The following is a 57,671-nucleotide window of genomic DNA, read 5'->3' as shown; positions in this document are numbered from 1 at the left end:
GAAGCCGCTGACCCGTTCGAGATCCGGGAACACTGCGAGCAGCTTGCCGACCGGCTCGTCGACGGAATCTGCGCCCGTGGCACCGCCGACCTGGTCGCCGAGTTCGCCGAGCCGCTGCCCGTGCTCGTCCTCGCGCGCCTCGTCGGATTCCCCGACGCGGAAGGGGCGGACATCGCCCGGGTCCTGAAGGACCTGGCCGACGGCGGGCCCGGCGCCCAGGAGGCGTACGGCCGTTTCGGCGAGCACATGCGGCTGCTGGTGACGGCCAAGCGGGAGACTCCCGGCGACGACGTCACCTCCCGGATGCTCGCCGACCCGGAGTCCTTCACGGACGAGGAGTACGCCCTCGACCTGATGGCGATCACCGCCGCCGGACACCTCACCACCGCCGACTGGATCAGCAACTCCCTGCGGCTCATGCTCACCGAGGACCAGTTCGCCGACTCGCTCGCCGGCGGGCACCGCAGTATCGGCGACGCCATGAACGAGGTCCTCTGGGAGGAGAGCCCGACGCAGATCCTCGCAGGCCGCTGGGCGGTCCGCGACACGCAGCTCGGCGGCCGGACCATCCGCGCCGGGGACATGCTCCTGCTCGGCTTGGGGGCGGCCAACACCGACCCGCTGATACGTCAGGAGATGGCGGTGGGCGGAGCGGTACGCCATGCGGGCAACGGGGCGCATCTGGCGTTCAGCTACGGCGAGTACCGCTGCCCCTTCCCCGCCCAGGAGATAGCGGAGACCATTGCCCGTACGGCGATCGAGGTCATCCTCGACCGGCTGCCCGACCTCGAACTCGCCGTCCCCGCCCAGGACCTCGTCCGGCGGCCGTCCGCCTTCCTGCGTGGGATGAACGCGCTTCCCGTCCGGTTCGCCCCCGTACAGACGACAGGAGCCCAGCTGTGAACTGCCCCTACGCGACCGTGGTCATCGACCCCATGGTCCAGGACCTCGACGGTGAGACCGAACAGCTCCGGGCCTCCGTACCGCTCGCGCGCATCGAGCTCCTCGGGGTACCCGCCTGGACCGTCACCCGGCATGCCGAGGCCCGTCAACTCCTCATGGACACACGCCTGGTGAAGGACCTGGACGCCTGGGGGCTCTGGCGGACCGGGCAGGTCACCCACGCCTGGCCGCTCATCGGCATGATCGACGCGGGACGCTCCATGTTCACCGTGGACGGCTCGGAACACCGCCGGCTGCGGACGAAGACCTCCCAGGCGCTGACCCCCCGGCGGCTGGAGGCGATCCGCCCGGACATCGAGAAGTTCACCGAGCACCTGCTGGACGCACTCGCCGAACAGGGCAAGGACGGGGCCGTCGACCTCAAGACCGTCTTCGCCCAGCCGCTCCCGATGAAGGTGGTCGGGCTGCTGATGGGAGTGGACGAGGCGCTGCATCCCATGCTGACCCGGCAGTACAAGGCGTTCTTCTCCATGCTCACCCCGCAGGAGGACCGGCTGGCGCTGCTGGCCGAACTCGACGTCTTCTACGCAGAGCTCGTACGGGAGAAGACCGCGCACCCCACCGACGATCTCACCAGCGCGCTGATCCTCGCCGAGGAAGGCGGTGAACCCCTCACCGAGGAGGAGGTCGTCGGCAACCTCAAGGCGATGGTGGCCGCGGGCCACGAGACCACGATCGGGCTCATCCTCAACGCCGTACGCGCACTCCTCGCCCACCCCGACCAGCTGCGCAAGGTGCTGGACGGAGAGATCCCGTGGGAGACGGTCGTCGAGGAGACCCTGCGCTGGGACACGCCCACCACCCACCTGCTCATGCGGTTCGCCACCGAGGACATCCAGGTCGGCGACCACGTGATAGCCCAGGGGGAAGGTGTGGTGATCTCCTACCGGGCCATCGGCCGCGACACCACCCACCACGGTGACGACGCCGACACCTTCGACATCACCAGGCCGACGCCGATCCGGCACATGACCTTCGGGCACGGGCCTCACATCTGCCCCGGCGCCGCCCTGTCCCGGGTGGAGGCGGGCATCGCGCTGCCCGCCCTGTTCGGGCGCTTCCCGCGGTTGCGGCTCGCGATCGGCGACGACGAGATCCGCAAGCTGCCGGTCATGACGCAGAACGACATGGAGGCCTTCCCGGTCCTGCTGCATGGCTGACTGCTGACGGCCGGTGGCTGTGGGCGCACGCGCGTCCGGGCCGTGCGGTTGTGTGTCCGTCCCCCGACCGCAACTCCCCCGGGGAGTGGTTGTGTTCGGCATTGCAGCACGGTGTCCGGTTTCTCGGTGGAAGGGACGGTCTCCCGGGACGCCGGCTCGATCCTGGTCCGCCGCGGTTCACTGGCCCCGGCGCCCGTAAGCTGCGGCGGCATGGCCGAACTCCTCGCCCTCGCCCCGCACCGCTCCACCACCGCCACCCTGCTGGCCCGCGCGGCCCGCGAGCGAGGCATGGGCGTGACGATCCTGCCGCGCGGCGCCCATCCCGCTCCGCCGCCCGCGGACACCCGGGCGCACTACTACGGCGGTCCGCACTTCGCCGACACGGTCGCCGGCCCCCTCGGGATCGCGCTGCTCGAACCGGGCGACGGCTGGCTCGACGCACTGCCGCACGGCTTCACCGGACGCCACGTCCGGTGCGTACCGCTCAGCGAGGCCCGCCGCATCCCGGGCCCGCTCTTCGTGAAACCGCCCACCGACAAGAGCTTCCCGGCAGCCGTGTACGCGGACGGAGACGCGCTGCGCACCCCCTCGGGACCTCAGGGCGATCCCCTCGTCCAGATCAGCGAAGTGGTGACCTGGGTGCGGGAGTTCCGACTCCACGTACTCGACGGGGAGATCCGTACCGGCTCGCAGTACGCCACCTTCGGCAGGCTCGACGCTGCGCCGCTGGCAGGCCACCCGGATGAGCCCGCCGTACGCGAGTTCGCCCGGCGACTTGCCGCGGCGCAGGCGGAGACCTGGCCCAGCGGGGTGGTGCTCGACGTCGGACTGATGCGCGGGGGAGACGACGCGGGGGACGCCCGGTGGGCGGTGGTCGAGGCCAACATGGCCTGGTTCAGCAACGTGTACGCCGCCGACCCCGCCCGAGCGCTCGACGTGGTGCTCCGCTCCGCGGGCCCCGGAGCCGCCGTCCGAGCGAGGGACGCACGCTTCCGGCGGACGTGACACCACGACCCGGCAACCTTCGGGGCCGCTGCGGCGACTACTGCCCGGAACCCCACCTCTTCCCCCGACGGACGGATCAGGCCATGCCAGCCGAGCGACGACGACGCAGCGACCTCCACCTCCACCCCGGACCACGCCACGCGATGAGGGCGGGGGCGGCGGCGCTCCTGGCCGTAGCCTCGGTCTGGACCTCCGGGACTGCCTCCGGCGCCGAGGCGGCGACCACCCTCACCGTCGCCAAGGACGGCAGCGGGCAGTACACCACCGTGCAGGCGGCCGTGAACGCGATACCTTCCGGCAACACGGCGCGGGTCGTCGTCTCCATCAAGCCGGGCACCTACCGCGAGCTGGTGAAGATCCCCTCGACCAAGCAGAACGTCACCCTCCAGGGCAGCGGGTCCAGCCGCAACGACACCGTCATCGTCTACAACAACGCCTCGGGCACCCGGAAGCCCGACGGATCCGGCACCTACGGGACCAGCGGCAGTGCGACCGTCGCGGCCGAGGCCGACGGTTTCCAGGCCCGCAACCTCACGATCTCCAACGACTTCGACGAGGCCGCGAACCAGAGCATGAGCGGACTCCAGGCCGTGGCCCTGCGCACCGCCGCGGACAAGGTCTTCCTCGACTCCGTCATCGTCACCGGCGACCAGGACACCCTGCTGCTCGACACCGCGTCCAAGGCGAAGCTCGGCCGCGTCCACATGTCCAACTCCTACGTCATCGGCAACGTGGACTTCATCTTCGGCCGTGCCACCGCGGTGATCGACAAGTCGGTCATCACGTTGAAGAAGCGGTGGGACGGCAGCTCCGGCGGATACATCACGGCCCCCAGCACGGCCGCAGACCGCAAGGGCTTCCTGATCACCGGCTCCACCGTCAACGGTGACGTCTCGGCGTCGTCCTTCCACCTCGGCCGACCGTGGCACGCGGGAGGTGACGCCTCGCTCGACCCGATGGCCACCTTCCGCGGCACCACTCTCAGCTCAGCGGTCAGGTCCGCCCCTTGGACCGACATGAGCGGCTTCTCCTGGAAGGACGACCGCTTCGCGGAGTACAAGAACACCGGGCCCGGATCCGGCCCGGCGAGCAGCGACCGGCCGCAGCTCACCGACTCCCAGGCCGCCCAACAGGAGACCGCCGACTGGCTGGCAGGCTGGACACCCTCGGCGTCCTGAGACACGGTGGCGGCAGTGGAACGACGCCAAGGAGGACCGGCGGGTCGGTCGAAGCGCTTCGACTCCACTCTGGACAGTACCTGTGAGCGAGTCTAGGCTCGAAGCTGTCTGTGCATGTCAGAATGCGAAGGGGAGCACAGCAAGGCGCTGTCGAAGCGCTTCACCCGCTCTCCCTTGCGGTCGCCCACTGTGAGGGAGAAGCCGAATGGTCACGCTTGCCGAGGTCGCCCAGCACGCCGGAGTCTCCGCGAGCACGGTGAGCTACGTCCTCAGCGGCAAGCGGTCGATCTCGGCCTCCACCCGGGAACGGGTCGAGAGCAGTATCCAGCAGCTTGGCTACCACCCCAACGCCGGTGCGCGTGCCCTCGCCAGCAGCAGGTCCAACATCATCGCGCTGATGGTGCCGCTGCGCACGGACATGTACGTGCCGGTGATGATGGAGATCGCCATCGCCGTCGCCACGAGCGCCCGTACGCACGGCTACGACGTCCTGCTGCTCACGGGTGAGGAGGGCCCGGCCGCCGTACGGCGGATCGCGGGGAGCTCACTGGCCGACGCGATGATCCTGATGGACGTCGAACTGCACGACGAGCGGCTGCCGCTGCTCCGCGACTCCGGCCGGACCGCCGTCCTCATCGGCCTGCCCGCCGACACCTCCGGGCTGACGTGCGTGGACCTCGACTTCGAGGCCACCGGAGCGCTCTGCGTGGAACACCTCGCCGGTCTCGGACACCGCGAGGTGGCGGTGATCGGCGAGGCCGCCGCCGTCTACGAGAGGCACACCGGCTTCGCCGAACGGACCGTCGACGGCATACGGGCCAAGGCGCAGGAGGCCGGGATGCGGATCCTGCACCGCCCCTGCGAGGGCGGATACGCGGCGATGGCCGGCACGCTGGGCCGGATCTTCGACGAGCGGCCGGGTACGACCGGCTTCATCGTCCAGAACGAGGCGGCCGTCGAGCCGCTGCTCAACCTGCTCCAGCAGCAGGGGCGTGCCGTGCCGGAGGACGTGTCCGTCGTGGCCGTCTGCCCCGAACAGGTCGCCACGCAGGCATCGGTGCGGCTCACCTCCGTGGCCATTCCGGCGCAGGAGATGGGGCGCAGATCGGTGGAACAGGTGGTCGCGAAGCTCGCCGGCCGGGGCACGGACGAAGTGGAACTGCTGGAGCCCGTCCTGACGGTGCGGGCGAGTTCCGGACCGGCACCGGTCTGAGCGAGGCGTCGAGCGTTCACCCGTCCGGGTGGTGCCTTTCCCAGCGTGCTGTCCCGTGGCCCCGCAGCGAGCGCAGCAGGTGGTCAACAGGGCCTGGATTGAGCCTGGTTGCCGAAGATCCGGCGTGATAACTTCACGTTCTGTCATAACGGCGTTACCGACTCGACGGGGGTGGTCGGTGGTGGTGCACGGGCTGCCCGGAGTGGATGAACCGGACGCGACCAGGGCGCAACTCATCGGAAGACTGGTCGAATTCCTCTGTGTGCAGGACTTCGTGACCGACCGCGACCAATGCGCCCAGTTCATCGCCTTCGCCGCCGAACAACTCGGGGCGGAGTTCACCTACCGGCGCCAGAATCCACGCGCCGACATGTTGTTCTTCGTCAGGGACCTCCTGCGGTACGAAACCGGCCTCGGAGCCCTGGCCTTCACCGCCGGCGTCATCGGCGGACCCGAATGTGCCGCCCATCTGGCCCGGCTCTCGGAAGCCGTCCGGCCCGACGGGACCGGCGCCGGCGGCTCGCCCGACTTCACCGACCGATCGGTGCGCGAGATCCATCGGCTGCTCGCCGACGTACGGCGCGTCGACGACGGCAGGCTGCACGCCCTGCTGAACCACGAGTTGGGCGTCGACATCCCGTACGGGCAGACACCGGCCCAGCGGTTCGACCACCTGTGCGGAGTGAACACCCAGGCCGACGGTCTGCCGCCGGCGCTGGTACTGGTCGAGATCACCGCGTTCCTGGAGCAGACGGCGCTGCGCGAAGAGCTCAGGGAGTGGTCGGACGCATGGGCCCGCGAGGTCGGCCCGGAGGCCGTGCAGGCACTGGGGGAGCGCAGGCGTGCGATCGCGGCGCTGCCGACCGCTGATCCCGGTGTGGCACGTTGCCTCGTCGTGATGGTGGAGCCCGCGGACGACAGTTCTGCCGATATCCACGTACGTCACTGGGTCAATGCCGCGCCAGGATATTGGGAGCCCGTCGCCGGTGAGGTGCGACGGACGACCCTCGAAGGACTGGCGGACGAGGTCGAGCGAGCCATCGGACGTGGTCAGAAACGCTGGGCGGGGATGCCGGTGACGGAGAGCGAACCGACTCCGCAGGTGGAGTTCGTCCTGCCGTTCTCCCTGATGAACCACGACGTGGCCCGGTTGGAGATGGGTACCTGGAGTGGCGACCCGCTGCCGATCAGTCTTCGCTACCACGTCCATCTGAGGTCGCTCGAACGCATGAGAGCGGCTCAGGGGGACGGATATCTGCCTCTGTGGCGGGAACGCTGGACACAGCTCAGGAACGCCGGTGTGGCCGAGTCGTACCGCTGGCACGGCGAAGAGGGGGAGCGGCTCGACCGCTGGCGTGCCAAGCTGATAGCGGACCCAGGTCTGACCGCGGTCATTCTCGACGTACCCGCACTGCCCGGCCTCGGTCTGGAAGCACTCGTCACCGCGATCGCTCAGGGGGTGGGCCTTGCAGCCTGGGACCGTAGAACGGACAGCCCCGAGCTGTCGGGCGAGGTGCTGACGCTGCTGTTGGCGCACCCGCCCTCGCAAATCCCGGCGAAGGTCAGCGCGTTGCGCAAGAAGGCCGAAGGGATGAATCGTGACCACTGGTCCCTCGGTAAACATCTGGCACTTCTATGGGACGACCCCAACCGCCTGGTCGACTGCGAGGAGTTGACAGCATGACCGAGCAGGTCTCGGTGGCCCAGCCCGTCACGCCCCCCTCCTGGAGGGTGTTCCACGCAACGGGGCAGCCCCCTGCCGGGGACGCCCCGCAACTGCCGCAGCCGCCGCCCTGGCGGGTGTTCGCCGGAAGCCCTCTGCAGCAACCTCCGCCCGACGACGCGCAGTCCGCGCTGCGCCGGCTCGGCACCGTGCAGGAAGGCCCGCAGTTACGCGAGGAGGAGATCAACGCGGTCAACGCCGCCCTCCTGCTCCGCCGCCCTCTTCTGATCACCGGCCCGCCCGGGGTCGGCAAGTCCACCCTCGCCTACCTGATCGCGAGGGAACTGGGACTGGGGCGGGTGCTGCCGTGGAGCATCGTCAGCCGCACCACACTGCGCGGCGGGCTGTACGAGTACGACGCCATCGGCCGGGCCCAGGCCATCGCCGCCTGGCGCGCGGAGGGCGCGGCCGAGCCGGAGAGCGATACCGGAAGGGCTCCTGACCTCGGGGATTTCGTGACGCTCGGCCCGCTGGGGACGGCTCTGCTCGCGTACGAGCGTCCTCGTGTTCTGCTCGTCGACGAGCTCGACAAGAGCGATATCGATCTGCCCAACGACCTGCTCCACGTCCTGGAGAACGGCAGTTACGAGATCCCGGAACTGGTGCGGGCCAAAGTGGCCGAGGTGTCCGTCTTCACCGACGACCCGCAGGGCCGGGCCGTCATCGAGGCCGGTCGGGTCGAGTGCTCGGAGTTCCCCGTCGTCGTGATCACGAGCAACGGCGAGCGCGAGTTCCCGGCTGCCTTCCGGCGTCGCTGCCTGCCGCTGGAGATGCGTCCGCCCAGCCGTGAACAGCTGGTCTCCATCGTGGTGAGTCACCTGGGCCGTCGCCCCGAAGGCATCGACGACCTCGTGGACGACTTCGTCAGGCGCCTGGACGGAGGGGGAACCCAGTCCGTCGACCAGTTGCTCAACGCGGTGCAGCTCACCACGGCTCACGGCTTCCGCACGGACGGCGACGGGCTCAAGCTTCTCGAGATGCTCCTCCGTGATCTCTCGAAAGGCCGATGATGCACGGCTCGCCACGGGAACGCGCCCCGGACGCGGAGCCCGCGCCGAGCGGCGGCCACCTCCGGGAGACGGACGGCGAGGCGAGCTGGCAGGACCTCGCCGACGCCGTCTGGCTGGCGGCGGCATGGCAGCGGACCGGCACCCGCACGGACGGAGGGGAGCATCCGGACCCCGGGCCTCCACCTGACGGTTCGCCAGAGCTGTCGACCGATGTCGCGGCCCCGTCCATGGAGCAGGGGGCGCCGGAGATCGTGCCCCTCCGAAGCGGCGGCGCGAACCTTCACGGTGCCGAGGTCAGCGGCATCGAGGAGAGCCGTCAGGGCCTGCCCGAATCGGTTCTTCCGCACGAGACGCGCCCCGCCCGCCCCGCTGTGCCGCTGCGCCTGGCCAAGGCCCTGCGAGGCTTCGGCCGACGGGTCCCCTCGCGCCGCGAGAGCAAGCTCGATGAGGCGCGCACCGCGGAGAACGGTGTCATCGACGGACTGTGGATCCCCTACCTCGATCCGGTGCAGGAGCGCGCCTTCGATCTGATGCTGCTCGTGGACAGGGCGCCCACCATGGCCGTGTGGGACAGCTCCCTGCGCCGGCTGTCCGACGAAGCGGTGCGCAGCGGTTCCTTCCGGGACGTCCGCACGGTCGACGTCACGCTGCCGGGCGGGGACGCACCCGTTCTCCGCTGGCCCGGCAACCGGCGCGCGGATCCCGCCGAGCTGCTCGACGGTCGCGGGTCGCGGCTCTTTCTCGTCGTCACCGACGGGCTCGCACCCGGCTGGGCGGAGGGTGGCGCCGACGAACTGCTGGGGCGGCTCGCGTCGTCCGGGCCGACGGCGCTGGTCCATCTCCTGCCGCCGTATCTCCGCCACCGGTCCTCGGTCTACCCGTTCCGCGCACGGCTCGACGCCGCCGGGTTCGGATCACTCAATCGCCACGTCCTGTGCCATCCACCGCAGGGCGTACCCGAGCACGCACACGTCCTGCCCGGCACCGGGGACGGATCGGTGGCCGTTCCTGTGCTCAGCCTGCGCCCCGGTTCGTTCCGGGCCTGGGCCGACCTGGTCACAGGGGAACGCGGTGTACGCCGTGCGCTTCCGGTCGTACTGGCCGGGGCGATGGCCAAGGGGGTGTCCGCTCCCGGCCTGCGGACGCCGAGGCTCGACGGGCCGCGCTCGGCGGCGGACGCCGTACGAAGGTTCTTCTCACTGGCCAGCCCGTTCGCCCGACAGCTCGCCGTCCTGCTGGCCGTGGCGCCGGTGCGGTTCGACGTCATCGAGGAACTGCGGGACCGGGCCCTGCCCGAGACGCGCCCCGAGCACCTGTCCGAGGTGCTGATGGGCGGCCTCATCGACTGGGACCGGGACGGCGAGGGGGGACCCGACTTCGCCGACGGCATACGTGAGGCCCTGCTCGCCACCGGAAATCGGACCCAACTCGCGCACGCGGTCGGCCTGCTGGCGGAGTCGCGAGCCGGCCGTGACCACGGCATACGTCTGCGAGCGGCGCTGCGTGACCCGGTCGGGGCGGCGCTGCCCGACCGTGAAGGGGGGCCGGCCTGGGTACGCATCGAGGTCGCGGTGCTGCGGGCACTGGGGGGCCTGCCGTACCGGCGCCGGGCCGCGCAGTTGAACCAGGGGCTGTCGCGTGGCGCGGGAGCGCCGACAGAGGGGACAAGAGATGATAAAGAGGCACCTGATGTGAATGAGAACGGCCCCGCTTCCCCGTCGCAATCGACGGTTCCACCTGGAGGATCTGTGTCGCCGACGACACCACCCGTAGACACCGAACCGGATGCCCGGAGGGTCGACGAGCGTACGCACACGACGGCGCCGGAGCTACGGTTCGTCCGAACGGGCCAGCCCAAGATCATGGGCAACGTGCCACCGAAGAACCCGAACTTCACCGGGCGGGAGAGTCTTCTGGCAGCCGTGGAGCGGCAGTTGCGGGAGGACGAGACCACAGCCGTCCTCCCGCACGCGCTGCACGGCATGGGCGGTGTCGGCAAGTCGCAGATCGCCGTGGAGTACGTGTACCGCCACAGCGGCGAGTTCAACGTCATCTGGTGGATCCCCTCGGAGCAGGAGAACCTGATCCTGGGGGCGCTCGCCGACCTCGCGCGCAGCCTCGGCCTGGAGGTGGGACCGCAGGCCAACGCCGCGGTGCCCGCCGTGCGCGAGGCACTCCGTACGGGCAAGCCCTTCGACAACTGGCTGCTGGTCTTCGACAACGCCGAGGACATCGAGGCCGTCCGGTCCTACTTCCCCAACGGTGGGCCCGGCAAGATCATCGTCACCTCGCGCAACCGTGAGTGGGAACGCGTCGCCACGCCCCTGAGCGTGGACGTCTTCGACCGGGAGGAGAGCGTCGCGCTCCTCCAGCGCCGCGCCCGCGGCCTGAGCTCCCGTGACGCCGACCGGCTCGCCGCAGCGCTCGGAGACCTGCCCCTCGCGGTCGAGCAGGCGGGCGCCTGGCACGCCGCCACCGGAATGCCCGTCGACGAGTACCTCTCCCTGCTCGACGAGCGCCGCCCCGAGATCCTCGAACTCGACCCGTCCCCCGACTACCCGCTGCCCGTCGCGGCGGTCTGGGACATCTCCCTGGGACGTCTGTCGCAGGACAATCCCGCGGCACGCCAACTCCTCGAGATCTGCGCCTGCATGGCGCCGGAGCCCATCCCGCTCAATCTCTTCCGGGGCGGCCGGAACGTCGAGGTCACTCCCGAACTGGACCCGGTCCTGCGGGACCCCCTGCTGCTCGCCCGCGCGACCCGCGACCTCAGCAAACTGTCCCTGGTGAGGCTGGACCACAAGACCGCCACGCTGCAGATGCACCGGCTGATGCAGAACGTGATCGTGGCCAGGATGGACCCGGAGGAGCGGGCCAGGATGACGCGGGCGGCCCACCTGCTGCTCACCACGGCCAAGCCCGGCGCCCCCGCCTCCCCCGACCAGTGGCCCGCCTACCAGGCGATCCTCCCGCACGTGATCGCGTCCGGAGCGGTGGAGAGCTCCGACGCGTGGGTCCGTGACCTCGTCTACGACATGGTGTTCTTCCTCTACTACTGGGGAGCGCACGAATCGGGTGCGGCCCAGGCCCGGCTGGCCTGGGCCGCGTGGCGCGCGCAGTCCGGTGACGAGGACCTGCACGTCATCAGGATGACCAAGCTCCTCGGCTTCTACCTACGGCTTCTGGGGCGCCCGGGCGAGGCGATCGTGCACAACGAGCGGGCCCTGGCCATCTCACGCGGGGCGCAGATCCCCGACGAGGAACTCATCGACTCCATGTGGCAGATGGCCGGCGCGCTACGGCACCAGGGTGAGTTCACACAGGCGCGCGTGCTGGCCGAGGAGGCGTTCACCCGGGCGAGCGACCTGTTCGGGCCCGAGGACCCCGCGACGCTGAGCGCGGCACACGACTACGGTGTGGCGCTGCGACTGAACGGGAACTTCGCACTCGCGCGTGAGATCGACGAGGAGACCGCGCGGCAGAGGGAACTGCTGTACGGCCCCGTGAACGGGCTGACCCTGAACACGTTGAACGGACTGGCCATCGACCTGCGTGAGGCAGGCGACTACCTGGGTGCCCGCGCACTCCAGGAGTCCAACTACCTCCCCTACGTCACCCACTTCGGAGAGACGAACGCGGCCACCATTCGTGCCGCGCTGAATCTCGCGGTGTGCCGACGCAGGGCCGGTGTGATCGAGGGAGGGGCCGCCCTCGCCGAGCAGACCCTCGAGCGGTTCACCAGCCGCTACGGTCTGAACAACACCGACGCGCTCTGCGCGGCGGTCCACGCCATGGTCGAACGCCGCCTGCACGGCGACCTCGTCGGCTCCCGTGAACTGGGGGAGCAGGCGCTGTCCGCGTACCTCAAGGTGCTCGGCGACCATCATCCCTACACCCAGTTCGCCAGGGTGAACCTTGCCGCGACCCTGCGGGCGCAGGGTGACACGGACCGGGCGGAGGCGCTGGACACCCAGGCGCTGGAGGGCCTGGAAGGCAGCTTGGGGACGCTGCACATCAGCACGCTGACGGCGGCGATGTGCCGGGCCAACGACCACTACGCGCGACTGGACTTCGCACAGGCCATGGCCGCCGACGCGGACCTGCTCCCCAAGCTCACGGAAACCGCCGGGCCCGAGCACCCGCTGACACTCGCCTGCACGGCGAACCTGGCGCTCGACCGCCGCGGCCTCGGCGACTCCGACGAGGCGGACCGGCTCAACCGCGCGGCAGCACAGGGCCTTTCCCGCCTGCTCGGCGCGAGCCACCCCTGGCACACCGCGGCCAGGCTCCACCAGCGCATCGAGTGCGACATCACTCCACTGCCGATGTGACGTCGCGAAGGACCGAGCAGTCACAGGCCCCGCCCGCCGCCCCTTGACGGCGGGCAGGGCCGCTGCACTCAGGCAACGGGGGGCGGACTCATGACCACGGTGGTCTTCATCCACGGCACCGGTGTGCGCGAACCGCACCTCGGCACGCTGCTCGCGCGGATCGTCCCGGGTCTCGCGGCAACTGCTCCAGGCGCACACGTCGTCGCGTACGACTGGGGTACGGAGCACGGAGCGGAACTCGCCGCGGACGGCTCCAGCATCCCGGCCCCTCCCGGCTCCGGGACCGGACGCGGCGCCGGAGACCTCGACGACGGCGACGAAACGGAGGAATGGGCACGGCTGTACGAGGACCCCTCGGCCGAGCTGGCCACCGCAGCCGCCGGGGCGGGCCCACGCGTCACAGCGCCCGGTGCGGCGTTCCCCGACGAACGTCCGAGGGCGCTCCTCCATGAGATAGCGGCGGAGGGTGTCTGCCGGGCGGACGCACTCGGTCCCGAACTGAGGCGAGCGGCAATCGAGTTGGCACGAAGTCCTCTCCTCCGGCCCGCCGCCGAGGCGCTGGACCGGGAGGCCCTTGCATGGGTGCTGGCCCGCGCGCTCGCCGCCGCGGTCATCGCCGCGGACCTCGCGGCCGACAGCCCCGTGCAGTGCGGTGGAGACGTCAGGGACTCCGCCGTCGCCGAGCTCGCGGAACGTCTGGGCGCCGCGCCCGCCGGTACCGGCCGCGGCCCCCTGCTCCGGATGGCCGGGCGCCCGCTCGTGCGCCTCGGCTCGCGCTACGCCGTGCGACACCGACGTGCGCTGACCGACGCCGCGCACCCGGCGGCCGGCGACATCCTCAAGTACCTCGCCAGAGGCGAGGGCATGCGTGAGGGGCTGCGCGAGCTCGTGGCCACCCTGGATCCGCCCGTCGTCCTGCTCGGACACAGCCTCGGCGGCATCATGGCGCTCGACACCCTCATATCCGGCCCGCTGCCAGGGGTCGAACTCCTGGTCACGGTCGGCTCGCAGGGCCCCTTCCTGTACGAGACGGGCGCGCTGCCCTCGCTCCTCCATCCGGATCCGCTGCCCGGTCACGTACCGCCGTGGCTGAATCTCCACGACCGCCGCGACCTCCTGGGGTACGCCGCCGAGCCGCTCTTCCCCGGCCGGGCACACGATGTGGCCACCGACAGCCGGCAGCCCTTCCCCGTGGCGCACAGTGCCTACTGGACGGATCCGGTCGTCTACCGCGCCATCGGGGAGCGGCTGCCGTGAACCGCCGGCCCGTGCCGCCGGCCCGTGTCTTCGCCCTGGTCGTCGGCATCGAGCAGTACGCCGCCGGATCCGGCTGGGACCTCCCCGGGCCCGCCCGGGACGCCCTGCGCTTCCGCGACTGGCTGCTGGCCCGCGGAGTGCCCGACAGCCAGATCCAGCTCCACCTCGCACCCGTGACCGGAACCGCCGTCGGTATTCCGTTCCACCCGGCCGACCACGACTCGCTGAGGCGCGCGTTCGTCAAGGACATCCCGGACCGCGGGGAGGATGCCCTGTGGGTGTGGTGGGGCGGCCACGGCGTGCTGGACCCGGACGAGGACACACGGCTCTACACCGCCGACGCCACGCAGACGGACCGGCGCAACATACACGTCGAGTCCGCACTCGCCCGGCTCCGAAGTGACGTGGCCCCGGGCCTCGGAGTGCAGATGTGGATGGTCGACGCGTGTCGCACCTTCGACGAGATGCACCACTTCCCCCAGTCGCTGCCCACCGAGCGTCTTCCCGCCGGGGCACGCGTCGCCGCGCACGAGCAGACCCTGATGTTCGCCGCGGGCCGTGGGCAGCGGGCGGGCAACGACCCGGAACACCGCCTCGGGTTGTTCTCGGACATCGTTCTGCGCGAACTGCCGGACGATCCGCTGCCGGAACCCCTGCCGTTGTTCGGCGCGGTCAAGGCGAGGATGAACGCTCTTCGGCAAGCGGGTCTCACCACACAGGGGCCCGGCCTCCGTTTCGAGGCGCCCAGTCTCCGTCTCGAATCGCCCGGACACCGTGAGCTCATCGGTTGGGGCAAGCAGGCGCGTCCCCGGCCGGCGGTGCCTCCGACCGCCCGGGTCGTCTCGGCCCTGATGGCGTATCCGCTGATGAGCGACCGTGACGAACGGCAGGCCCTGGTCAACGAGCTGCCCGCCGCCGTCGTCGCCCGGATGCCGAGGCACCCCATGCCGCGGACCGATGTGATCGGGATCTTCCGGGCCCTCAGAACCCGGTCGGACGATCTGTGGAAGCTGGCCGCCGCAGTGACACTGATCGATGACGATCCCGCCCGCGCCTCCGAACTGAAGGCAGCGATAGAGGACTTCCTCGCAGACCCGGGGTCCGATATGTGATCCGCTGGCGTGATCACACGGGTTTCGGGAAGGAGTTTCAGTCGTCATGATGGAGTAAACGGTGGCATCCTGTGCCACCGCACGCGAAGGGGGAGCGCGCCTTGTACCAGCCGGTGCCCGCCGACGGCACATCCGACCACCTCGAATCCGACCTCATGGACCTGGCCTCCGTGGGCGTCGCCGATGTGAGGCACCTGACCGCTCCGGACGGGGCAGCACGGCTCCTTGCCGAACTCCGCCGCGCGCGCACCAACGCGATGGGCGGCGGTGAACCGGGCCGGGCCGAGTAGGCGGGGGCGCAACGGGGCCGCCGCGACGAAACCCGTCCACGACAGGGAGCGATGTGTACGAGCCGATCCGTATGCCCGGCCCGCTGTTCGACGAGATCGCCGCGGGCGGTGGCTCTCCCGAAGCCGTGGCGTTCCTGGTCCGGGGCGAACGTACGCGTCGTCTCCTCCTGCTCCGCGAACTCCTCGATTTCTTCGACGCGGACCCGAGCGTTCTGGGGGCCCTCGAGTCCCGGGTGATCTGGCCTGTCCTGCAGGCCGCCGCCACCCGGGCTCCCGAGGCGGTCGACGCACTGCTGCTGACCCCTCAGGTCGGCAGCTGGCTCGCGCACATGCTCCGACGGCTGCACGGAACGGCGTCCGGGCCGCCGCTGTGGGCGGACGCCGGACAGATCGCCGCCGTCGCCGCGGCGGCGGCCGTCCACGCCGGGACGGACGCCGAACTCCTCCTGCCCGCCAAGGACGCGGCGGTCGGCCTGCCCGCACTCGGCATGGTCCGGCTGCCAGGCCCCGACGACGGCGCATTCCGTACGGTGCGGGTGTCGGTGTCCGGCGGAACCCTCACCGTCCGCGCGGAGCGCGGGCCGGACATCGTCGTCGCCCCGCTCAGCGAGCCGGAATCGGCGCACTGGCTACCGGTGCACCGGCTGGACACCGGCCCGGGGACGCGCGCCGTCCAGCTCGACGACCTCGACCCCTACCGTGACCTGGACGAACCGATAGCCCCTGGACGTCTCCCGCCCGAGGAACTGCGGGCCTGGCAGCAACTGTTCCGGGACGCCGTGGCGATTCTGCAACGGGGCGGCAGCGGCCCCGGCGGGCTGCGGCCCGAGGAGATCAGCCGCATCGTGCCCTGGCAGGCCAGGAACGGCGACGCGGTTCTCCCGGTGCCCGCCGAGGGGCTCAGTGCCTCCACCGGTGACGCCTTCGCCTCCATGGTGATCGCCCGCCCCGGGGACGGACTCGCCCTCGCGGAGACCCTCGTCCACGAGTTCCAGCACAGCAAACTCGGGGCGCTGCTCCACCTGTTCCCCCTCCTCGAGGACGACCGGTCCGAGCGGCACTACGCGCCCTGGCGCGCCGATCCCCGGCACCTGCCCGGCCTCCTCCACGGCGCGTACGCCTTCGTCGGTGTCACCGGATTCTGGCGGGAGCGGATCAGGGACACCGGCGCAGACCCGGACGGACGGGCGGCGTTCCTCTTCGCGATGCGCCGGCTCCAGACCCGGATGGTGCTGCGCACCCTGGCGACCCACGCGCGGCTCACCGCGCCCGGCCTGCGGCTCGTCACCCGCCTGTCCGGGACCGTCGACGGCTGGCTGAGAGAGCCCCTGGAGCCCGCCACCGTGGCCAGGGCACGGGCGGCGGCGGTCAGTCACCGGGTGGAGTGGCGGCTGCGCAACCTGCGGTGTGCCGAGGACGACACGGCCGGCCTCGTCGAGGCGCTGCGCCACGGTGCCGCCCCCGTACCCGGCGGTGGACCGCTGGTCGCGCCGGGCACCGGACGCGGGTACTGGCAGGACGACCGCGCCCGCCTCTATCAGCTGAGGGGGTTCGAGGCGGACAGGTCTGCGACCGCCGACGAACTGCTGGTGGCAGGGGACACGGATGCGGCACACGCGGCGTACACCGAACAGCTGAGCGGCACCGGTCCGTCGGACCCGCACGCGCTGGCCGGGTGGCTGTTGGCGCACACGGCCCGGTATCCGCCCGACCGCCGGCTGCTCGCCCGGCCCGAGCGGTTCGCGGTACTGCTGGGGGAGTCCCCGCCGGACCGCTGGACGCGGACCGCCCGCTGGCTGGCCGGTGGCCCGGTCTCGCGCTGACACCCGGTACGGGGACTCACGCCGGCACGGGGAGGGGGGCCGGGTCTCATCCGCGTGCGCGGAGGTACGCCTCAAGCTCCGCGGCCCCGGCCAGCATCGCCCGCCCGCGGGCGGACAGCCGGCCGTTCCAGTCCCGCAGCGCGGCCTCCAGCGGCTCCAGCCCGCCTGCCGACCGCACGTGGTCGATCAGCGGGGCGATCTGCTCCAGCGGGTAGCCGCCCCGCCTGAGCTGGTGGGCCAGCCGGGCGTCCGTCACGTCGGGCCCGTCGTAGACGCGGTACCCGGTCTGCGGGTCGCGGCGCGGGCGGACCAGCCCGGCCTGCTCCCATTTGCGCAGCGTCGCGGGCCGGATCCCGAGCTGCCGTGCCAGCGGCCCGATGAACATGCTGCCCGGCCCGGACGCCGAGGCCTGCCCGGACGCCGCACCGGGCCTGGGCGCCGCACCGGGTTCCAGGTCGCGGAGGGCGCTCTCGACGGCCTGGAGGGTACGCCGGTCGTCGAGGAGTTGGGAGTGGCTCTCGTCGATCAGGCGGAACGCCTCCTCGGCCGCGCCCCGGTTCACGGCCCGCATGATCGACGTCGCCGTCCGGTGGCCGTGGCCGGGTACCAGGGCGAGGAACGCGCCCAGGGCCCCCGCGTGCAGCGGGGTGTAGGTGCGGTAGCCGTGAGGTGTGCGACCGGCGGCCGGAAGGATGCCGGCCTCCTCGTAGTTCCTGACCGCCTGCGTGGACAGACCTTGCCCGCGCGCCAGATCAACCGGCCGCAGCCGCTCGCCACTTTGAAGGTTTGGCCCCATGGAATCGACGATATCGCGGAAAAGTCTCAACCGAGGGTTCAACGATACGGTCGAAGGCATGGCTACCGACATCAAGGACATCACCCACGCCGTCGAGGCTGCCTCCATCCTGAGGCTCCTCCCGGCCCGGCCCCGGCTGCTCGCTCTGGGCGAGCCCACCCACGGCGAGGAGACCCTGCTCGACCTGCGCAACGAGCTCTTCCGGCAGCTCGTCGAGGAGGAGGGCTACCGGACGATCGCGATCGAGAGCGACTGCATGACGGGCAGGGTGGTGGACGACTACGTCACCCGGGGCACGGGCACTCTCGACGAGGTCATGGAGCACGGGATCAGCCACGGCTGGGGCGCCTCCGCCGCCAACCGCGAACTCGTGCGCTGGATGCGCGCCCACAACGACGGCCGGCCCGCGTCCGAGCGGCTCCGGTTCGCCGGTTTCGACGGCCCGCTGGAGATCACCGGCGCGGCGAGCCCCCGGCAGGCCCTCACCGCACTCCACGCGTACCTCGCGGGCCACGTGGACGCGGACCTGCTTCCGTGCACCGGGGAAACGCTCGACCGCCTGCTCGGCACCGACGACCGGTGGACCGACCCGGCCGCGATGAGGGACCCGGCCCGTTCCGTGGGCCGGTCCGCCGAGGCAGGCCGGCTGCGGCTGCTCGCCGACGACCTGGTGGCACTGCTCGACGCACAGACGCCGCACCTGGTCACGGCGACCTCCCGGGACGACCTGTACCTGGCGGGCCTGTACGGGCGCACCGCTACCGGTCTGCTGCGCTACCACCACTGGATGGCCGACACCTCACCGGCCCGCCTGAACCGGCTGGTCACGGCGCGGGACCAGATGATGGCTGACAACCTCCTCGCCGTCGCCGCGCGGGGCCCGGCACTCGTCCACGCGCACAACTCCCACCTCCAGCGGGAGAAGAGCACGATGCGTATGGGCGGCATGCCGCTGGAGTGGTGGTGCGCCGGTGCGCTGGTGAGCGCCCGGCTCGGCCACGAGTACGCCTTCGTGGCCACGGCCCTCGGCACGATCAGGCACCAGGGAGTGGACGCGCCGGCGCCGGACACCCTCGAAGGGCTCCTCTACGCGCTCCCGGAGGACCGCTGCGTCATCGACGCCCCGCGGCTGGCCGCCGCCCTCGGGGAGACGCTGCCCGAGCGCCGCGTGTCCCCCTGGTTCGGCTACGCCCCCCTCGACCCGGCGCACCTCGCGGCCGGCGACGGCCTCGTATTCGTCAAGGACGTCGCGCGGCACCTGTGACACCGGAGGCTCGATCACCCGGACCGGTACCGGTGGGTCCCCCGGCACCGGTCAGGGTTCCGGACGCACCGTCCGCGCGGCCGTGGTGGAGACGCGCCTGCGCCGCCACCGGCCGCACACTCAGTCGAGACAGAACTCGTTGCCCTCGACGTCCTGCATCACCAGGCACGACTCGTAGTCGCCGTCGGCACGCATCAGTCGCACACGTACCGCGCCGAGCGCGACCAGTCGGGTGCACTCGGCCTCGAGTGCGGCGAGGCGCTCCTCACCGACGAGCCCGGTGCCGACCCGCACGTCGAGATGCAGCCGGTTCTTGACGACCTTGCCTTCCGGAACACGCTGGAAGAACAAGCGCGGTCCCACACCTGACGGGTCGACGCAGGCCGCCGACCCCTGATGGTCGGGCGACAGCGTGCGATCGAAATCGTCCCACGTGGCAAACCCCTTCGGCGGCGGCGGTACGACGTATCCCAGCACGTCGCACCAGAAGCGGGCGACGCGCTCGGGTTCGGCGCAGTCGAAGGTGATCTGGACCTGCTTGATCGTGGACATCGAGCCATCGTAGAGGCGGGTCCGATGCCGGGGCCATCCTCACGTACGCGCTGATGGCCCCGACCGCCTCCGGCCCGGACGGGCCGGCCGGATCAGTTCGACGAGACGTTGAACCCGTTGGTCGTGAAGTTCAGTCCGCCCGACGACGACGTGATCTCGTAGCCGAACTGGACGTCACCGATGGTCTCGTCGCCCCACCAGCCCTTGGTGTCCTTGATCCACTTCAGGATCGGCAGGATGTTCACGGTGCCGGAGGACGAGTCCGAGGTCCGCAGGAACGAGAAGACCTCGTTGGCGCCGTTACTGCCCTTGTAGACGTCCCAGGTGTGCTCGCCGAGGGTGACACGCCCCTGGGAGGTGCCGAGGGGGCCGACGGCACCGTTGTGGTTCACCCAGAGCATCACCTCGTAGTCGTAGTCCGTGTCCCAGATGTCGTACGACGTGTTGTACGCGCCGGACGACGGAACCGTCACGTTGTAGCCGCTGGTCAGCGACGAGAGCGACGAGAGCGGCTTGTTGACGATCTTCTTGGCGTTCGGGTACGACTTGATGCCGCCGGTGTTCGGGTGGTTCGCCGTCACGCCCCAGTTGCCCGACGAGTTGGCCCAGATGGACTGGGTGCCCGCTCCGGAGCCCCAGATGTTGTTGTAGAGGATGTAGTTGTCGGACGTGGTGTAGTTGCCCCACTGCTCGGACGAGGTCCAGATCGCGGCGTGGGCGGGAGCCGTCGCGAAGCCGATCAGCGCGGCCACGGCTGCCGTGGGGGCCAGCAGCAGCCGGGTCAGGGTGGATCGTGCCATGGGGTGTTCCTTCCATGTGGGGATGGAGGAGTGCTACCGCGGCCCCAGGGTGAGGACGCGGTCCACGCCGGCCGTCAGCTCCAGCGGAGCCGGGTGGTGTCCGGCGGAGGTCTCGGTGAGGGTGAGCCCCTCGCCCGTACGCAGGTCGACGCAGGCATCGCGGGTGGGACGCAGCACGGCGGTGGCACCGTCCGCCGACCACCGCAGGTCCAGGTGCGCGCCGAACCGGGTGCGTACGCCTCGGAGTTCACCGGCCGGATACGCCGCGGGAACGGCGGGCAGCAGAACCAGGCGGCCGGGCGTCGACTGGACGAGCGACTCGATCACGGCAGCCGGCAGGGCGTGGGCGGCGTCCGCGTTGTAGACGTCCCGGGACGGATAGTGCGCGCTCATCAGCGAGTCGTGGAAGAAGTCGCCGCCCAGCACCGCGCCCAGCGCCGCCGACACCCGGGACGGGTCCCGCAGCCGGGCGGCGATCAGGGCCTGGTGCAGATGACCGTGGGCGGAGTCGTTCTCCGAGCCGCGCAGTTCGAGGGCGCGGTGCGCCGCCGAGGCCAGCTCCGGGGTGTCGTACGGATTGATCGCGTCCAGCGGCCACACCGGGTAGAGGTGGCTCAGGTGGCGGTGGTCGTACGTCTCCCGCAGCCCCGGCCACGCCCACTCGGCGAGGGCCCCCTCCTCGTTCACCAGGTAGTCCGGGAGCCGGTCCGCGAGCGAACGCCAGCGGCCGGCCGACGGGTGCCCGGGGGCGTGCGCGGCGGCCGTCGTCAGGGCATGGCGGGCCGCGGCGATGTCCATCGTGGCGTTCACCGTGCCCCAGCTCGCGTTGGCCGGCCGGTTCTCGGGGGAGTACGAGGGGACGACCGCCAGGTTTCCGTCCGGGTCCTCGTGCGTCAGGAAGTCCTCGTAGAACAGCGCCGCTTCGACGAGAGCGCCGGTCAGGGCGGCGCCCGGGGTGCCCGTCGTGACCTCCGCGTGCTCCAGGAGCGGCTGCAGAAGCCAGTCGGCCCCGGCCGTCCACAGATGCAGCGGATAGGCGCGCTGGAAGTGCCGGGTGTGGCCCGACGTGCCGTCCGTGTGGGACGGCGCGACGATGCCCCGGGTTCCGAAGAGCGCGCGGGCGTTGTCACGCCAGTCGGCCAACTGCCCGTGGACCAGCGCCGCGTGCGCCTCGGTGACCTCGGGGAGGGCGGCCGCCGCGGCGGAGGCGACCTGGAGGTTGAGGTTGGCGTTCGTGGTGAAGGCTCCGGACCACGCCGTGTCCCAGTCGCCGGTCCACAGGCCGGTCAGCCGGGGCGGCAGCAGCCCGGAGGAGGAGAGCAGGTGGTAGCGGCCCGCCGCGAAGAGCCGCTCCAGGAGCGCGGGTGACCCCGGCGCGCGCAGCAGCTCGCTACCGGACAGTTCGCGCTCCGGTGCGGCGTTGCGCAGCGTGAAGGAGGTGCGCGTGTACGCCGCCCGGTGCAGCGGCCGGTGGCGGTCCAGCAGCGTGGCGTAGTCCTCGTCCGGTAGAGCCGCCCACAGGTCCCCGAGGTCCGGCCGGCCGGCCGCCCTGACGACCCGGGTCGTCAGGGTGAGGCTCCGTGCCCCCTCGACCCGGACGCCCTCCCCGGCCACCGAGACCGTGCCGCCGTCGACCCGCACCGCGGTGATCCCCGTGTACCCGAGTGCGCTGTCCGGATAGCCCACCCGCAGGGCCAGGCGCGCGCCCCCCGGGGTCAGGACGGTGGAGCGGCCGACCGCCAGGTGCGCGGGCGCTCCGGGCAGGGTGTGGTCCAGGACGACGTCGGCGGTCAGACCGGGGTCGGTGACGTGCTGCACGATCACGTCGTCGGCCCGCGACACGAAGACAGCGCTGCTCCACGCCTCGTACGACGCGCTCACCTCACCCGTCGTGAAGTCGACCTGGCGCCTGTATCCGGCGACCGCGTCGTGCAGCCCCCGGGTGCGGCGCACGCGCGAGCGGAACGCCGGGTGGAAGGGCTGGACCCACACCAGCGGACGCCCCGCGCCGAAGCCCTCGGCCGCCTTCGTGTCGCCGGCCAGGAGAGCGTCCTGGAGGCGGCCCAGCCCGTCGGCGAGCTCCGGCGGCCGAAGGTCCTCGCTGCCGTTCGGCCGGACCAGGGTGTGGTGGTTGACGATCACCCGGTCGTCCGCCGGATCGCCGTACACCATCGCCCCGTGACGGCCGTTGCCGCTGAGGAAGGCATCCTCCCAGCGGGTGGCGGGGCAGGGCTCCCACGTGCCGTCGATCATGCGGAGGCGTCCCTGAGCACGGCCACGCCGTAGCGGTCCAGCTCCACGTCGCCGTCGGCCCCGGCGCCCGTGAGCAGGTCGGTGTACCGGCCCGGCAGCTTCACCAGGGCCGGTGAACGGCCGTGGTTCAGCAGGAAGAGCAGCCCGCCCCGCCGCACCGCCTCGACCCCGGCGGGCAGCCCCTCCAGAACGGGGCGCACGCCCGCCCCGGCCGCCACCCGGCCCAGCACGCCTCGCAGCGCCTCGGGCTCCGGCAGCGTCGAGACGTACCACGCGGTGCCCTTGCGGAGCACCGCCGGAAGCCCGTCCAGCTCGCCGCCCCGATACGCGGCGACCGTCTCCGCGCTGCCGTCCGGTTCCAGCTCCTCCGACCACAGGGTGCCGCGGAAACCGTCGCACTCCACGGTCGCCTCCGCGTCCAGGGGCCACCACTCGTGCACCGTGCGGATGCCGAACATCTCACGCAGCCGGTCGTCCATGCCGCCCGGCCTGATCCGGTCGTCCACGTCCGCGACACCGGTGAAGAACCCGCACACGAGCGTCCCGCCGCCCCGTACGTACGCGACGAGATTGTCGACCGCGGCGTCGGCGAGGAGCTGGAGCTGGGGCACGAGGACCATGCGGTAGGCGCTCAGGTCGGCCTCGGGACGGGCGAACTCGGTGCCGATCCCGCTCTCCCACAGCCCTCGGTGCCAGGCCTGGACCAGCTCGGTGTACGAGACGAGGGAGGACGGCCGGCCGGCCTGCGTGCTCGACCACCACGCGTCCCAGTCGTGCAGCACGGCGACCTCGACCGGTACCTCGGTCCCGCTCACCTCGGCTGCGATCAGGGCGAGCTCGGCGCCGATGCGCTTGACCTCGCGGAAGGTGCGGCCGTGCTCACCGGCGTGGCCCAGCATCCCGGAGTGGAACTTCTCCGCCCCCTGCCGGGACTGCCGCCACTGGAAGTAGCAGAGGGCGTCCGCGCCTCTGGCCACCGCCTGAAGCGACCAGAGCCGGTTGAGGCCCTCCGGCTTGGGGTGGTTGACGCCGCGCCAGTTGACCGTACCGGCGGCCTGCTCCATCACCATCCACGGCCCGCGCGCCTGCGAACGGGTCATGTCGGCGAGCATCGCGTTGTACTGGCCGCCCCGAGGGTCCGCCGGATCCGGGTAGACGTCGACGGAGACGATGTCCTCCTGCTCCGCCCAGGCCCAGGCGTCCTGCCCCGACCACAGCGGCATGAAGTTGGTCGTCACCGGGATGTGCGGGGTGTGCCGGGCGACGATGTCCCGCTCGGCGACGTAACACTCCATCAGGGCGTCGGAGGTGAAGCGCTTGAAGTCCAGCTCCTGCGCGGGATTGCGCATGTACTGCGCCCGGCGCGGCGGCAGGATCTCCGCCCAGCCGTCATAGCGCTGACTCCAGAACGCCGTACCCCAGGCGTCGTTGAGCGCGTCCAGGGTGGTGTACCGCGAGGTCAGCCAGCGGCGGAAGTGGGCGGCGGTCTCGTCGCACCAGCAGTGCGTGCAGTACTCGTTGTTGATGTGCCACACGGTGAGCGCCGGATGGTCCGCGTACCGCGCGGCGAGGTCCTCGGTGAGGGCCGCGGCGTAGCGCCGGTAGACCGGGGAGCTCGGGCAGAAGTGCTGCCGGGAACCGTAGTTGACGAGCGCTCCGTCCTCGGTGCGCGGCAGCGTCTCCGGGTGCAGGGCGCCCATCCACGGGGGCGGTGACGATGTCGGTGTGGCGAGGACGACCCCGATCGCGTTGTCCGCCATGAGGTCCAGCAGCCGGTCCATCCAGCCGAACTCCCTCGCGCCAGGGCGTGGTTCGATCGCCGCCCAGGAGAACACCCCGACGGTGACGGAGTTGACCCCGGCCTCCTTCATCAGCCGGACGTCATCGGCCCACACCTCCTCGGGCCACTGCTCGGGGTTGTAGTCGCCTCCGAAGAGGATCCGGCCACGGGTGGCGTCGTGCAGGGACGGCATGGACTTCTCGTTCCTCTACTGGGGATCTGCGTACTGGATGCCGCGGCCGTTGGTGCCCAGGTAGACACGGCCGTGGACGCGGGGGTCGCCGGTGATGACCTCGCCGGTCCACCCCCACCGGTGGGCGTCGTCGTTGATGCGGACCCAGGTCGCGCCCGCGTCGTCCGAACGGAGCACGGCCACGCCGTCGTACGTCGCGGGGACCCGCCCGGTCTGGAAGACCGCCGGGTAGCCGGCCCGCCCCTTCGACGGGGCGGACTTCCCGAAGCCGAGGGCGTGCGAGGCGTGGCAGCCCGACAACGGCGTGAACGTGCGGCCGCCGTCCGTCGACCGGAGCAGCCCGTCGTCCTTGGCGGAGAGCCACAGGTCACCGGAGCGCCCCGGAGCCGCGGCGATGCGGAACTGCACGTCGCCGGAGGGAAGTCCGGTGGCTCCCACGGTGAAGGTCCGGCCCCCGTCCGTGGAGAGGAGGACCGAGCCCGCGTCGGTGTCGTACACGTAGAAGCGTTTCGGATCGAGCGGGTCGGCGACCGGTGTGCCGCCCTTCGGGAACGACGCGACCTCGGCCCATGAGGCGCCGCCGTCCGTGGAACGGTGTGCCGCGTACTTCGTGCCGTCCCAGTGGACGAACGACCACAGCAGCGTCGCCCCGTCGGCGGAGACCGCCACCGGGCCGGGAGCCGAGGGGGCGATCGCGGGCTGGGAGGCGAAGGGCTGCCAACTCACCCCGCCGTCACGGGAGTACGCACCGGCCGAGTCGGAGCCCGACGGCCAGCCCGTCCGCACGACGTACGACGGCTTCAGGGTGGCCAGGGCGAGTCCGGTCGCCGTGCCGAACACGGGGTCCGACGCCATGCCGCGCGACGGGGACGCGCTCAGGGAGTCGTGGCGCATGACCCCGATGTCCCCGAGCCCGCTGAGCAGCCGGGCGCCCGAAGGGGGCGCGATCAGCTGGCGGACCGCCGACTCCTCCAGACCTCGGATCTCCGGGGCCCAGTGCACCAGGTCACGCGTCCCGAAGACGGTCGCGCCGGTGCCGTACAGGATGTGCCGCGAGTCGTACGGGTCCAGCGCGACGGCCTGTATCCACCAGCCGAACTTGGCCTCCCCGCCCCACTTGAGATACGGGGTCTCCGACACGTCCAGCACAGCCGTGTCCTTGAGCGAGGTCCAGCTCGTCCCGCCGTCCGTGGACCGGAACAGGGTGTCCACCGGCCCCCAACGGTTGTTCGTGGACACCACGACCGTGCCCGGGCGTGCCGCGTCGACGGCCACCCCGCCGTACCCGAACGTGTCACCGTCGCCCGGAGCGACCGGAGTGACGTCGGTCCAGGTTCCGGTCACCGTGTCGAGGCGGTGCACCGAGCCGTCGGTCTGATTGTTCGGGCCCGGCCCGTCCGCGTAACTCACGTACAGCGCACGGCTGCCCGCGTCGTACGCCGCGCGGACGGGAACCCTCGTCGATGCTCCTGCCGCAGGCTGCCCGGGGACGGCCTCCCAGCCGCCGGTGGCGTTCGTACGGTAGAGAGCGGTGGTGCCGTCTCCCCAGCCCGCGTACACCGTCCGTCCGGCCGCCACCAGCAGGGTGACGCCCTGGCCGCCCGCCGACGCCGTGGCGGGAAAGGCGGTGTCGGCGGCCCAGGTGGCCCCCCGGTCCTCGGAGCGAAGCAGCCCGTCGTGGCGTGTGCCGAGCCAGAGGGTCTCGCTGTCGCGGGGATCGACCAGGAGCCGTTCGCCGCAGCCCCGGCCGTCCTCGTTGGCCCCGAGCCGCACGGTCAGATCCGTACGCGCCCAGGTCGCCCCGCGGTCGTCGGACCGCAGGACCGCTCCCGGGGACGCCCACTCCTGCGCGTAGGTGCCGAGTGCCAGGTACAGCCGGTCCGGGTGCGCGGGGTCGACCGCCATCGCCTCGACGCCCAGCAGATTCCAGTCGTCCCAGCCGATGTGGTCGGTGAGGGCGGTCCACCGGGACCGTCGGTCGTCCCACCGGTAGGCGCCCCCGATGTCCGTGCGGGCGTAGACGAGACCGCGCACGGCCGGATGGAACAGGAGGCCCGTCACGAAGCCCGTCCCGCCGATGGCCGCGGTGCGCCAGCGGTACGGCTCGGACTTCGCCGGCCGCCGGGCGGCCGCGGCGGCCCCCGCCGCCGGAAGCACGGACGCCGAGGCCGCGACCACCGCCGCACCGGCCAGTACGGTCCGGCGCCGGGGGCGCGAGGCGGGTTCCGGCTGGGGGACGGACGAAGCGCGCATGACGGGGACCCTCCGGTGGGGGAGTGCGGGACGTGCGGGACGGGTGGGGCGGTTCAGCCCTTGACGGCGCCGGTGAGCATGCCTTCCTTGAAGTGCTTCTGGACGAAAGGCGACAGGAACGCGACCGGGATGAGCGCCAGCACCATGACCGCCATCTGGACGGCGAGCAGCGACAGGTGGCCGGTGTTGATGACCTGCGTCAGGCCGGTGGGCCGCTCCTGCTTCAGGACCAGCTGGTTCATCACGTTCTGCAGCGGCAGCATGTCCGGGTCGCTGATGTAGATGGACGCGTTGAACCAGGCGCTCCAGTAGCCCACCGCGTAGAACAGCGTGATCACGGCGATCACCGCGCGGGACAGCGGCATGACGATCTGCCACAGGATGCGGAAGTCGCCCGCGCCGTCGATACGCGCGCTCTCGATGAGCTCCTGCGCCGTGCTCATGAAGAACGCCCGAAGGACCAGGATGTTGAAGACGTTCAGCGCGCTCGGGAGGATCAGCGCCAGATAGGAGTCCGTGAGACCGAGGCCCTGCACCACCAGATAGGTCGGGATCAGTCCCGCGCCGAAGAACATCGTGGCCAGCATGAAGATCAGCAGCGGGCGGTGCAGCACGGAACCGGTACGCGAGAGTCCGTAGGCGCACAGGACCGAGACGGTCATGCTGAACAGGGTCCCGACCACGGTCACGCAGATGCTGATGAGAGCCGCGCGGGTGACCTGGCCGCCGCCCAGCAGCTCCTGGTAGGCGACGAAGGTGACACCGCGCGGGATCACCACCAGACCGCCGGCCTCGGTGATGGTCTTCACCGACGACAGACTGGTGACGATCACGACCCAGAGCGGGAAGAGGACGGCCAGGCAGATCAGGACCATCACCACACCCTTGGAGGCGAGGCCGGCCTTCGACGGCTCCTCCTCCCACACGGGACGCAGGCGGCCACGGGTTCCCGGCTTCACACCGCCCAAGCCGGTCAGGCCGGAGAGCAGGCTGCTCACTTCTTGTACACCCCCTGCTCACCCATGAGATGGGCGACCTTGTTGGCCCCGAGGACCAGCAGCAGACCGAAGATTCCCTTGATGATCCCGACGGCCGCCGCGTAGCTGAACCCGCCGTTGGTGATGCCGACGTTCCAGACGTAGGTGTCCAGCACCTCCGACGCCCCCGGGCCGACCGCCGTGCGCTGGAGCAGGATCTGCTCGAAGCCGACGGTCAGCGCGTTGCCCACCTGGAGCACGAGCAGCAGGGCGACGACGGGACGCAGGGCGGGCAGGGTGATGTGCCACATCCGGCGCCACCGGTTCGCGCCGTCCATGGCGCTCGCCTCGTAGAGGTCGGGACTCACCGCCGCGAGGGCGGCGAGGAAGACGATGACGCCCCAGCCGGCGTCCTTCCAGATCATCTCGAAGGTGATCAGGAACTTGAACAGCCCGGGGTCGGTCATCAGGTCGAAGCCCTCGTGACCGTTCTCCCGCAGCGTCTGCGCGATGAGCCCGGCGCCTCCGAACATCTGCTGGAACACGGTGACGACCAGGACCCAGGAGAAGAAGTGCGGCAGGTAGAGGATCGCCTGCGCCACCGCCCGGACCCGGGGCCGCACGAAGCTGTTGATGAACAGCGCGAGCAGGATCGGCACCGGGAAGAACAGCGTCAGCTGCAGGAGGAAGATCGCCAGCGTGTTCCGCAGCGCCGACCAGAACAGCCGGTCGTTCACCATCTGCTGGAACCACTCGAACCCGACCCACGGGCTCTGCGCGATCGCCTGGAACGCGTTGTCGGCGATGTACGGGTCGTAGTCCTGGAACGCCACGACGTTCCCCGCCAGGGGGACGTACGCGAAGACCAGCAGCAGGATCATCGCCGGCAGCGTCATCAGGATCAGCGTGCGGTCCCGGCGCAGCCGGTGACGCAGCGGCATTTCCTTGGTGACGGGCCGGTCACCGGCCGCCGCCCTCGTCTTGACCGGCGGCGTCCGTGAATCCTGCGCGCGCCGGTCGTCTGTGCTCAGTGACATGTCAGGAGGCCGACTCACCGGTCTCGTCGAGCAGCTTCTTGTACCAGTCGCGAAGCTTGTCCCCGCCCTTGGTCTTCCAGTCGGAGACGGCCTGCTGCATGTCGCCGACCTTCTTGCGGCCGCGCACGATGTCCTTCTCGATGTCCTCGAACTGTGCGTTGAGCTCGGTGAAGCGGGTCGGCTCCTGGATCTGCATGCCGTGGAACAGGGGCTTCTTGAGGTGCGCGCCCTGACGCTGCTGCCACTCGATGACACCCTTGGCGACGTCCGGGAAGTCCGGGTAGGCGCGGAAGGGAGCCGGGGAGGCCACGTACTCGTAGGTGGCGAAGACCTGGTTGTTTCCCTGCTCCGTCTTGACGAGGACGCCGTCCTTGAGGGTGTGGTGCGTGCCCTCCAGGCCGTAGGCCTTCAGGCGCTGCTCCTTGGTCCCGTACGGAGCGGCCGTGTAGTTCGCGAGGGCGAGGACGTCCTGGACGGTCTTCTTGTCGGCGTTCTTGTTGACGAAGCACCAGATGTTGGAGGGCGACGCCTCGTAGATGACCGGGTCACCGCCGGCGGCGGCGAAGAAGTCCATCGCCCCCATCCGGAACTCCGGCTTGTCGAGGCGCTGGACGGCGGTCGCGGCGTACCAGTCGGAGATGTCCGCGTTGTACATGAGGACGTTCCCCGAGGAGAACGTGGTCCGCATGTCACCCGTCTCGGCCTTGGCATCCGGGTGCACGAAGCCCGCCGAGTACAGCGAGCGCGACCACTCCAGCGCCTCCAGGTACTCGTCGGTCTCGTAGCGGTTGACCAGCTTGCCGTCGACGAGCTTCCAGTAGTACGGCTTCTCCGGCAGCACCCCGAAGAAGACGAACGCCGACCACGTCATGTCGCTGCACGCCCACACCTTGCTCTTCGGGGCGTTGATCTCCTTGCAGAGGTCGTAGAACTCCTGCGTGGTGGTCGGGACCTCGTACCCCTTCTCCTCGAAGATGTCCGCACGGTAGAAGGGCGTGATGTTCGGGGTCGCCTCGGCGGGCATGGGGAGACCGCGCAGCTTGCCGGCGAATACCGCACGCTGCCAGGCGCCGGTCGGAATGGCCGCCAGGTTCGGGTAGTCCTTGACCTTGTCACCCGACAGGTAGGGGCCGAGGTCGGCGAACTTGTTGGCGATGGCGCTCGGTATCTTGCCGCCCAGTTCCCAGCCGGGGACGACGACCGCGTCGGGGATGTCGCTGGAGGCGAGCACCGCGCCGAGCTTCTGGCCGTAGACGTTGCCGTCCTGGTTCTGCCACTTGACCGTGACACCGGCTGCCTCGTCCATCGCCTTCCAGTACGGGTTCCCCTGACCCGGCGACGTGCCCCACAGCGGTGCCATGACCCGCAGCTCGCTGCCCTGGCCCAGCTTCTTCGGCACGGACACTGCGAGCTTGTCGGCCGGGAGCGCGGTGGTGAAGCCGGCCGCGGAACCGTTCTTGCTCGGGATGTCCGGGGTGACCGCCTCGGAGGGCACGTAGGACGGAAGGATGTCCTTCAGCTTCTTGCCCGTGGTCGTGCCCTCGTTCTTCGCACCGCCGGAACCGCCGCCGCAGGCGGCGAGGAGCGGCATCCCCCCGCCCACGGCTGCCGCGACGACCACGGAAGAGGCGAGGAATCGTCTCCGGCTGGGAGCAGAGGGGGAGTTCGGCGTCATTGCGTCAACCCTTCGTGGTGCAACAGGACGGCCCGCGGCGGCGACTGCCGCTCGGCCCTGTGTCTGAGGTAGGGGGCGTTACCGGCCGAGCCGGTGGAACTGCACCGGCTGAGCTGAAGCGGTCAACGGGCTGCCTCGTCGAAGCGCTTCGATGTTGCAGCGACATTAAGTGAAGGGTCTCGGCCGCACAAGAGTTCGTTTCGAGATTCCTCCGACCTGTTTCCGAACCGTTTCCCGGGGCGACGCGACTTCGATACGTCCACATGAACCTCTTTGCGGCGGTAGCACCCTTGACACCTGCGGGGTGGGGCGCAGAGCATCGAAGCGCTTCGAAAGATCTTTCCCCGAGCGTCGAACGGTCTTTCGGAGCCGACAGACCGGAAAACCTCCCACCTCTCCAAGGGGCCCCGCACGTGACGGACCATCCGCTTCCCTTCCGCGACCCGCAGCTGTCCTTCTCCCGGCGCACCGACGACCTGCTCGGACGGCTCACGCTCGACGAGCGGATCGCGATGCTGCACCAGTTCGCCCCCGCGGTGGAGCGGCTCGGGCTGGGTCCGTTCCGTACCGGACAGGAGGCCCTGCACGGGGTCGCCTGGATGGGCCCCGCCACCGTCTTCCCGCAGGCCGTCGGCCTCGGCGCCACCTGGAACGACGACCTGGTCCGCCGCGTCGGCGAGGCCGTCGGCAACGAGGTGCGGGCCAAGCGCGCCCAGGACGACCGTGTCGGGCTCAACGTCTGGGCGCCGACGGTGAATCTGCTGCGCCATCCGCTGTGGGGCCGAGGCGAGGAGGGGTACTCCGAGGACCCGGCACTCACCTCCGCCATCGCCGTCGCCTACACCCGGGGACTGCGCGGGGACGACCCGCACTACTGGCGCACCGCACCCGTGCTCAAACACTGGCTCGCGCACAACAACGAGACCGACCGGGACACCGCCTCCTCCTCGGTCCGCCCGCGCGTCCTGCACGAGTACGACCTGCGGGCCTTCCGCGACGCGGTGCGGGCCGGGGCCGTGGCCGGTGTCATGCCCGCCTACAACCTCGTCAACGGGCGTCCCAACCACGTCTCGCCCCTCCTGGAACAGCATCTGAGGAGTTGGACCGACCAGCCGCTCGTCGTGTGCTCGGACGCCGGAGCGCCCTCCAACCTGGTCGACTCCGAGCACTACTTCGACACCCACGAGGAGGCCACCGCGGCCGCCCTGAAGGCGGGCGTCGACAGCTTCACCGACCACGGCACGGACTCCACGGTCATGACCGGACGCATCCGTGACGCACTGGCCAAGGGGCTCCTCGACGAGAGCGACATCGACACGGCGGTCCGCCGGCTGCTCGCCATGCGCTTCGCGCTCGGCGAGTTCGACCCGGAACTCGACCCGTACGCCCAGGTGGACGACCTGGACACCGAAGAGCACCGCGCGCTGGCGCTGGAGGCCGCCGAGCAGGCCGTGGTCCTGCTCAAGAACGAGGGACTGCTGCCCCTCGTGCCGGAGAAGGGCCGCACCGTGGCGGTCGTCGGACTCCTGGCGGACGCCTGCAAGCTCGACTGGTACAGCGGCACGCTCATGCACCGCTCGACGCCGCTCGACGGGATCCGCGAGCGTTACGGCGCCGAGAACGTCCTCCACGCCGAGGGCGTGGACCGGGTGCGGTTGAAGACCTCCGGCGGCTGGCTCCGGGTGCCCGCGGGCGACGGGGCGACGGACGGGGAGGCACGAGGCGCGGAAGGCGCCCTCGACCCCGCGCTCCTCGCCGGCCGTACCGACCTGCCCCCGCTGACCTGCGGCGACGAGGCCACCGAACTCGCCCTCGTCGACTGGGGAGACGGTGTTCTCACCCTGCGCACGGACGCAGGGCTGTACCTCTCCGTCGCCGACGACGGATACGTCAGGGCCTCCGCGGACGAGCCGGGCGGCTGGGTCGTCCAGGAGACGTTCCGCATGGAAGCGGTCGAGGGGCACGACGGAGGGCACCGCCTTCTGCACATCGGGACCGGTGGGTACGTCTCTGTCGCCGCCGACGGTGCGAAGGTTGCCGTGTCCGGCGAGAAGATTTCCCAGGACGACGCCACGGTCTTCGAGTTCGACACCGTCGAGCACGGCGCGGACGCCGTGGCCCGGGTCGCCGCGGCCGCCGACACCGTGATCGTCGTCGCGGGCAACGACCCCCACATCAACGGCCGCGAGACCGAGGACCGCACCACACTCGCCCTCCCCGCCCAGCAGGACCGACTGTGGCGCGCCGCGCACGCCGCCAACCCGCGCACCGTCCTCGTCCTGGCCGCGGCCTACCCGTACGCGGTGACGGACGCGGCGGAGGGGCTGCCCGCCCTGCTCTGGACGGCGCACGGCGGCCAGGCCGCGGGTACGGCTCTCGCACGCGTACTCGCCGGTGACGTGTCCCCGGCCGGGCGCCTGCCGCAGACCTGGTACGCGAGCGACGACGATCTGCCCGGCCTGTTCGACTACGACGTCATCGGCTCCCGGCAGACGTACCTCTATTTCCGCGGCACCCCGCTCTTCCCGTTCGGACACGGTCTCGGATACACCGACTTCACCTACTCCGAACTGCGGACGGAGCTGGACGGCGAGCTGCTGCGGGTGTCGCTGACCGTCACCAACGACGGGGCCACCCCCGCCGACGAGGTGGCCCAGGTCTACGTCCGCCGTGCCGGTCCCGTGGGTGCGGCCCGGCCGTCCCCCAAGGGCCTGGGACGCCTGCTGGGAAGCCTGGACGATCCCATGGACCTGCCGCTGCGCAAGCTGGTCGCCCACCGCCGGGTGCACCTCGCGCCCGGAGCGCATGAACGCCTCGACTTCACCGTGTCCCGGGAGGAGCTGGGGCACTGGAGCGTGGCGCACGGCCGGTGTACCGTCGAGCCGGGCGCGTACGAGATCCTCGCGGGCGCCTCCAGCGCGGACGTCCGGCTCACCGCCACGGAGGTCGTCGACGTCGAGGCGCAAGGCCCCAGGCCGGTGGTGGCACGAGGTCTGGAGGCCGTCGACTACGACCGGCAGACGGGCACGGTGATCCTCGACCGCACGAAGACCGAAGGTGATGTCGTCGCCGCCGCCTCCGCGGGGGAGGAGGGCCATCTCTTCTACCGGGCGTGTGACTTCGGCGAGGGCGTGGACGGACTGGCGTTCCTGTACTCGGGAGAGGGGACCATCGCCGTGAGCGCGGCCGGGTCCATCCTCCAGCTGCCGGACACCGGCGACCCGTACACCTACCGCACCGTGGAGGCCGCGGTCGACCTCCGTGGAGTGCACCTCGAGCTGGGTATCAGCCTCTCGGGCTCCGTGCGCCTCGCCCGCATCGACGTCATCCCCCGTAAGGAGTCCGCATGAGGTTCACCGACGGCTTCTGGCTCATGCGTGAGGGCGTCCGGGCCTCCTACGCCACCGAGGTCCGTGACCTGAGGGTCGAGGACCACCGGTTCACCGCGTACGCCGCGGTCAAGCGTGTCGCCGCACGCGGGGACACGCTCAACACCCCCCTGATCACGGTCGAATGCTTCTCCCCGGCGGAAGGCGTCATCGGCGTCCGCACCACCCACCATGCGGGGAAGGCCCACCGCGGGCCCGACTTCGCGCTGTCGGCCGACGAAGCCACGGCCCCCTCGGGCACCACCCGCCGGGACGGAGCGGCGACCGAACTCACCAGCGGGCCACTGACGTTGCGGATGGACGGTGACGGGCCCTGGGGCATCACCTTCCTCGACGGCGACGGGAAGCGCCTCACCCGGGTGGACCCGAAGGGGACGTCGTTCGCGACCACACCCGACGGCGTCCACCACATGATCGCCCAACTCGCCCTGGACGTCGGCGAGAACATCTACGGCCTCGGTGAACGCTTCACCCCTTATGTCAAGAACGGCCAGACCGTCGACATCTGGCAGGCCGACGGCGGTACGAGCAGCGAGCTGGCCTACAAGAACATCCCGTTCTACCTGTCCTCGCGTGGCTACGGCGTCTTCGTCAACCACCCCGGCAAGGTCTCCTTCGAGGTCGGCTCCGAGTCCGTCGGCCAGGTGCAGTTCAGCGTCGAGGACCAGTCGCTCGAGTACTACGTCGTCGCCGGTCCGACGCCGAAGGACGTGCTGTCGCGCTACACGGCCCTGACCGGGCGGCCCGCGCTGCCGCCGGCATGGTCGTTCGGCCTCTGGCTGACCACCTCCTTCTGCACGTCCTACGACGAGGAGACCGTCACCTCGTTCGTCGACGGCATGGCGGAGCGCGGTATCCCGCTCAGCGTCTTCCACTTCGACTGCTTCTGGATGCGCGAGTACCAGTGGTCGGACTTCCTCTGGGACCCCGAGGTCTTTCCCGACCCGGAGGGGATGCTGGCCCGCCTCAAGGAGCGCGGACTGCGCATCAGCATGTGGATCAACCCTTACATCGCCCAGAAGTCCGCGCTGTTCGCGGAGGGCGCCGAACACGGCTACCTGGTGCGCCGCGCCAACGGCGACATCTGGCAGTGGGACCTGTGGCAGCCGGGCATGGCACTGGTCGACTTCACCAACCCGGCAGCCAGGGTCTGGTACAACGACAAGCTGCGGGCGCTGCTCGATCAGGGCGTCGACTGCTTCAAGACGGACTTCGGCGAGCGCGTCCCGACGGACGTCGTCTGGCACGACGGCTCCGACCCCGAGCGGATGCACAACTACTACGCGCAGATCTACAACCGCACCGTCTTCGAGCTGCTGGAGCGGGAGCGGGGCGCGGGGGAGGCGGTGCTGTTCGCCCGGTCGGCGACGGCGGGAGGCCAGCAGTTCCCGGTGCACTGGGGCGGTGACTGCTTCGCCTCGTTCACGGCGATGGCCGAGTCCCTGCGCGGTGGGCTGTCACTGAGCCTGTCCGGCTTCGGCTTCTGGAGCCACGACATCGGCGGCTTCGAGGGCACCCCAGACCCGGCGGTCTTCAAGCGCTGGCTCGCCTTCGGCCTCCTCTCCTCGCACAGTCGGCTCCACGGCAACGTCTCCTACCGCGTGCCGTGGGAGTTCGGCGAGGAAGCCGTCGACGTGGCACGGAAGTTCACCCTGCTCAAGCACCGGCTCATGCCCTACCTCTACGGAGTGGCCGCAGAGGCGCACCGTACGGGCGTCCCGATGATGCGGCCCATGCTCGCGGAGTTCCCCGGTGACCCCGCCTCCCGCACCCTGGACCGGCAGTACATGCTCGGCCCGGACCTGCTGGTCGCCCCGGTCTTCACGGAGGACGGCGAGGTCGAGTACTACGTCCCCGAGGGCACCTGGACCTCGCTGCTCACCGGCGAGCGTGTCACCGGCCCCGCCTGGCGGCACGAGACGCACGGCTTCGACAGCCTGCCCCTGCTGGTCAGGGACGGCGCCGTGCTTCCGTGGGGCGCCGACGACCAGCGCCCCGACGGGGACTGGCTGGACGGCCTCACCCTGCGGGTCTTCGGCTCCGGCACGGGTGGCACCACGGTCACCGTCCCGGACCTCGCCGGCGACCCGGCGGCGGTGTTCCGCGTCGTACGGGACGGCGCCGGTGTGCGCGTCACGGCCGAGAGCACGGAGCGGCCCTACCGCGTGACCGTCGAGGAGACCGGGGCCGCGGGGGAGGGGACGGGGACGGTCTCAGCCCGCTGATCCTCCGGCCACGGCGGTCGGACGTCACGGTGGCCCGGTGCGAACGCACCGGGCCACCGTGACGCGGTTCGACCGCTCGGCGCTGTACCCGTCCCGTGACTACGTCCCCCGCCGGGGACGGTGGCCCTCGCCTGCCGCACGCTTGGCCGTCCCGCCGGTCGACCGCCTCGCCACGCTGCCGGCCTTCCTCGCAGCGGGTTTCGACGAAGGTGCCTTCTTGACGGCGGCCTTCCTGCCCGAAGTTCCCTCGGCAGGCCCGTCCGACGCGGTGGTGGCCCTGGCCGCCGACCTCTCACCCCGGGCACTCTTCCGGGCGTCACCGGTCCTGCTCCGTTTCGTGGAGCCGTGTTCGGGGGCTCTGCTCCGGCGGCGGGCGGGCGGACGCCCTTGTTCCTCCGCCTCGTCGCCGAGTTCCTCCCCGACGTCGTCCCGGACGTCCTCGATCGCGTCCGCACCGCTGCGGCCCACGTCCGCGACGGCGGCCCCCGCTCCCTCGCCCACGCCCTGCACCGCCGAACCCGTGCTCTCGCCGACGGACTCGACCGCGTCCCCCGCGGCTCGCCCGACATCGCTCACGGCCGCACCGGCACCCTCTCCCAGTTGTCCCACGGCTCTTCCGGCGCCGGACCCGACGTTCTCGACGGCAGCACCCGCGCCGCGCGTCAGCTGCTCGAGGATCTGGGGATTGCGGTCCACCGTGGCCAGCAGCCGGGTGACGATGGCGGCGATGTGGTGGAGCCGCACCTTGAGCTGTGCCTGTACATCCACACCCTCGATGTCCAGCTTGACCCGCCCGAGCCGCACGTCCGCCCCGACGTTCAGCTTGAGGAGGTCCAGGACCTCCGCCTGCAGGGAGACGTGGGCCTCGAGATCTTCGACCTCCAGGTCCAGTTCGTCCACATGGAGTGCGGGAACATCCAGAAAGACATCCGAGGGACCCACCCCCGACCCGTGGTCCTGCGGGAGCGCGCTCCCGTCAGCGTCCAGGTCCTGGCGTTCGCGGTCGGCGCCGTCTGCGCTGGGCATGATGCGTACACATCCTTGCTGACCCTCCGGGGCAACTTCACGTCCAAGTGTCGACCGGTCGAAACCATCGCGCAATCGCCCGGCCGATACGCCCCCGCGGCGACGCGCAGGGCCGTCGGCGCCGCCGTGGAGCGGCAGCGGTCGCGGGCGTCGCACTCCGCCGTCGTGCTCCTCAAGATTGCTGATCTCTGCCGGCAGGAGCGACGCGACTCCCCTCCTCGACCGGTTGCGGAACCGGTACGCGCAGAGTTGCGACGGAGACCGGGAGCACGAGTGGGGCATGACGACCGCCACGCTCGACGATCTGGCCGGACGCTCGAGATCTATCTGGAGGAGACGGGCCGGGAGAACACGTCGGTGGTGGTCCCGGCCCTCCGGGCGTACGTCCGACGACCGACGGCTCTCGGGCCGGAGCGGGCGGGGCGGACCTACCGGAACGGTGTGAATACCCTCCGTGACGCGGCTGTCGGCGGCCTCGGTGCCGGTGGCCCCGGAGTGCCCCCACGGGATCCGAGGCCTCTCCCGGCGGCGCCGCAACCGTCCGCTCGACCGCATCGGCCCGCCCGGAGCAAGGGGAATCCCTGGCCGGACCGCCTTCGGGGCGCATTCCCGCGTGTGACCGGGCGTCCCAGTGAGTCACATCACCCAGAGTGAATATCTCGGCATACATCTCGCCGGAACGGAAAGGGTCCCAGACTGCTGGTGCCGAATCCCGGTACACCGGCGCGTATGTGCTCGGCCGGACCGGTGCGGAGCAATCAGGCACGGAAGGCAGATCACCACATGTCGGCTCCCCGCTCGTCGGCCCACCCCCCGGCCACCCTGGAAACCCTCCACATCGACGGTACCTGGCAGGCTGCCGTGTCCGGCGCCACCCGCGAGATCCTCGACCCCGCCGACGCCTCCGTCCTGGCCCTCGTCTCCGAGGGCGGCACCGAGGACACCGACGCGGCGGTGGCCGCCGCCCGCCGCGCCTTCGACGACGGCCCCTGGCCCCACCGGCCCGTCGCCGAGCGCGCCGATCTGCTGCGCAGGGTCGCCGGCCTCCTCCAGCGGGACCGCGAGGAGATCGCGATCACCGAGAGCCGCGACACCGGCAAGACCCTGGAGGAGGGCCGCGTCGACGTCGACGACGTGACCAATGCCTTCCGCTACTTCGCCGACCTCGTCATGAACGAGAGCGGCGGCCGGGTCGTCGACGCGGGGGACCCGGACGTGCACAGTGTCGTCGTGCACGAGCCGGTCGGCGTCTGCGCACTGATCGCCCCGTGGAACTACCCGCTGCTCCAGGCCAGCTGGAAGATCGCCCCCGCCCTCGCCGCGGGCAACACCTTCGTGCTCAAGCCCAGCGAGGTCACCCCGCTCTCCACCGTCCACCTGATCCGGCTGCTCGCCGAGGCCGGACTGCCCGACGGCGCCGCCAACCTCGTCACCGGCGCGGGCGACCCGGTCGGCGCCCGGCTCTCCGAACACCCGGACGTCGACCTCGTGTCCTTCACCGGCGGCCTCGCCAGTGGCACGAAGGTCGCCCGGGCCGCGGCGCCCACGGTCAAGAAGGTCGCCCTGGAGCTCGGCGGCAAGAACCCCAACGTCGTGTTCGCCGACGCGTGCGCCACCGACGAGGGCTTCGACACCACCGTCGACCAGGCACTGAACGCCGCGTTCTTCCACAGCGGCCAGGTCTGTTCCGCCGGGGCCCGTCTCATCATCGAGGAGTCGGTCCGCGACCGGTTCGTCACCGAACTCGCCCGTCGCGCCGACGCGATCCGGCTCGGCCGGGGCACCGTCGACGGGGTCGAATGCGGCCCGCTCGTCTCCGCCCAGCAGCTCGCCAAGGTCGAGGCGTACGTGGCATCCGCACGCGAGGAGGGCGCGGTCGTCCGCTCCGGCGGAGCGCGCCCCGAGCCGTCCGACATCCGCCCGGCAGACGGCTACTTCTACCGGCCGACCGTCCTGGACGGCTGCCACCGAGGGATGAAGGTCGTCCGCGAGGAGACCTTCGGCCCGATCCTCACCGTCGAGACCTTCCGCACGGAGGAAGAGGCCGTCACCCTGGCCAACGACACCGACTACGGTCTCGCCGGCGCCGTATGGACCACCGACGCGGGCCGCGCCCGGCGCGTCGCGGGCCGGCTGCGGCACGGCACCGTCTGGATCAACGACTACCACCCCTACCTCCCGCAGGCCGAGTGGGGCGGCTTCGGCAAGTCCGGCACCGGCCGCGAGCTCGGCCCCACCGGTCTCGCCGAGTACCGCGAGTCCAAGCACATCTATCAGAACCTCAACCCGCGCCCCCAGCGCTGGTTCGCCGGCTGAGCGCAACCGACCGACTCCGCCCGGCTGTTCGCAGCACCACGTACACGCAAGAACCTTGCAGAAGGAGCAGTGACCGATGCCACCGTCCTCCAGCACCGCACGTCCCGAACCCGTCGACTACGTGATCGTCGGAGGCGGTACGGCCGGTTCGGTCATCGCCTCCCGCCTCACCGAGGACCCCGACGTCACCGTCACCGTCATCGAGGGCGGACCCACCGACATCGACCGTGAGGACGTCCTCACCCTCCGCCGCTGGCTCGGTCTCCTCGGCGGCGACCTCGACTACGACTACCCCACCACCGAACAGCCCCGCGGCAACTCCCACATCCGGCACAGCCGCGCCCGCGTACTCGGTGGCTGTTCCTCGCACAACACGCTGATCAGCTTCAAGCCGCTGCCCGGCGACTGGGACGAGTGGGCCGAGGCCGGGGCCGAAGGCTGGGACGCCGCCGCGATGGACCCCTACTTCGCCCGGCTGCGCAACAACATCGTGCCCGTCGACGAGAAGGACCGGAACGCCATCGCCCGCGACTTCGTCGAGGCCGCGCAGGCCGCCGCCGAGGTCCCCCGGGTGGAAAGCTTCAACCAGCAGCCGTTCCACGAGGGCGTCGGCTTCTTCGACCTGGCCTACCACCCGGAGAACAACAAGCGCTCCTCCGCGTCGGTCGCCTATCTGCACCCGCACATCGAGGCCGGTGACCGCCCCAACCTCTCGATCCTGCTGGAGACGTGGGCGTACCGCCTGGAGTTCGACGGCGACCGCGCCACCGGGGTGCACGTACGGGACAAGGACGGCGTGGAGACGTTCGTGCGTGCCAGGCGGGAGGTGATCGTCTGCGCGGGCGCGGTGGACACCCCCCGGCTGCTCATGCACTCCGGCATCGGACCGGCGGAGGACCTCACCCGGCTCGGCATCCCCGTCCTCCACGACGCCCCCGGCGTCGGCGAGAACCTGCTCGACCACCCCGAGTCGGTCATCGTCTGGGAGACCGACGGGCCCATCCCGGAGAACTCCGCCATGGACTCCGACGCGGGCCTCTTCGTGCGCCGCGACCCCGGATCCAGGGGCCCCGACCTGATGTTCCACTTCTACCAGATCCCCTTCACCGACAACCCGGAGCGCCTGGGCTACGAGAAGCCCGAGCACGGTGTGTCGATGACCCCGAACATCCCCAAGCCGCGCAGCCGCGGCCGGCTCCACCTCACCAGCGCCGACCCCGAGGTCAAGCCGGCCCTGGACTTCCGCTACTTCACCGACGAGGACGACTACGACGGCCGCACCCTGGTCGACGGCATCAAGCTCGCACGCGAGATAGCGAAGACCGAACCCCTGGCCCACTGGCTCAAGCGCGAGGTGTGCCCCGGGCCCGAGGTCACGTCCGACGAGGACATCAGCGAGTACGCCCGCAAGGTCGCGCACACCGTCTACCACCCGGCCGGAACCTGCCGGATGGGCGCCGAGGGCGACCCGGAGGCCGTCGTCGACCCGCAGTTGCGGATCCAGGGCCTGAAGGGCATCCGGATCGCCGACGCGTCCGTCTTCCCGACCATGCCCGCCGTGAACCCCATGATCGGCGTCCTGATGGTGGGCGAGAAGTGCGCCGAACTGCTCCGTGCGACCCCGACCACCGGAGGCGATGTCCGATGAGTGAAGCCGGTACCCCTGTGTTCAGCGTCCGGAACCTCTGGAAGGTCTTCGGGCCGAAGGCCGACCGCGTCCCCGGAAGCGAGTACGCCGACCTGCCGCCCGCCGAACTGCGCGAGCGCACCGGCTGCACCGCCGCCGTGCGTGACGTCTCCTTCGACGTCAACAAGGGCGAGGTCTTCGTCGTCATGGGCTTGTCGGGCTCGGGCAAGTCCACCCTCGTACGCTGCCTGACCCGGCTCATCGAACCCACCAGCGGCACCCTCGCGATCGACGGCGAGGACGTCCTGGCCATGGACACCAACCGGCTGCGCGAACTGCGCCGCCACCGCGCCGCGATGGTCTTCCAGCACTTCGGGCTGCTGCCGCACCGCACCGTGCTCGACAACGTCGCCTACGGCCTGGAGATCCAGGGCCTCGGCAAGGCCGAACGGCGCGCCAAGGCCGCCGAACTGGTCGAGAAGGTCGGCCTCGCCGGGCTCGAGGACCGCCGCCCCTCGCAGCTCTCCGGCGGCCAGCAGCAGCGTGTCGGGCTGGCCCGCGCCCTCGCCGTCGACCCGTCCGTCCTCCTCTTCGACGAACCGTTCAGCGCACTCGACCCGCTGATCCGGCGCGAGATGCAGGACGAGGTGGTCCGGCTGCACCGCGAGGAGGGCCGCACCATGGTCTTCATCACCCACGACCTCAGCGAGGCGCTCCGCCTGGGCACCCGCATCGCGCTGATGCGCGACGGAGGCATCGTCCAGCTGGGCACCCCGGAGGAGATCGTCGGCTCGCCCGCCGACGACTACGTACGCGAGTTCGTCCGCGACGTACCGCGCGAACAGGTCCTCACCGTCGCCACCGCCATGCGTCCGCCGACCGTCGGCGAGGGCGAGAGCGGCCCCGCCCTGCGCCCCGGCGCCACCGTCTCCGAAGCCATCGAGGCCGTCGCCCGATCCGGCGAGCCGGTCGCGCGGGTGACCGAGGACGGCAGGCTGCTCGGAGTCGTCGACCACGCGTGCCTGCTCGACGTCGTCGCCGGGGCCGGCGGGGGCCCGGGAGCCCGTGAGGTGACCGTCTGATGGCCACCGCCCAAGCCACCACCCGCACCGCGTCCGGCCCCCCGGGGAGCGGCCCGCTCGCCGCCCTGCGCGGCCGCCCCGCCCTCGGCAAGATCCTTCTGCTGCTGGTGATCGCCGCCGTCGCCGTACCCCTCGCACACGCCCGCTGGGGCGGCGGGGTCTGGCCCGGCGCACTGACCGTCGACCTGAGCGGACCGCTCGGCGAGGTCAACGACTGGATCATCGGCAACCGCGACAGCCACCCGCTGTTCCTCTACTTCTTCGGCCACATCAGCAACGCCGTCGTCCTGTCGGTGCGCGGCGTCTACCTGGCGCTGCTGGCACTCGGCTGGGCCGGAGTCACCGCCGTCGCAGCGCTCGTCGCCTGGCGGACCGCCGGATGGCGCCTGGCACTGACTGCCGGCCTCTCCTTCCTCTTCTGCGGGCTGCTCGGCATGTGGGTGCCGACCATGCAGACCCTGGCCCTGATGGTCGTCGCGGTCCTCGCCTCCGTGGTCCTCGGCCTGCTCCTCGGACTCGCCGCGGGCCTCTCGGACCGTACGTTCCGGGTCCTGCGCCCCGTCCTGGACACCATGCAGGTGCTGCCCGCCTTCGCCTACCTGCTGCCCGTCGTGCTGGTCTTCGGCATCGGCGTGCCCGGTGCGGTCCTCGCGACGGTCGTCTACGCGGCTCCGCCGATGGCCCGGCTCACCGCACTCGGACTGCGCGGCGCCGACGCCGGCGTCATGGAGGCCGTCGCCTCGCTGGGTGCGACCGGACGCCAGCGCCTGCTGAGCGCGCGCCTCCCGCTGGCCCGCAAGGAGCTGCTCCTCGGCCTCAACCAGACCATCATGATGGCGCTGTCCATGGCGGTCATCGCCTCCGTCATCGGCGCCGGCGGTCTCGGCGACCGTGTCTACCAGGCGCTCTCCTCCGTCGACGTCGGCGCCGCGCTCGCCGCGGGCATCCCCATCGTGCTGCTGGCCGTCGTCCTGGACCGTACGACCGAGGCGGCAGGCCGGCGGATCGGCACGGAACCCACCGGTCCCGCCGCCCTGCGCGGGTCGCGCGGCTGGGGGCTCGCCGCCCTGATCGCCGCGGCGGTCGCCGTCGTGGGCCGCTTCACCGGCGGACGGATCTGGCCCGAGGGCGGCGTCGTCCCCATCGCGGAACCGGTCAACACCGCCAAGGACTGGATGGTCGACCACCTCTACACCGGCATCCCCGTCATCGGGGGAACCGCCGACTGGGCCGCCCACTTCACCAGCTGGATCCTCAACCCGCTCCGCGACGGACTGCAGGGACTGCCCTGGTGGGCCGTCCTGCTGATCGTCGCCGCCCTCGCCTGGACCATCGGCACCTGGCGCACCGCGCTCACCGCCGTGCTGGCCATGGCCGCCATCGGTGTCCTCGGCGTCTGGGACCTGTCGATGGACACGCTCAGCCAGGTCATCGCCGCCGTCGCCGTCACCCTGGTCCTGGGCTTCGGCATCGCCGTAGGCGCGGCGCGCAGCCGGCGCCTCGAACGGCTGCTGCGCCCCGTCCTGGACGTCTTCCAGACGATGCCGCAGTTCGTCTACCTCATCCCGGTCGTCGCCCTGTTCGGCGTGGGCCGCGCCCCCGCCGCGGCGGCGGCGGTCGTCTACGCGCTGCCCGCCGTCGTCCGCATCACCACCCAGGGCCTGCGGGGCGTCGACCCCGCCGCGATGGAGTGCGCCCGCTCGCTCGGCGCCACCAGCGGCCAGCGACTGCGCCAGGTCCAGATCCCGCTGGCCAGGCCCGCGCTGCTGCTCGCCGTGAACCAAGGCGTCGTCCTGGTCCTCGCGGTCGTCATCATCGGCGGACTCGTCGGCTCCGGCGCGCTCGGCTACGAGGTCGTGTTCGGGCTCGCCCAGGGCGACCTGGCCACCGGTCTCGTCGCGGGCGCCGCCATCGTCTGCCTGGGACTGATGCTGGACCGCGTCACCCAGCCCACCGCCCGCCGCCAGCGGAAGGAGAGCTGACATGGCTCGCACCCGTACCCGCGCCCGTCTCCGTACCTCCGCGATCGTCGCCTCGGCGGGCGCGCTGCTCGCCGTCACCGGCTGCGGTGCGGCGGACATGACCAAGCAGTCCTCTCCGTTCGCGGCCCCCGCCGACATCAAGACCGTCACGCTCTCCGTCCAGTCGTGGGTCGGTGCGCAGGCCAACGTGGCCGTCGCCCAGAAGATCCTCGAGGACGAACTGGGTTACCGCGTCGACCTCGTGCAGACCGACGAGGTGCCCGCCTGGGACGCCCTCAGCCAGGGCCGGGTGGACGCCATCCTGGAGGACTGGGGGCACCCCGACCAGGAGCAGCTGTACGTCAAGGACAAGAAGACCATCGTTCCCGGGGGCGACCTCGGGGTCACGGGCCACATCGGCTGGTACGTCCCCAAGTACTGGGCGGACGAGCACCCCGACGTCACGGACTGGAAGAACCTCGACAAGTACGCCGACGAACTGCGCACCCCGGAGAGCGGTGACAAGGGCCAGCTGATGGACGGCTCGCCGTCCTACGTCACCAACGACAAGGCGCTGGTGAAGAACCTCGGCCTGGACTACAAGGTCGTCTTCGCGGGCTCCGAGGCTGCGCAGATCACCCAGATCCAGCAGTTCGCCAAGGAGAAGAAGCCCTTCCTGAGCTACTGGTACCAGCCGCAGTGGCTGTTCAACGAGGTGCCGATGGTCGAGGTGAAGCTCCCCGAGTACTCCGACGCGTGCGCGGCCAAGGACCCGGCGGACATCGACTGCGCGTACCCGACGACACCGCTCCAGAAATACCTCAACGCGGACTTCTCGAAGCGGGGTGGGGACGCCGCGGCCTTCCTCAAGAAGTTCGAGTGGTCGGAGAAGGACCAGAACGAGGTCTCCGAGCTGATCGCCTCCGAGCGGCTGTCACCCGACGAGGCCGCAGGGCGCTGGATCGAGGAGCACCCGGACACCTGGAAGAAGTGGCTGGACCGGTGACCTGAGCAGAGATCCCGTCCGACGTCGTCAGCCGCCCCGGCACCTGCCGGGGCGGCTGACGACGTATCAGGCCGGTCACCGGCCGAGGGGAGATGCGGCCCGGTCCGGAACCAAGGGGCACTATTCACTCAGTACATGTACTCGGGTTATAGTCACCGCATGAGCACCCGCCATGTCCTCCTGGGCCTGCTCGCGGCCGGGCCCACCCACGGCTACGACCTGAAGCAGCAGCACGACGCACGCTTCCCGCAGGCGCGCCCGCTCGCCTACGGGCAGGTCTACACAACGCTGCAACGCCTCGTGCGGGACGGCATGGCCGCCGTCGAAGGCACCGATTCCGACGGCGGCCCCGAGCGCACCCTCTACCGGGCCACGGACGAGGGCTCCCACGAACTCGCCCGATGGGCGGAGGAGATCACCGCCCCCGCCCCCTTCGTGACGAACGAGATCTTCGCCAAGGTGGTGGTCTCGATCCTCGTCGCCGCAGCCGGCGCGCGGACGGACCCCGAGGGCCGGAGACCGGACGCCGCCGCGCACCTCAGGGCCCAGCGCGCCGCCCACATGGAGCGGATGCGCGAGCTCACCGCGCTGAAGACCACGCCGGGCGCCGATCTCAGCACAGTGCTCTCCGCCGACTACGCCCTTGCCCACCTGGACGCCGACGTGCGGTGGATGACCACCACCACGGCCCGCATCGACAATCTGACCGCGGAGGTCAACGCGATATGAGTACACGGGACCAACAGCCCTCCTCGGGGGCGGCCGCGCTGATCTCGGCACGCGGCCTGAGGAAGTCGTACGGAAACACCGAGGCGCTGCGTGGCGCCTCCCTCGACCTCCATGAGGGCGAGATCCTGGCCGTCACCGGGGCGAGCGGCAGCGGGAAGTCCACTCTGCTGCACTGCCTGTCAGGGATCGTCCGCCCCGACGAAGGCACCGTCAGCTACGGAAACGAGGAGCTCGGCGGGCTGTCCGAAGGACGGCTCAGCGAGCTGCGGCGCCGGGACTTCGGGGTGGTGTTCCAGTTCGGTCAGCTCATCCCCGAGCTCACCGCGCTCGACAACGTGGCGCTCCCGCTGCTGCTTGCGGGGACCCGCCGCGGCGAGGCGAACGAGCGGGCGGGGGAGTGGCTGGAGCGCTTCGGCGTCCGCGGGCAGGCGGATCTGCGCCCCGGCGAGATGAGCGGGGGGCAGAGCCAACGGGTCGCCCTGGCGCGGGCCATGGCCACCGGCCCCAAGGCCGTCTTCGCGGACGAGCCGACCGGGGCTCTCGACACGCTCGCCGGAGAACAGGTGATGACCGCGCTGGTGCACACCGCGAGGGAGTCGGCCACGGCGGTGCTGCTGATCACCCACGACGCCCAGATCGCGGCGTACGCGGACCGAGAGGTGGGACTGCGGGACGGGACCGTGCAGGCCGGCTCCGGCCAGGCCGCCGGTCAGGAGGCGGTGCGCCGTGAAGGCTGACATCCGCATCGCCTGGATCCTCGCGCGCGGCTCGGACCGCCGTGAGTGGTGGAGGCTCTCGCTCACCCTGCTGGGCGCCCTGCTCGCCACGGGCTTCGCACTCGTCGCGGTGACCGTGGCCGCCGTTCCGGGACAGGTCTCCATCCCGTACGCGCACGGCCTGCTCGACCAGCCGGGACAGCGCGCGGGGGTCGTGCTCACCCTCGTGCTCCTGCTGGTACCCGTCCTGGGCTTCCTCGGCCAGTGCGCGCGCATCGGCGCCGTGCACCGGCATCGGCGTACGGCCAGGATGCGTCTCGCCGGGGCGTCCCCCGCACAGATGCGCAGAATCGCCGCCGTGGAGTCCGGCATCGCGTGCACGGCCGGCTCGACGGCCGGTTTCGCCGCGTTCGCCGTGTCCCTCGTCGCAACGGGGCACACCCCGCGTCCGGTTGCCTGGGTGGGATTCGTCGCGGTCGTCGTCGCGGTGCCACTGGTCGCCGCGCTCGTGAGCGTCTTCGCACTGCGCCACGTCGTCGCCTCGCCCCTCGACCACGTGCGCACCACGGGCCCGGGCCGGGGCCGCCGGGCCGTTCTCGGCTTCGTACTCGCGGCCGGGCTGATCGCCGCGGCGGGCCTGCTCGCACTGCTCCCGGCCAACCTGGGATTCACACCTTTCGCGCTGCTGGTACTTGGCCTGGTGCTCTTCACCGGAGCGGGCGCGATCTGGGCGGCGGGGGCGTTCGCGGCCTTCCTGGGCCGATGGCTCACCCTCCGCGCGAAGAGCCCGGCCGTGCTCATCGCCGCGAGCCGCCTCCGGTACGACCCGTGGGCCGCCGCGCGGACGCATGCCGCGCTGCTGCTCGTCACGGTCGTCGGTGTGGGCTTCGTGGGGGTGCGCGGAGTCCTTCTCGAGGCGCTGTCGGTCGGCTACACGCCGACCGACCTGGCCTTCTACACCACCGGCATCGACCTCGCCGGATCGGCCGTGCTGATCGCCCTCGCGATCAGCCTCTGCGGACTCGCCGTCGGCACCGCCGAGTCGGTGGCCACCCGCCGCAGGGGCCTCGCCGCCCAGGCCGCCGCCGGGGTGCCCCACCGGGTCCTGGCCGAAGCCGCGCTCCTGGAGACCGCACTCCCGCTGGCGCCCGCGCTCCTGCTCGCCGGGGCCGGAGGCACGGTGGTGTACCTGGTGTACGCCACCGTCGCGGGCACCGGCCTCGTCACCCTGCTGCCGCTGCTCGTCCCGGTGGCCGTCTACGCGGCCTGCCTGCTTGCCGCGGCGACATCCCTGCCGCTCCTGCGGCGCGCGGCTCACCCGGCGGAACTGCGTTTCACGTAGTGGTCCCGGCGCGCGCCGGCTCTAACCGCCGGCCGCGCGCCCGGGCTCCTCCCCGTCCGCCGCGCGTTCCGACCGGCCGCGCGCACGCGCCGCGACGACGAGCGTCGTGGCCACGAGCGCGGAGGTGATGACGCCTGTGGCGAGCACCGGGCCCGGGGTGAACGTCATGGCCAGCACGGCGAGGACCGCCACGGGGTGGATGAGGTCGTTCCGGCTGCGGAGTTCCTCCGCCCGGTGGTGGAGCAGCCACACCAGCGTGATGAAGACGGCCACCGGAACGGTGAACGCCGCCGCGGCGGCGCGGTCGGACAGGTGACCGTGACCTGTGGTGTGGGCGACGCCCAGGGCCAGTCCGGCTCCCACGGCCGCGGCGGAGGCGAACACGACGTAGTGGCCGTAGCCCCAGAGGATCGCGGACCTGAGATCCGTGAGCCGACGAGGGGCGTTCTGGGCGAAGTAGAGCCACCACAGGGCGAAGACGGTCAGTACGCCGCCGATCACCAGGGTCGCGATGTCGCCGAGCGCCGCCTCGTCGTCGAGGGCGGTGCGCACGGCCACCGTCGCCGCGGTGATGGTCTCGCCCAGGACGATCAGGGTGAACAGGCCGTACCGTTCGGCGATGTGGTGGGGGTGCCACGTGGTCCTGCCGGCGCTCTCGGCCCAGACGGGGACGGCGAGCTCCGCGACGACCAGTACCGCGAAGAGCGGCAGCCCCCAGTCGTCGGGCACGGCCAGCCTGGCCACCCAGCCGACCTGTACGACCAGGATGCCGACCGCGTACCGCACGCAGCAGCGCCGGCGTTCGGGATCGGAACGGGCCGCGCGCAGCCACTGGGTGACCATGGCGAGCCGCATGATGACGTAGCCCCAGGTGATGACGGTGAAGTCCTCGTGTCGGAGGGCCTCGGCCGCACCGGCGGCCACCACCAGCGCACCTGAGATCTGGACCAGGGTCAGCAGCCGGTACGGGACGTCGTCGGTGTCGTACGCGGACGCGAACCAGGTGAAGTTCATCCACGCCCACCAGATGGCGAAGAAGACCATCGCGTAGCCGAGCACCCCGCGACCGATGTGGCCTTCGGCGAGTTCGTGCTCGAAGGCTCCCGACGCCTGGGCGACCGCTGCGACGAAACACAGGTCGAAGAAGAGTTCGAGCACCGTCGCCGTGCGGTGTTCCTCCCCGGCGAGGCGGGCGACCATCGGGCGGTGCCAGGCGCGGGAGGCGGGATGTGACTGGCTCATTCGTACCCGGTTTCAGCGGTGGGAGGAGTGGCGGCGGGGCCTGCCGACGCCCACTGCGCAGGTCACGGGCCGGGCCGGTCGGCTCGACGGACACCGGGACACGTTACGAGTGGGCCCGGAGGCACGCAACGCCGACAGGCCGCCCGCGGTCACGCGACAGGCCGGTCGGCCTCCGTTCCCGGCCGCTCGAACTGGGTGCGGTGCAGCTCCTCGTACCGTCCTCCCGCGGCCAGCAGCTCGTCGTGCGTGCCCCGCTCGACGACACGGCCGGCCTCCACGACCAGGATCAGGTCGGCGGCCCGCACCGTCGAAAGCCTGTGGGCGATCACCACGGCCGTCCGGCCCTCCAGGGCCTCGGCCAACGCCTCCTGGACCGCGGCCTCCGAGGTGGAGTCCAGGTGCGCGGTCGCCTCGTCCAGGATGACCACCCGCTGACGGGCCAGCAGCAGCCGTGCGATGGTCAGCCGTTGGCGCTCGCCGCCGGAGAGCCGGTAGCCGCGTTCACCGACCACCGTGTCCAGCCCCTCGGGCAGTGACGCCACCAGACCGTCCAGGCGGGAGCGGCGCAGCGCGTCCCAGATCTCCTCCTCGGTGGCCTCCGGCCGGGCGAGCAGCAGGTTCTCGCGCACCGACTCGTGGAAGAGGTGCCCGTCCTGTGTGACCATGCCGAGCGTCTCGCGGATCGAGTCCGCCGTCAGGTCGCGTACGTCGACACCGTTCAGCCGAACGGTCCCGGCGTCGGTGTCGTACAGCCGGGGGAGCAACTGTGCGATCGTCGACTTCCCGGCCCCGGACGATCCGACGAGCGCGACCATCCGGCCCGGCTCCGCCGTGAACGAGACGTCGTGCAGCACCTGTGTTCCGCTGTCGGAGTCGAGCGTGGCGACCTCCTCGAGTGAGGCGAGGGAGACCTTGTCCGCGGAGGGGTAACCGAAGGAGACCCCGTCGAACTCCACCGACACCGGCCCGTCCGGGACGCGGCGGGCGCCGGGCTTCTCGGCGATCAGCGGTTCGAGGTCGAGGATCTCGAAGACCCGCTCGAAGCTGACCAGGGCACTCATCACCTCGACCCGGGCTCCGGCCAGCGCTGTCAGCGGCGCGTAGAGCCGGGTGAGGAGCAGCGCCAGGGCGACGACGGCCCCGGGCTCCAGGCTGCCGCGCAGCGCGTAGTGACCGCCGAGGCCGTACACCAGGGCGAGGGCGAGCGCCGACACGAGGGTGAGCGCCGTGATGAAGGTGGACTGGAGCATCGCCGTACGGATGCCGATGTCACGCACCCGGCCCGCGCGGGCGGCGAATGCGGCGGACTCGTCCGACGGGCGCCCGAAGAGCTTGATGAGCGTCGCACCCGGGGCCGAGAAGCGCTCGGTCATCTGTGTGCCCATGGTGGCGTTGTGATCGGCTGCCTCCCGCTGGAGGCTGGCCATCCTGGCGCCCAGCCGGCGGGCGGGGACGACGAACACCGGCAGCAGCACCAGGGCCAGCAGTGTGATCTGCCACGAGATCGTGAGCATCACCGCCAGGGTCAGCAGCAGCGTGACGAAATTGGACACGACGCCGGAGAGCGTGTTGCTGAACGCTCTCTGGGCGCCGAGCACATCGTTGTTGAGCCGGCTCACCAGCGCGCCGGTCCGGGTACGGGTGAAGAAGGCGACCGGCATCCGCTGGACGTGATCGAACACGGCGGTGCGCAGATCGAGGATCAGCCCCTCGCCGAGGGTCGCCGACAGCCACCGGGTGAGGAGTCCGAGACCCGCTTCGGTCACAGCGATCAGCGCGATGAGCAGGGCGAGCCGGGTGACGGTACCGGCCGCCCCGCCCTGCACGATCGCGTCGACGACCCGCCCCGCGAGCACCGGTGTCGCCACCGCGAGCAGGGCGGTGACCACACTGAGGAGCAGGAACCGCAGAATCCTGCTCCGGTGCGGCCGGGCGAACACCGCGATGCGGCGCAACGTGGCCCGGGAGAAAGGGCGTCGGTCCTTCTGCGCGTTCATCGTGCTGTGCAGTGAATGCCACGCGGTGACTTCCATGTCCATGCGGGTGCCTCCGGAAGGGTCGGTCGGTATGCACGGCACGCTATGACCTGAAGTCAAGTTGAGGTCAAGTGTTCCGGTCCGGCTTCACCCGTCGGCGTGTTCAGCGTGCCCGTACGGTCGCCATGACCTCCCGGTCCGGCTGCAGCGTCAGCGTCGGCACGGGGTTGACGGGGCCCGGGTCCACCTCCAGTTCGAAACGGTGTGCCAGGACGGCGAGGATCAGCACCGCCTCCACCATCGCGAAGCGTGTACCGAGACAGGCCCGGGGACCGCCGCCGAACGGATACCAGGCGTACTCCGGGATGTCGTCCCCGTCCTCCGCGTCCCAGCGCTCGGGGCGGAACACCTCCGGCTCCGGGAACCACCGCTCGTCCCGGTGCGTGGTCCACTGGCTGCTCCACACGCGCGTGCCCTCGGGCATCGGTACGCCGCCGATCCGGGCCCCCTCCTTGGCCACTCCGGTGACCAGCCAGATCGTCGGGTAGAGCCGGAGGGTCTCCTTCACCACCGCCTGTGCGTACGTCAGTTGTGCGTAGTCGTCGATTCCCGGCTCACGGTCGCCGAGGACCCGGTCCAGCTCCTCGGCGAGTGCCGCGCGGGCCTGCGGGTTGCGGGACAGGAGGTACCAGGCCCACACCAGCGTGGAGCTGGTCGTCTCGTGGCCGCCGATGTAGAGCGTGACCGTCTCGTCGCGGATCTCCTGGTCGGAGAGGTGTGCTCCGGTCTCGTCGACGGCGGTGAGCAGCCGGCTCAGCAGGTCGGGCCGCTCGCCCTCCCCGTCCCGGTGGCGGGCCACCACGCGTCCGACCTCCGCGTCGATGACCGCGGCGGCCTTCTTGATCCTGGCCCGCCCGGGAGTCGGGACCCAGTCGGGCAGGACGGCGCCGAGACCGCTGAACTCCCTGCCGATCTCCTGCTGGGCGATGTCCATGGCCCGGCCCATCGACTCCGCGTCGGCCGGTGTGTCCACCCCGAAGATGGTGCGGACGGCGATCTTCTGCGTGAGTGCCGCCATCTCCCGCTTGATGTCGACGCGTTCGCCGCCCGTCCAGGTCTCGGCCAGCTCCAGCGTGGACGCGGTCATCGTGGAGGCGTAGGACCTCACCTGCCTGGGCCGCACCGAGGGCTGTACGAGCGACCGCTTGCGCCGCCAGTCCGCGCCACGCGCCACCACGACTCCGTTGCCCATGACCGTACGGAAAGCGATGCCCAGCAGGGGTTGGTCGAAGGTGCGTTCCGTCTCGGCGAGCAGTTCGCCGATGCACTCGGGGTCGGCGATGAAGACGCAGTCGTTGCGGCCGAACCGCCAGCGCACCATGTCCCCGTGCCCGCGAAGGTGTTCGAAGAAGGCGAGGGGGTCCTTCCCGAACCGGCGCAGGCTCCCCAGCAGGGGGAGGCCCTTCGGCCCCTGGACCAGTCGGTGGCCGCGTGGCTCGGTGTCGAGGGGCGCGCCGGTTTCCGTGGACATGGGGACTCCCGTCATCTGCCTTGCGCAGTACGTGAGTTGCAGAGCCTAATGCCAGTCTGCCGTCACTTCGACGTGGCTGTCGCCCGCGCCGACCCCGGACGGGCCTGAGGGCCGCAGGCGGTTGCCCGCGGCCCCCGGACCGACGTGCGCGACGCGGTCAGACCCCCGGCGGCACCTGGGAGGGACGGCCGCGGCCGCGGGTGAGGCCGTAACCGAACACCCCTGCCAGCGCGGCGAGTACGCCGCCTCCGGCGGTCCACAGCCAGCGGCTGGTCCACCAGCCGGAGGACCAGCCGTCCTCCGGCCCGCTGCCGGCTGTGGTGGAACCGCCCTGCGCCGAGACGACGGACGTGCCCGGCACCAGGGGTTCGGCGAGGGCGCCGTCCACGTCGGCGGCGCCGCCCTGGCCGACCGAGGTGACCTCGGTCTCGACGTGCACCGGAAGGCCGAGGTCCTCCTCGGCGAGGCCGACCACGGTCAGGCGTACGTAGTAGCTGCCGGGCAACGGGTCTGACGCCCACGGCTCGGACCAGGCACGGACCGTACGCAGGACGCAGGACAGCTCGACGGTGCCCGCGTCCGGCGCCGCCTTCCTGGTCTGATGGCCGTACACGCAGGCCTGCCGGCGGCGGAGTCCGTCGTACACGTCGACCTGCCAGGTCGAAGCGCCGCTCCGGGTCGCGCTCTCCGGCAGGCTCACCTTCGCCCGCACGGTGGGACGCTGCCCGGCGTCGGCGGGGAACGCCCAGTACAGGTAGTCGCCCGTGGACGCGTCCGCGGTGGCGGTCTGTTCCTGCTGGATCGCCGTCGCGGTGCGGAAGGTGGTGCCCGCCTCCGTCGGTCCCGCGTCCTCGCCGTCCGCCGGGCTCGCGCTCGCGGACGGGTCGTCCGCGACAGCGGCGCCCGCCGAGGTGAGGAGGGTGACGGCGGCCAGGAACGCGCCCACGCATCCACGCCTCAGGGTGTTTCTCCGGGTGCTACGCATCAGTTGGTCCTCCATACGGCGACACGCCAGCGCGAGATCCAGCCGAAGAGCAGGCCGGCGATCAGTCCTGCCAGCACCATGACGCCCAGCAGCCACCAGCCGCGGCCCAGGCCGAACGCCGCCGCGTCGGCGGCCTCGTCGGGGGCGTCCACCAGGTCGATGGTCAGCTCGACGGGCATGCCGGGCGTCTTCTTCACGGACGCGGGCGCCGAGAAGGAGTTGCTGAGCTGGAGGCACACGGCCTCGGCGGCGGGCTTCACGTCGCCGTCGGAGATGTCGGCGTCGTCCTGGTCGGGCTTGGGGTAGCGCAGCCCGGTGGACACGGCGTCCGTGCGCCCCGTGCCGGACTCCGCGCCCCGGACGATCTCACGGCCGTGCGCGGTCACGGCACGCAGCAGCACCCCGTAGTCGTTGTTCACGGCGCGGTCGGCCGCCACACTCACCGAGGCGCGCAGTTCCTGGCCGGGCAGCACGTCCACCCGGTACCAGCGGTGCTTGCCGATCTCCTGCCGGTCCGTGTAGAGCCCGGCCTTCAGCGCGGGGGCCGCGGAACAGCTGCCCGCCCCCTCGGTCGCCACGGGGGTGACGACGGGCTCGGCGGCCCGGTCCACCAACTGCTTGACCCGGCCTGAGAGTTCATCGGTGTGCTGGACGGCCGTGTAGGTGCCGCCGGTGGCCTCGGCGATGCAGGTCAGCTGCTGCCGGATCTTGGCGTTCGGCACCAGGCCCAACGTGTCGATGACCAGGTGGATGCCCCGGGCGGCGATGTCACGCGCAACCTCGCAGGGGTCGAGCGGGCCGCAGGTGTCCTCGCCGTCGGTGATCAGGACGATCCGCCGGGTGGCGTCCCCGCCCTCGAGGTCGTCGGCGGCACCGAGCAGCGCCGGGCCGATCGGGGTCCAGCCGGTCGGTGCCAGAGTGGCGACGGCGGTCTTGGCCTCGGTGCGGTCGAGCGGGCCCACCGGGTAGAGCTGCTTGGTGTCCTTGCAGCCGACCTTGCGGTCGTCGCCCGGATAGTCGGCACCGAGCGTACGGATGCCGAGCTCCACCTCCTCGGGCACCGCGTCCAGGACGTCGTTGAACGCCTGCTTGGCGGCGGATATGCGGGACTCTCCGTCCATGTCGCGGGTGCGCATGGAGCCGCTGACGTCAAGGACCAGTTCGACCTTGGGTGATGGGGTGGTGGAGGGTTCGTCGGCGGCGGCCGGTAGGGCGGTGCCGAGCCCGGCGGCCAGGGTGGCGAGCAGGACGCACACCCCGGCCGTCAGCCGTTTTCTTATGATCATCGCCGGATCCTATTGAAGATCCGCGGTCATCCCCAAAACCGTTCCGCCCGGCGCTGTTCCGGGTCGGCCCTCACCCGCCCAGCAGTGGCTCCGCCGCCCTGTCCAGCACCGAACCGACACGCTCCCACGTCTCGGTGTCCCTCTCCACCGGCGGGAGTTCGGCATCGGTGTCGGCCGACTTCGCGTTCCACCGGGTCGCCACGGCGACGGGGTCGCCGCCACCCGCCGCGGAAGCGGCCAGTGCGGCCGCGCCCAGCGCCACCAGTTCGCCGCTGCCCGGCACGATCAGAGGCCGGCCGGACAGGCGGCGCACCGTCTCCACCCAGGTGCGGCCCTGGGCACCGCCGCCGATCAGCCGCAGGGGCCTGCCGGCGACCTCGGGGTCGGCCGGGTCGAGGCCGCACGCCAGCAGCAGCTCGTCGAGCGCCCGCAGCACGGTGAAGGCCGCGCCCTCGTAGGCCGCGCCCAGCAGTTGCTGCGGCGTGGTGTCGTGCCGGAGACCGGTGAGCAGTCCGGAGGAGGTGGGCAGGTCCGGGGTGCGCTCCCCGTCGAGGTACGGGAGGAGGACGGCCTCGCCGCCGGGTGTCGCGTCGTCGCGGTGCAGGCCGAGGAGCGTGGCCACCTTGTCGACGGCCAGGGTGCAGTTGAGGGTGCAGGCCAGCGGGAGGAACGTACCGTCGGCCGCGGCGAATCCGGAGAGGGCCGTGGACGCCGGGCGGGTCAGTGAGGCGGCGAAGACCGTGCCCGAGGTGCCCAGGCTGAGCACGGGGTGGTCCAGCAGCCCCGCGCCGCCCAGGCCGAGGCCCACCGCGGCGCTCATGTTGTCCCCGGTGCCGGCCGCGACGGCGATCCCGGCCGGCAGGCCGAGCGCCTCGGCCGCGGCGTCGGTCAGGGAGCCGATCCGGGTCCCGCCCGTCGCGGCGACCTCGGGCAGCATGGAGGCGTCCAGGCCGAGGCGGTCCAGGAGCTCGGAGTCGTACGCGCCCGTGGCGGTGGAGTACCAGCAGGTGCCCGACGCGTCCCCCGGGTCCGTCGCCGCGACGCCCGCGAGCCGCTCGGTGAGGAAGTCGTGGGGCAGCCGCAGGGAGGCCGTCGCCTCGGCGTTCGCCGGGTCGTTCTCGCGCAGCCACCGCCACTTCGTCGCGGTCATGGACGCGACGGGCACCGTGCCTGTGCGCGCGGTCCACGCCTCGGGGCCGCCCAGCTCGGCGACGAGCGCGGCAGCCTGCGGCGCGGAGCGCGTGTCGTTCCACAGGAGCGCGGGGCGCAGCGGGCGGCCGGTCCTGTCGAGGGTCACGAGGCCGTGCTGCTGTCCCGCGACGGCGATACCGACGACGGCGGACGCGGAGAGCCCCGATTCCTTCAGCCCGGCCGCGACGGCATCGCAGAGCGCCTGCCACCAGACCTCCGGGTCGGTCTCGCGTGCGCCGCCCTCACCCGTGACGACGTGCGGTGCGCGGCCGACGGCGAGCAGTTCGCCCGTCTCGGTATCGGTGACTGCAGCCTTGGTGGACTGGGTGGAGCTGTCCACGCCGATGACGACGGTACGCGGCGGCATGGGCTACCTCTTCTCGTGCGGATCCGGCGGTGCGGGTTTTGGGAGTGCGACAAACAAATTACGTGATCGACGGCGACCGGAACAGGGGTGACCCTCGTTTCGTCGTTCGGGGGGTTACGTGCGCACCATGTCGTGTGCATAATTAATCATGTCAGTGAACAAATAGGCTCGGGCTGCGGACGGCGGTCCCGGACCCCAGGCAGGCGAAGGCGGACACACACCATGACGGATCGCTTCACTCCTACCCCTGCGGACAGGTTCACCTTCGGTCTGTGGACCGTGGGCTGGCGTGGCAACGACCCGTTCGGGGACGCGACGCGTCCCGCGCTGGACCCGGTGGAGTCGGTGGAGCGGCTCGCCGAGCTCGGTGCGCACGGTGTGACGTTCCACGACGACGACCTGATCCCCTTCGGTGCCTCCGAGGCCGAGCGGGCCCGGCTGATCGGCCGGTTCAAGGACGCGCTGGAGCGCACCGGGATGAAGGTCCCGATGGCCACCACCAACCTGTTCACCCACCCGGTGTTCAAGGACGGCGGGTTCACCTCCAACGACCGCGACGTACGCCGGTTCGCGCTGCGCAAGGTCATCCGCAACATCGACCTGGCCGCCGAGCTCGGCGCGACCACCTACGTCGCCTGGGGCGGCCGCGAGGGCGCCGAGTCCGGCGGCGCCAAGGACGTACGCGTCGCCCTGGACCGCATGAAGGAAGCCTTCGACCTGCTGGGCGACTACGTCACCGAACAGGGCTACGACCTGCGCTTCGCCATCGAGCCCAAGCCCAACGAGCCCCGCGGCGACATCCTCCTGCCCACGATCGGCCACGCCCTGGCCTTCATCGAGCGCCTCGAGCGCCCCGAGATGGTCGGCGTGAACCCCGAGACCGGCCACGAGCAGATGGCCGGACTGAACTTCCCCCACGGCATCGCCCAGGCCTTGTGGGCCGGCAAGCTCTTCCACCTCGACCTCAACGGCCAGTCCGGCATCAAGTACGACCAGGACTTCCGCTTCGGCGCCGGCGACCTGCGCCAG

40 protein-coding genes (1 of these 40 running past the window's edge) are annotated in these 57,671 nt (G+C 71.2%); 24 read left to right on the top strand and 16 right to left on the bottom strand.

What is annotated here, in order from left to right:
* The 12 genes from JOC24_RS15680 to JOC24_RS15625 all read left to right on the top strand — a co-directional run.
* Positions 1-903 carry the 3' portion of a cytochrome P450 gene (locus tag JOC24_RS15680; RefSeq protein WP_205020907.1) on the top strand. Its footprint begins 369 nt before the window's first position, so the window shows 903 of its 1,272 coding nt (coding positions 370-1,272); its start codon lies off the left edge, out of view; it ends in the stop codon at positions 901-903.
* A gap of 32 nt (positions 904-935) precedes the next feature.
* Positions 936-2,123 (top strand): cytochrome P450 family protein, encoded by a 1,188-nt coding sequence (locus JOC24_RS15675; protein WP_239580540.1) that lies wholly within the window; start codon positions 936-938, stop codon positions 2,121-2,123.
* A gap of 210 nt (positions 2,124-2,333) precedes the next feature.
* Positions 2,334-3,128 (top strand): ATP-grasp domain-containing protein, encoded by a 795-nt coding sequence (locus JOC24_RS15670; RefSeq protein WP_205020905.1) that lies wholly within the window; start codon positions 2,334-2,336, stop codon positions 3,126-3,128.
* An 83-nt stretch (positions 3,129-3,211) separates the two neighbouring features.
* Positions 3,212-4,306 carry a pectinesterase family protein gene (locus JOC24_RS15665; protein WP_239580525.1) on the top strand — a complete coding sequence of 365 codons (1,095 nt, stop codon included), beginning with the start codon at positions 3,212-3,214 and terminating at the stop codon, positions 4,304-4,306.
* A gap of 205 nt (positions 4,307-4,511) precedes the next feature.
* Positions 4,512-5,519: a LacI family DNA-binding transcriptional regulator gene (locus tag JOC24_RS15660; RefSeq protein WP_205020904.1), complete on the top strand. Its 1,008-nt coding sequence runs from the start codon at positions 4,512-4,514 to the stop codon at positions 5,517-5,519.
* A gap of 202 nt (positions 5,520-5,721) precedes the next feature.
* Positions 5,722-7,203, top strand: coding sequence for a VMAP-C domain-containing protein (locus tag JOC24_RS15655; RefSeq protein ID WP_307792702.1), 1,482 nt, complete (start codon positions 5,722-5,724; stop codon positions 7,201-7,203).
* A complete protein-coding gene (locus JOC24_RS15650; RefSeq protein ID WP_205020903.1) occupies positions 7,200-8,252 on the top strand; it encodes an AAA family ATPase in 1,053 nt (350 codons plus the stop codon). Before JOC24_RS15655 ends, JOC24_RS15650 begins: the two co-directional genes overlap by 4 nt.
* On the top strand, positions 8,252-12,583 hold the full coding sequence (gene fxsT, locus JOC24_RS15645) for an FxSxx-COOH system tetratricopeptide repeat protein (RefSeq protein WP_205021182.1): 4,332 nt from the start codon (positions 8,252-8,254) through the stop codon (positions 12,581-12,583). The genes JOC24_RS15650 and fxsT overlap by 1 nt, the downstream gene beginning before the upstream one ends.
* Before the next feature lie 90 nt (positions 12,584-12,673).
* Positions 12,674-13,840 carry a hypothetical protein gene (locus JOC24_RS15640; protein ID WP_205020902.1) on the top strand — a complete coding sequence of 389 codons (1,167 nt, stop codon included), beginning with the start codon at positions 12,674-12,676 and terminating at the stop codon, positions 13,838-13,840.
* Positions 13,837-14,952 (top strand): effector-associated domain 2-containing protein, encoded by a 1,116-nt coding sequence (locus JOC24_RS15635; protein ID WP_205020901.1) that lies wholly within the window; start codon positions 13,837-13,839, stop codon positions 14,950-14,952. Before JOC24_RS15640 ends, JOC24_RS15635 begins: the two co-directional genes overlap by 4 nt.
* Positions 14,953-15,053: 101 nt before the next feature.
* Positions 15,054-15,242, top strand: coding sequence for an aldo/keto reductase (locus tag JOC24_RS15630; protein WP_205020900.1), 189 nt, complete (start codon positions 15,054-15,056; stop codon positions 15,240-15,242).
* A 53-nt stretch (positions 15,243-15,295) separates the two neighbouring features.
* Positions 15,296-17,065, top strand: coding sequence for an HEXXH motif domain-containing protein (locus tag JOC24_RS15625; protein WP_205020899.1), 1,770 nt, complete (start codon positions 15,296-15,298; stop codon positions 17,063-17,065).
* 46 nt (positions 17,066-17,111) lie between these two features.
* Here JOC24_RS15625 and JOC24_RS15620 read toward each other — a convergent pair whose 3' ends face one another.
* Entirely contained in the window at positions 17,112-17,861 is a 750-nt protein-coding gene (locus JOC24_RS15620) for a TioE family transcriptional regulator (RefSeq protein WP_205020898.1), read from the bottom strand.
* Positions 17,862-17,919: 58 nt separating this feature from the next.
* Between JOC24_RS15620 and JOC24_RS15615 the strand changes: the two genes are divergently transcribed.
* Entirely contained in the window at positions 17,920-19,125 is a 1,206-nt protein-coding gene (locus tag JOC24_RS15615) for an erythromycin esterase family protein (RefSeq protein WP_205020897.1), read from the top strand.
* Between the two features lie 120 nt (positions 19,126-19,245).
* Here the strand turns inward: JOC24_RS15615 and JOC24_RS15610 are convergent, their stop codons facing one another.
* From JOC24_RS15610 to JOC24_RS15575, 8 genes are all read right to left on the bottom strand, one after another.
* Positions 19,246-19,677 carry a VOC family protein gene (locus JOC24_RS15610; RefSeq protein ID WP_205020896.1) on the bottom strand — a complete coding sequence of 144 codons (432 nt, stop codon included), beginning with the start codon at positions 19,675-19,677 and terminating at the stop codon, positions 19,246-19,248.
* A 92-nt stretch (positions 19,678-19,769) separates the two neighbouring features.
* The gene (locus tag JOC24_RS15605; protein ID WP_205020895.1) at positions 19,770-20,477 is read right to left on the bottom strand and encodes a GH12 family glycosyl hydrolase domain-containing protein; all 708 of its coding nucleotides are present in this window, start codon (positions 20,475-20,477) and stop codon (positions 19,770-19,772) included.
* A 33-nt stretch (positions 20,478-20,510) separates the two neighbouring features.
* On the bottom strand, positions 20,511-22,730 hold the full coding sequence (locus tag JOC24_RS15600; protein ID WP_205020894.1) for a glycosyl hydrolase family 95 catalytic domain-containing protein: 2,220 nt from the start codon (positions 22,728-22,730) through the stop codon (positions 20,511-20,513).
* Positions 22,727-24,703: a beta-galactosidase gene (locus JOC24_RS15595; protein WP_205020893.1), complete on the bottom strand. Its 1,977-nt coding sequence runs from the start codon at positions 24,701-24,703 to the stop codon at positions 22,727-22,729. Before JOC24_RS15595 ends, JOC24_RS15600 begins: the two co-directional genes overlap by 4 nt.
* Before the next feature lie 15 nt (positions 24,704-24,718).
* Positions 24,719-26,956, bottom strand: a complete 2,238-nt coding sequence (locus JOC24_RS15590; protein ID WP_205020892.1) for a sialidase family protein — start codon at positions 26,954-26,956, stop codon at positions 24,719-24,721.
* Between the two features lie 53 nt (positions 26,957-27,009).
* Positions 27,010-27,945 carry a carbohydrate ABC transporter permease gene (locus JOC24_RS15585; RefSeq protein WP_239580536.1) on the bottom strand — a complete coding sequence of 312 codons (936 nt, stop codon included), beginning with the start codon at positions 27,943-27,945 and terminating at the stop codon, positions 27,010-27,012.
* Between the two features lie 5 nt (positions 27,946-27,950).
* The gene (locus tag JOC24_RS15580; RefSeq protein ID WP_205020891.1) at positions 27,951-28,970 is read right to left on the bottom strand and encodes an ABC transporter permease; all 1,020 of its coding nucleotides are present in this window, start codon (positions 28,968-28,970) and stop codon (positions 27,951-27,953) included.
* 1 nt (position 28,971) lies between these two features.
* Positions 28,972-30,645, bottom strand: a complete 1,674-nt coding sequence (locus JOC24_RS15575) for an extracellular solute-binding protein (protein WP_205020890.1) — start codon at positions 30,643-30,645, stop codon at positions 28,972-28,974.
* Positions 30,646-31,058: 413 nt separating this feature from the next.
* Between JOC24_RS15575 and JOC24_RS15570 the strand changes: the two genes are divergently transcribed.
* On the top strand, positions 31,059-33,995 hold the full coding sequence (locus JOC24_RS15570) for a glycoside hydrolase family 3 C-terminal domain-containing protein (RefSeq protein WP_205020889.1): 2,937 nt from the start codon (positions 31,059-31,061) through the stop codon (positions 33,993-33,995).
* Positions 33,992-36,259, top strand: coding sequence for an alpha-xylosidase (yicI, locus tag JOC24_RS15565; RefSeq protein WP_205020888.1), 2,268 nt, complete (start codon positions 33,992-33,994; stop codon positions 36,257-36,259). The genes JOC24_RS15570 and yicI overlap by 4 nt, the downstream gene beginning before the upstream one ends.
* A 99-nt stretch (positions 36,260-36,358) precedes the next feature.
* Here the strand turns inward: yicI and JOC24_RS15560 are convergent, their stop codons facing one another.
* Positions 36,359-37,285, bottom strand: coding sequence for a hypothetical protein (locus JOC24_RS15560; protein ID WP_205020887.1), 927 nt, complete (start codon positions 37,283-37,285; stop codon positions 36,359-36,361).
* Positions 37,286-38,068: 783 nt separating this feature from the next.
* Here JOC24_RS15560 and JOC24_RS15555 point away from each other — a divergent pair.
* The 8 genes from JOC24_RS15555 (at position 38,069) to JOC24_RS15520 (ending at position 48,064) form a co-directional block, all read left to right on the top strand.
* Entirely contained in the window at positions 38,069-39,601 is a 1,533-nt protein-coding gene (locus JOC24_RS15555) for an aldehyde dehydrogenase family protein (protein ID WP_205020886.1), read from the top strand.
* Positions 39,602-39,677: 76 nt separating this feature from the next.
* Positions 39,678-41,249, top strand: coding sequence for a GMC family oxidoreductase (locus tag JOC24_RS15550; RefSeq protein WP_205020885.1), 1,572 nt, complete (start codon positions 39,678-39,680; stop codon positions 41,247-41,249).
* Complete coding sequence (locus JOC24_RS15545; protein WP_205020884.1) at positions 41,246-42,310, top strand: quaternary amine ABC transporter ATP-binding protein; 1,065 nt, start codon at positions 41,246-41,248, stop codon at positions 42,308-42,310. Before JOC24_RS15550 ends, JOC24_RS15545 begins: the two co-directional genes overlap by 4 nt.
* On the top strand, positions 42,310-44,292 hold the full coding sequence (locus JOC24_RS15540; RefSeq protein WP_205020883.1) for an ABC transporter permease: 1,983 nt from the start codon (positions 42,310-42,312) through the stop codon (positions 44,290-44,292). The genes JOC24_RS15545 and JOC24_RS15540 overlap by 1 nt, the downstream gene beginning before the upstream one ends.
* A 1-nt stretch (position 44,293) precedes the next feature.
* Positions 44,294-45,277, top strand: coding sequence for an ABC transporter substrate-binding protein (locus JOC24_RS15535; protein ID WP_205020882.1), 984 nt, complete (start codon positions 44,294-44,296; stop codon positions 45,275-45,277).
* Between the two features lie 159 nt (positions 45,278-45,436).
* Positions 45,437-46,006 carry a PadR family transcriptional regulator gene (locus JOC24_RS15530; protein ID WP_205020881.1) on the top strand — a complete coding sequence of 190 codons (570 nt, stop codon included), beginning with the start codon at positions 45,437-45,439 and terminating at the stop codon, positions 46,004-46,006.
* The gene (locus JOC24_RS15525; protein WP_205020880.1) at positions 46,003-46,743 is read left to right on the top strand and encodes an ABC transporter ATP-binding protein; all 741 of its coding nucleotides are present in this window, start codon (positions 46,003-46,005) and stop codon (positions 46,741-46,743) included. Before JOC24_RS15530 ends, JOC24_RS15525 begins: the two co-directional genes overlap by 4 nt.
* Entirely contained in the window at positions 46,733-48,064 is a 1,332-nt protein-coding gene (locus JOC24_RS15520; RefSeq protein ID WP_205020879.1) for an ABC transporter permease, read from the top strand. The genes JOC24_RS15525 and JOC24_RS15520 overlap by 11 nt, the downstream gene beginning before the upstream one ends.
* A 21-nt stretch (positions 48,065-48,085) precedes the next feature.
* Here the strand turns inward: JOC24_RS15520 and JOC24_RS15515 are convergent, their stop codons facing one another.
* From JOC24_RS15515 to xylB, 6 genes are all read right to left on the bottom strand, one after another.
* Positions 48,086-49,306 (bottom strand): low temperature requirement protein A, encoded by a 1,221-nt coding sequence (locus JOC24_RS15515; protein WP_205020878.1) that lies wholly within the window; start codon positions 49,304-49,306, stop codon positions 48,086-48,088.
* A 149-nt stretch (positions 49,307-49,455) separates the two neighbouring features.
* A complete protein-coding gene (locus JOC24_RS15510; RefSeq protein WP_205020877.1) occupies positions 49,456-51,345 on the bottom strand; it encodes an ABC transporter ATP-binding protein in 1,890 nt (629 codons plus the stop codon).
* Positions 51,346-51,445: 100 nt separating this feature from the next.
* Entirely contained in the window at positions 51,446-52,813 is a 1,368-nt protein-coding gene (locus JOC24_RS15505; protein WP_205020876.1) for a cytochrome P450, read from the bottom strand.
* Between the two features lie 157 nt (positions 52,814-52,970).
* Positions 52,971-53,798, bottom strand: coding sequence for a hypothetical protein (locus JOC24_RS15500; RefSeq protein WP_205020875.1), 828 nt, complete (start codon positions 53,796-53,798; stop codon positions 52,971-52,973).
* Positions 53,798-55,084: a VWA domain-containing protein gene (locus JOC24_RS15495; RefSeq protein WP_205020874.1), complete on the bottom strand. Its 1,287-nt coding sequence runs from the start codon at positions 55,082-55,084 to the stop codon at positions 53,798-53,800. Before JOC24_RS15495 ends, JOC24_RS15500 begins: the two co-directional genes overlap by 1 nt.
* A gap of 70 nt (positions 55,085-55,154) precedes the next feature.
* Positions 55,155-56,642 carry a xylulokinase gene (xylB, locus tag JOC24_RS15490; RefSeq protein ID WP_205020873.1) on the bottom strand — a complete coding sequence of 496 codons (1,488 nt, stop codon included), beginning with the start codon at positions 56,640-56,642 and terminating at the stop codon, positions 55,155-55,157.
* A 222-nt stretch (positions 56,643-56,864) separates the two neighbouring features.
* Between xylB and xylA the strand changes: the two genes are divergently transcribed.
* A partial coding sequence (gene xylA, locus JOC24_RS15485; RefSeq protein WP_205020872.1) for a xylose isomerase occupies positions 56,865-57,671 on the top strand: 807 nt, incomplete at its 3' end.

It is taken from the genome of Streptomyces sp. HB132, from assembly GCF_016909575.1.
In the GTDB taxonomy this organism is placed as follows: Bacteria; Actinomycetota; Actinomycetes; order Streptomycetales; family Streptomycetaceae; genus Streptomyces.
Note: the sequence above shows the minus strand (reverse complement) of the source record. Positions and strands in the feature narration are given on the sequence as shown.

What these genes read in the sequence shown, in the direction of transcription:
- JOC24_RS15610 (WP_205020896.1), bottom strand. Translation starts at nt 19,677, where the DNA reads ATGTCCACGATCAAGCAGGTCCAGATCACCTTCGACTGCGCCGAACCC.
- JOC24_RS15510 (WP_205020877.1), bottom strand. Translation starts at nt 51,345, where the DNA reads ATGGACATGGAAGTCACCGCGTGGCATTCACTGCACAGCACGATGAAC.
- JOC24_RS15605 (WP_205020895.1), bottom strand. Translation starts at nt 20,477, where the DNA reads ATGGCACGATCCACCCTGACCCGGCTGCTGCTGGCCCCCACGGCAGCC.
- JOC24_RS15505 (WP_205020876.1), bottom strand. Translation starts at nt 52,813, where the DNA reads ATGTCCACGGAAACCGGCGCGCCCCTCGACACCGAGCCACGCGGCCAC.
- yicI (WP_205020888.1), top strand. Translation starts at nt 33,992, where the DNA reads ATGAGGTTCACCGACGGCTTCTGGCTCATGCGTGAGGGCGTCCGGGCC.
- JOC24_RS15575 (WP_205020890.1), bottom strand. Translation starts at nt 30,645, where the DNA reads ATGACGCCGAACTCCCCCTCTGCTCCCAGCCGGAGACGATTCCTCGCC.
- fxsT (WP_205021182.1), top strand. Translation starts at nt 8,252, where the DNA reads ATGCACGGCTCGCCACGGGAACGCGCCCCGGACGCGGAGCCCGCGCCG.
- JOC24_RS15530 (WP_205020881.1), top strand. Translation starts at nt 45,437, where the DNA reads ATGAGCACCCGCCATGTCCTCCTGGGCCTGCTCGCGGCCGGGCCCACC.
- JOC24_RS15590 (WP_205020892.1), bottom strand. Translation starts at nt 26,956, where the DNA reads ATGCGCGCTTCGTCCGTCCCCCAGCCGGAACCCGCCTCGCGCCCCCGG.
- JOC24_RS15555 (WP_205020886.1), top strand. Translation starts at nt 38,069, where the DNA reads ATGTCGGCTCCCCGCTCGTCGGCCCACCCCCCGGCCACCCTGGAAACC.
- JOC24_RS15550 (WP_205020885.1), top strand. Translation starts at nt 39,678, where the DNA reads ATGCCACCGTCCTCCAGCACCGCACGTCCCGAACCCGTCGACTACGTG.
- JOC24_RS15595 (WP_205020893.1), bottom strand. Translation starts at nt 24,703, where the DNA reads ATGCCGTCCCTGCACGACGCCACCCGTGGCCGGATCCTCTTCGGAGGC.
- JOC24_RS15670 (WP_205020905.1), top strand. Translation starts at nt 2,334, where the DNA reads ATGGCCGAACTCCTCGCCCTCGCCCCGCACCGCTCCACCACCGCCACC.
- JOC24_RS15580 (WP_205020891.1), bottom strand. Translation starts at nt 28,970, where the DNA reads ATGTCACTGAGCACAGACGACCGGCGCGCGCAGGATTCACGGACGCCG.
- JOC24_RS15665 (WP_239580525.1), top strand. Translation starts at nt 3,212, where the DNA reads ATGCCAGCCGAGCGACGACGACGCAGCGACCTCCACCTCCACCCCGGA.
- JOC24_RS15675 (WP_239580540.1), top strand. Translation starts at nt 936, where the DNA reads ATGGTCCAGGACCTCGACGGTGAGACCGAACAGCTCCGGGCCTCCGTA.
- xylB (WP_205020873.1), bottom strand. Translation starts at nt 56,642, where the DNA reads ATGCCGCCGCGTACCGTCGTCATCGGCGTGGACAGCTCCACCCAGTCC.
- JOC24_RS15600 (WP_205020894.1), bottom strand. Translation starts at nt 22,730, where the DNA reads ATGATCGACGGCACGTGGGAGCCCTGCCCCGCCACCCGCTGGGAGGAT.
- JOC24_RS15525 (WP_205020880.1), top strand. Translation starts at nt 46,003, where the DNA reads ATGAGTACACGGGACCAACAGCCCTCCTCGGGGGCGGCCGCGCTGATC.
- JOC24_RS15620 (WP_205020898.1), bottom strand. Translation starts at nt 17,861, where the DNA reads ATGGGGCCAAACCTTCAAAGTGGCGAGCGGCTGCGGCCGGTTGATCTG.
- JOC24_RS15660 (WP_205020904.1), top strand. Translation starts at nt 4,512, where the DNA reads ATGGTCACGCTTGCCGAGGTCGCCCAGCACGCCGGAGTCTCCGCGAGC.
- JOC24_RS15500 (WP_205020875.1), bottom strand. Translation starts at nt 53,798, where the DNA reads ATGCGTAGCACCCGGAGAAACACCCTGAGGCGTGGATGCGTGGGCGCG.
- JOC24_RS15615 (WP_205020897.1), top strand. Translation starts at nt 17,920, where the DNA reads ATGGCTACCGACATCAAGGACATCACCCACGCCGTCGAGGCTGCCTCC.
- JOC24_RS15515 (WP_205020878.1), bottom strand. Translation starts at nt 49,306, where the DNA reads ATGAGCCAGTCACATCCCGCCTCCCGCGCCTGGCACCGCCCGATGGTC.
- JOC24_RS15560 (WP_205020887.1), bottom strand. Translation starts at nt 37,285, where the DNA reads ATGCCCAGCGCAGACGGCGCCGACCGCGAACGCCAGGACCTGGACGCT.
- JOC24_RS15650 (WP_205020903.1), top strand. Translation starts at nt 7,200, where the DNA reads ATGACCGAGCAGGTCTCGGTGGCCCAGCCCGTCACGCCCCCCTCCTGG.
- JOC24_RS15495 (WP_205020874.1), bottom strand. Translation starts at nt 55,084, where the DNA reads ATGATCATAAGAAAACGGCTGACGGCCGGGGTGTGCGTCCTGCTCGCC.
- JOC24_RS15535 (WP_205020882.1), top strand. Translation starts at nt 44,294, where the DNA reads ATGGCTCGCACCCGTACCCGCGCCCGTCTCCGTACCTCCGCGATCGTC.
- JOC24_RS15545 (WP_205020884.1), top strand. Translation starts at nt 41,246, where the DNA reads ATGAGTGAAGCCGGTACCCCTGTGTTCAGCGTCCGGAACCTCTGGAAG.
- JOC24_RS15540 (WP_205020883.1), top strand. Translation starts at nt 42,310, where the DNA reads ATGGCCACCGCCCAAGCCACCACCCGCACCGCGTCCGGCCCCCCGGGG.
- JOC24_RS15640 (WP_205020902.1), top strand. Translation starts at nt 12,674, where the DNA reads ATGACCACGGTGGTCTTCATCCACGGCACCGGTGTGCGCGAACCGCAC.